Genomic DNA, 57,671 nt, shown 5'->3' with positions numbered 1-57,671 from the left:
TCGTCATTGACCAAACCAGGATTAATCAAGGCTTTGATCAAGTAAAACGGGAAATCAATCAGAATATCGAGACATACAAGTCGCAGCTGCTGCAATCAGCCAGCGGGGAAGGAATCAAGAATGCAAGTGTAACAGTCAGCCCTGGGTACATTGCTGATGCAAAGAGCCTGGCGGTGTATAGCCCGGCGCAGCTCGATCTGAAAGTATCGGGTCCAGGGACGCCTCAGGAATGGAAGGTGAGCAGCTCCTCAATGGGCGGCGATTACTTGTACACCGGTACGACTGTGCCGACAGAAACGACTTGGAGACAGGTTCTGAACCCGATGAAATACAAAGCCGAAATCAACGGATTTGTCATCACGATGGACTACAATGTGCAATTTGCCCTCTCGTACGACCGTTGTGCCAAAAGCGCAGGGGAGGACGGAGAAGAAGGAGAGGAGACCTGCCAGTCCAATACCGTGCATCAAAGCATGTCGGGGCGCTACACCATAACGGTAAAAGGCAGTGAGCGTCAATTTGGGGTATTTGAGCCAAATGCCAAAGGGGTACTCCGCCATACAAGCGAGTGGCAGGAGTACACCGCGCGGGACCGCTATCCGGTGAATAAGCCGGATGACTTTTACGCTGGCGAACGAATTTTGACCCATGTCGTGCTGGAACCTCGCCATCGCCACCCAGTCAGCGCACTCTATCCCGACATTGCAGCGGCGCAATCCTGGATCTCCGAAACGGGGCTCCGGAACACGACGCTCCAATCGACCCTTTCGCTGAAAAAGACAACACCGATTTGGTGGCAGGGGCCGTCTTATGCCGTTCCCAAATTGGGAGTGCGGGAAATGGGGGTCGATACTCCCTTGATGGGAGACAAGCAAAAAGGGTTTAAAAAGGATTCCACTTACGCTGTTCATTTCTCAGTGCAGTTCCGCTTTGGTGTCGTAAAGGGATTCGCGTTTCCGAACAAACAGAATGGCCAAGGTCATGAACTGACCGATTATCGTGTGCCATTTGCCGTGACAGCAAATGCTTGGGAGCGTCAGGGAATCCGCAATCACACAACTCGATAGGCAAATATATTTGCACCCCCTATCTGTCTTTTCCTACGGTGGAAGAAGAACAAGCTAGGGGGGGTTTATGTGAATAAGCGAATCAGGATCGCGAGCATATTGGTCATGGTGGTCTTTTTGCTTTCCAGTATTGTTCCAGCCGGTATAGCCAAAGAAAGGATGGGTCAACCCGTTGGCTGGAATGAAGACACTGGGACTGTCGCAGAGGCCGAGGCGGACCATCCGCCGCAGGAGACAGCAGGGGATGGCGTTGAATCGGACCCGGATCAGGATGGCTCTGAGGTGCCCCAAATACCTGATGTACCGGGAGATACGGATGTAAGCAATGAGACAGATGTAAGAGACGAGACAGATGTAGATGAGACCGCTGATATGCCTGAAGCGCCGCCGAACCTAGACGGGGAAAATGCGGACGGAGAGGAGCTGCTGGAACAGGCAGAGTTGGAGGAGGCGGATGAAGATTTCCAACGCCGATTTGCAGGAAAGAAAAAACCGAGTGAATCCGCGTTGCGCAGGGTGCCAGCTACCTTTGAGGTGGAACGGAACGATACGTTTGCCAAAGCGGACTGGATGTTTGCGGGGAAAAATGCCCACGGGAGAATTTCGACTGGCGACGATATTGATACGTGGAAGATCAAGCCTGCCAAAGACGGGACGCTAACATTTTCATTGACTCAGGTGCCATCCAATGCGAACTATCACTTGTTTGTATTCGATGATGAGAAAAGGGAAATTGGGAGATCCACCAAACCAGGGCAGGCCGATCAAAAGGTCGAGGAGATTGCAGTTGAGAAAAACCGATTGTACTATGTTCAAATAATGGGGAATAATGGAACGTTTGACCGTTCGAGCTATTACTTGTTGCGGGGCGATTTTTACACTGGCGAGGAAGGCAAGCCGGACGAGTATGAGCCGAATAACACGATAAAAGACGCACATCCCCTTGATAATGGCGAAATCATTGCAAATCTCCATGACCGAAGTGATGTTGACTATTACAAGCTTACTTTAGACCTGGCTTCAACAATTGAAGCGAAGCTTTGGGATATTCCCGAGGGCATGGATTTGGACCTGTACCTGTTCGACAGCGACAACAAGCAGATCGCGTTTTCGGACAGGCCGAAGAATAAGGACGAGGAGATTTTGTTTAACGCAGACCCCGGCACATACTACCTGAAAGTTGCTGCCAGCCGCACCTCCGGCTTCAAGAATCACTCCTACCATTTGAAGGTGACCAGCAATACGATCCCCGTCATTTTGATTCCGGGGATTGGCGGATCAAGGCTGGAAGCAAAGGAAAAAAGGCTGACCTTAGAAGCATGGCTTTCACTGGATAACATCGTTTTTGGAATTCGCGATCCACGCCATCGCATGTATCTTCCCTTGAAGCCAGTGGCGAAAAACAGTGTCGAGGTAGAGTCCCTCAACAAAGGATTTACCGTTTACCCGGAGAAAGAAGACGGGGGATTTCGTGCGATTGAATATTTGTCTTACTTTCCAGTTGATAAAGTGAAGGAAGAGACGGAGCAGTACGCCAGCATGGTTAAACGTCTGGAATCAGAAGGATACAGAAAAAACATTACCATGTTTGCGATGCCCTATGATTGGCGTTACAGCAACAAGGACAATGCCAAATATCTGAAGGAAAAAATCGATGAGGCCCTAAAGGCGTCAGGCGCAAGCCAGGTTCAATTGGTTGCCCATAGCATGGGTGGTCTGTTGGCAAGAGAAACCTTGCTATCAAACGCTTCCTATCAGCCGAAGGTAAAACGAATCATTTATATGGGCACCCCCTTTTTAGGCTCACCTCGAGCTTATCAGGCCATCCAATTCGGGTATAACTTCGGAGTGCCTTTTTTACACGAAGAAACAGGGAGGGTGATTGCAGAATATGCCCCCGCTGTCTACGAGCTGCTGCCATCACCGACTTACTTTGACAAGGCGATCGTTTTAAAAAGAGACCCGATTTACAGCTTTACCTATGAAGACATGGTGACTGACAGCCGTGTCAAGATTGCTTATACCCCATTGGTTCGTCAGGCCGAGGCACTACACAATAAATGGGACAAGAGGACATTGAGGGTCCAGCAATACTCCATTATTGGAACCGGACAAAAAACTTTGCTTGGCTACGAATACAATACAAGCAGAAATATTCTAAAGCCCTTTTATGATAGTGGAGAAGGAGATGGAACAGTGCCCTATATAAGCGCCGAATACGGTCAAAGCGATATTGCTAAAAAGTTTTACGCAGTGGCAGCCCATGCAGCTTTGCCCAAGGACCCGCTGGTAATTGAACAAGTTGTCCAGTTGTTGAAAGGCGTAGAAAAAATACAGGCAGGCCTTAGAAAGAAACCGCAGAAGCCGGATTATCTGTACTATATTATCTCACGGGAGGATGGCGAGTTTCCTGAGATTACATTTACAAAGTCGGGACAAACAATGACGATCTTAGCAGATAAAAAGGAACACTGGGAGAATCTTCAGGTAGAGTATCACGGAAATATCGTTGTCATCCATGTGTTGGATTTGGAACCGTTGGTGTTCGAAGACCGTTTGCAATTGCGCAATGGCATGGAAGTCTCTCCCTTTTTAATAGACACATACTCATCAAAGAGGAATGAAAATTCTGACGATGAAGAAGTGAATGAGGAAGCGGAATACGAAGAAGATGATAAAAATGAGGAAGACGCTTTAAAGCGTGAAACATAAAAGTAATCGTTAAAAATGGAGGAGAGGGCAAATTTGGATTACTTTTTTATCCTTGTCTTAGGTCCGATCATTTATGGCTGGTCAACCGGAATTCCGTTATTAGTATTAACCATATGCGGTTTTTCGACGATCATTTTCAAAACAAGAGCGTTAATCAATATTTTCGTAGCTTTGCCTCTTTCATTCTTGTTCTACGAGCTTGCCCGTCCAAAGGAAGGGTGGATTGTTTTGGATTGGGAATTTAGTCTTGTTCTGGCCATCAACACCGCGTGGAATGTACAACTGCTTATTTGGCTAATCCAGAAAGCAGTCAAAGCCTTCCAAAACCAAAAAGAAACAGGCGGGTAAAAGGAATTATCCAGGAAGGGATCAATTGATCCTGTTAAAAAGTAGCATGGCCGCCTACTGTAAAACGGCGGCCCACTGTTTTCGTACTGAATTGATTTCGTGTACTGATTTGCTTTCGTACTGTTCCACTTTCGTACTGTTCCACTTTCGTACTGTTCCACTTTCGTACGAATCTGCTTTCGTACTCTTCCGCTTTCTGACTGTTTCATTTTGAGACTTTTCCAAAGCTGAATCTACAATCTCCCGGGGTCTCTTTTTACAGAGAAACTGGATTGACTCTTCGGCAATCGGCCAAAGCTGGCCTGGTAGTTGGAGGGAATATCCGTTTCCAGTCCGTCGCCCATTCCCGCCAATTCTTCCGGAGCATCCGAGAGCCCAGCCCCAGGTGGGGACTCAGCGCGTTTTTCCGCAACGATTTGGTCTACCGCTCTGGCTGCGGCAGGATAAGGCTCCTGCAGCTGGCGCTGTCTATTCAATTCGATGTCGCGTTCTCTTGGATGATCATGGGATTGCGTATTGTTCATTTCGGTCATCGCGTAATTCTCCTTCAATGCAGTTGCATAAGCATAATGTGCCCCTCCTGAGCCCGATGTATGAACGCAAATGATCTTTGGCAATGTGCTGCCCGTCAAAGCAGGGCAAGCGGACAAATTGCGTGCAGCGTGGTTTCGGGGTAGAATATCCTCAAGAGTCTGTGAGCAAAGAGGTGTTACGCATGGATATTTTTGATAGCAAAAAGGGCGGATTTACGATCGTCAGCGGCAAAACTGACGTGCATGGCGGTTATGGTCAGGGCGTCCTTGACTTGTCTGCCGTATCGTCTGTGATTATCGACGGGGACGAAGCCTATATTGATATGGGAGCGCTTCATGCCAAAAGCTCCGTTGAAAAAGGCATCAAATGGACGACGAACAAGGAAGAGGTTCCGAACGGAAAGCCTTACTGGGTCGTATGGGTAACGGTAGACCGCAATGAAGCAGGTCCGTATTATGCAGGCGTAACGGCATGCTATATGGAAATTGATCGGGAAGCGCGCCGTGGCTACAAGATTTTGGCGGACCACGTCAATCGGATGGACTACTCCATGAAGCGGCGGATCATGGTCTCTGAATTGAACGAAAAAGAAAAAGCAGCATTGAAAAAGATGCTGATCGAGCACAATGAAGAAATGTGGAACAATTCTTCCGCAGAGTTAAAGGAAGGATTGGCCTGAGTTGGAAATCTTGAACGGTATGTGAACAAATGAGGAAATCAATTGTTAGTAATATTGAAGTCAGGTAAACTTAATTCCATAGCTGTATACATTTACACTAGGTTAGCAAACAGGGAGAGAGCCGTCACTCTTTCCCTGTTTGTCTTTTTTTGAAGGCGCTCACACAATATTTTCAGGGCATCCGCCCGAGGGATACGAAACAAACTAACTGTGCACGGCCAAATTGTCGAAGCAAGGGGGCGTTTCGGTTGACCGATCATACCCGAACACAAGGTGAACACGATCACTTTGTACGACATGGCGGCGTCCATTTTCGCTCGCATGTTTCTCCGCAGCAGATCAATACCTTTATCGGTCGATTGCCAGCCGGTAAACGGGAGAGTCTGTTTGAGGTGCTGGATCAATTAGAAAAAGCCGGAATGATCACCATTTACAACGACCACCTGTTTACGGACGGAAATGGCGTGGTCGGTGGCGGCGAACAGACGGCCGGAGAGGGCGAAGCTGCCCGGCCAACGTTACAGTAGCAAAAAGGGCCAAACCCTTGCAGATGTTCTGCATGAGGTGTGGCCCTTTTTTTTTGAAAAACCGGCAGCTTCCCCTATCACTGTGACGGGCTCCACCAACTGCCCATTCGCTGCCAGAAGGAAGGCGAATCGGGAGGCGAGAGCGGAGTCGGGGATTCGTTTGGCGGAAGGTGATCTGTACAGAACTCCTGCGGCTCCGTCCCTTTGGCAAAGTAATAAAGCTGTGGGTCGGGACAGTGTTCCGTGGCCAGTTTCCCCGATTTGGAATCAATATAGACCGAAACGACCCCAGCGGGCATTTCAAACAAGGCAGGCGGTTGATCCTGCAGTGCTTTTTCCATGAATTCGGCCCAGATCTTTTTGGAAAGATAGCCTTCCTTTACGTCATCTACCTTGCGATTTTGGTCATAGCCTACCCAGACCGTGCTGACGAGCTGAGGGGTAAAGCCGCTCAACCACGCGTCATAATCGGTCGAGCCGGTCTTGCCCGCCACCGGGCGGTTGAGTATGTTGGCGACGCGGTAACCGGTGCCGCCCCGTTCAAAAACGCTTTGCATCATGTTGGTGAGCAGCGCGGATGCGACAGGATCAGCGACCCGGGTTCTTTCCGTTTTTTCTTCCACGAGAATGTTCCCTTGGCTGTCCTCAATGCGCGTGATCGCGATCGGCTTTACATACTCGCCCTTGTTGGCAAACGCAGCGTATGCTGCATTCAGCTCAAAAGGCGAAACCAGTGACGTGCCCAGTGCCAGGGAAGGAACCGCTTGAAGCGGACTGGATATTCCGAGGCTTTTCGCTTGCTCGACCACCTTTTGCGGCGTCAAATGGTCGATCGTCTTGACAGCGTAAATATTGTCAGAGGTTTTGATCGCTTCCCTCATGCTGATAAAGTCGTGAGCGTAGCGCTCTCCGAAGTTGCGCGGGATATACTGCTTGACCTTGTCGTACGTAAAGACGGTCGGCTCGCTTTTCATCATCGTCAGCGGCGTATACCCGTTTTGCAGGGCAGCCAGATACAGAATCGGTTTGAAGGAAGAGCCTGGCTGACGTTTTCCAAGAACCCGGTTGTACTGGCTTTTTTGATAATCTCTCCCGCCGACCATCGCTTTGACGTGTCCGGTTTTGGGGTCCATGGCTACCAGGGCGACCTGCAAGTCCGGGTTGTCCTTGGGCAAGGTGGCGGCGATGATTTCCTCGGCTTTCTTTTGCATCGCCGGATCAAGTGTCGTGTAAATCTTCAAGCCTCCGTGAATAAAGGTTTCCTCATCAATCCCGTATCTGTTTTTGACCAGACTTGCCAGGTAGTCAAGAAAATAGGGGGCTTGTTCAACCGCTTTTTCCTGAGCCCGGTCCTTCAGCTTGATCGGTTCGGCAAAGGCTTTCTCTGCCTGCTCCGCCGTAATGTATCCAGAGCGCTGCATCGCTTGCAGAATCAACTTTTGGCGGGATTTGGCCTTTTCAAAATCTACATAAGGGGAGTAGTAGGATGGACCTTTCGGAATTCCGGCCAGCATGGAGCTTTCGGCCAATGTCAGGTCCTTGGCGTTTTTGCCAAAATACGTCTGGGCTGCCGCCTGGGCGCCGTAAGCCGAATGGCCGTAGTAAATCTGGTTCATGTACATTTCCAGAATCTCGTCCTTGCTGTAATTGAGCTCAAGCTGGATGGCGAGGAGCGCTTCCTTGATTTTTCGCTCCCAGGTCTTGTCCAGCGTCAGGTACAGATTTCGCGCCAGCTGCTGGGTAATGGTGCTGGCTCCCTGCACCTTTTCCATATGGATGACATCCACATAGGCAGCGCGCGCCAAACGTTTCCAGTCGATTCCGTAATGATCGTGAAAAGAGCGGTCCTCGATGGCTACTGTCGCTTGGACGAGCGAGGGCGCCATCTCCTTGAGCGGTACGACGATCCGGTTCTGCCCGCGATGCAGCGTATCGAGGACTTCGCCGTTTTCCGCATAAATCGTGGTGGTCTGATTGATGAACACCTCGGGCAGCGGCTGCGAGCGGAGGTACAGAATGAGCATCAGGGCAGCAAACGAACAGCACAATAGGCTGAGTATGAGAAATTTTACGAATTTCTTTGCCAAGCGAAGGTATCGGATCAGCGGAGCTTCCCGCATCACTTCCATGACATCTCGTCCTTTCCTCCCAAAATATTTTGCTCTTCGGGGCATACTAAACAAACGAATCGTTTTTCCTATCTAGTATGGGAAAAAACGGACCTGGATAAACTTGGCTTCCTGCCGGGGATGATTGTTTTTGAAAAAAATCTTGCATTTTGGGGGCCAGCTACTATAATTTTCTTGGCAGATACGAATTATGAAACATTCGCTTCTGTCGTAGACCATTACGGCAAGAACGGCCTCTGGCCCGGATTTGGTCGCTTTTTTCAACCAATGCGGTTATTAAAAGGAGGGTACATAATCATGAACATGGAACTGTGGTACACCGAAAAACAAACGGAAAATCACGGTATTACAACAAAAATTACCGAGACCTTATACAGCGAAAAAACGGATTTTCAACAGCTGGACATTATTAACACCAAGCAATTCGGACGTATGCTGGTGCTCGACGGCATGGTCATGACTACTGACGTGGATGAGTTCGTCTATCATGAGATGATCTCTCACGTGGCCCTCAATACTCACCCGAACCCGAAGAAGGTTCTGGTCGTAGGCGGAGGAGACGGCGGAGCTATCCGTGAAATCGTCAAGCATCCTTCCGTGGAAAAAGCCGTGTTGGCTGAAATCGACGGCGGTGTTATTGAATCAAGCAAAAAGTACTTCCCGCAGATCGCAAGCGAACTGAGCGGAAATCCGCGCGTCGACGTGCAAGTGATTGACGGCATCAAGCACATCCACGACCACAAGGGTGAATATGACGTCATCATGGTCGACTCGACCGAACCGGTTGGCCCTGCAGTAGGCTTGTTTGAAAAAGGCTTTTATCAAGGCATTTACGACGCGTTGAAACCGGACGGCATCATGGTGGCTCAGACAGAATCCCCATGGTTCAACCGTGACCTGATCAAGCGCGTATTTAAAGATATCAGCTCCATTTTCCCTGTGACCCGTCTGTATACGTGCAGCATCCCGACCTATCCATCCGGTCTGTGGAGCTTTACGATCGGCTCCAAACAGCATGATCCTCTGGAAGTGGACGCAAGCAAGATCAAGGATCTGGGCACCAAATACTACAATGCGGAGATTCACCACGCTGTTTTCAAGCTGCCTAACTTCGTGGCTGAGCTGACTCGCGACTAAGGACGGAGGGCTGAATTCATGCGTTTTGACGAAGCATACTCGGGCAACGTGTTTATCCGCAGCCACGCCAACTACGAGGAAAGCCAGGCAGTCATCTACGGCATGCCGATGGACTGGACAGTGAGCTTCCGTCCGGGCTCCCGTTTTGGCCCAGGCCGCATTCGCGAGGTCTCCATCGGCCTTGAAGAGTACAGCCCGTACCTGGACAGGCTGCTGGAAGACGTAAAATACTTTGATGCGGGCGATATTCCGCTGCCATTCGGCAATGTCGAGGGAAGCCTCGACGCGATTCGCGAGTTTGTCCGCAGAGTGCTGGCAGACGGCAAAATGCCGATCGGGCTCGGCGGCGAGCATCTGGTCTCCTGGCCAGTGTTTCAAGCCGTTTACGAAAAGTACAAGTCCGATCTGGTCATTTTCCACTTCGATGCCCATACCGACCTGCGTGATCACTACGAGGGCTATCCGTATTCCCACTCTACGCCGATCAAAAAGGCGTGCGATCTCATCGGCGGGAAAAACGTCTACTCCTTCGGCATCCGCAGCGGCATGAAGGAAGAATTCGAATGGGCCAAGGAAAACATGCACCTGTACAAATACGATGTCCTGGAACCGGTGAAGCAAGTGCTGCCGACCATCGGCAACCGCCCGATCTACCTGACCATCGACATCGACGTGCTGGACCCTGCCCATGCGCCAGGAACGGGAACGACAGAAGCGGGCGGCATTACGTCCCGCGAGCTGCTCGACACCATCCACTTTATGTCCAAAAACGGAGCCAACGTCATCGGCTGCGACCTGGTCGAAGTAGCACCGGTCTACGACCACAGCGAAATGACCCAAATCGTCGCGTCCAAAATCCTGCGCGAATTGATTTTGGGCTTCGTAAAATAAAGTTTTGCTGCGAATCACAACAAAGCTACAACATATGGATGTGGTCCATCCATGATGTTATCCAGAGACGCCTTCGGTTTTTTGCCGGAGGCGTTTTCAATTATCAATTTGATTATAAAAACGTAAAAGCGCTCAGAGCCTTTCTTCTTTGAGTTTGCGAAAAATAGTCCGTATAAACGAAGGCAGCTGTAGAGATGAAAGAGGAGAAAAACGCGAAGGTCTTTGGGACACCATCCAAGACTTCATTCCAAAAGTGGAACACGCCTTTAGCGTCCAACTCTGAGACGCTCCCTGAAAGAGCTGCTTTTGGACGCGGTTCCACTTTTGGAATGGAGTCGGCCAGTCAAACCCCCAGCAGGTGTCCCACCGAACCTGTAGCGTTTTTCTCCTCTTTCATCTCCTCCCCCAAAGCCGGAATAAAGAAGCTTTTCAGCAAGACCAGCTCACATAATAAACATTTTTATTTACAAAATAGAATATTCTAGCTATTATGATAAAAAGAGGATCGAAGAAAAAAGGGGCTGTCAGCCATGAAAGAGGTATTCAGCAACCGCGAATTCAAAAAGCTGTTTTTCTCCAATCTGTTTTCCGGATTCGGCCAAGGAATGACCATGATCGGTATCGCCTGGTACCTGGTCGAGTCCACCGGCTCAGCCGAGCTTTTAGGAACGACCATGTTCACTTCCGCTGTGCTGATGTTCTTTATCGGACCGTATATCGGCACGTTGATCGACCGGTTGTCCCGAAAGAGGATGATGCTGGCAGAGCATGCCATCGGCTTTACCGTCCTGGGAATTCTCGCCATCTGGGGATTTTACGGTTCCTATGCGGAATGGATGCTGATCACCGTCTATCTGGTGACCACCCTGATGTATCAAATTCACTATCCCGCACAGGCCGCATTGGTGCAGGAAAGCTTTTCCCCCAGGCACTACAACGACATCAACAGCCTGCTGGAGGTGGAAGGACAGACTGCGACCGTACTGGCTGGTGCCTTTGCGGGGTTTTTGCTAAACCTGTTCGGCCTTCACATCGTCCTTTTAATCAATGCACTTACATATTTGATCGCCTACCTGCTGATGTCGACGATGTCCTATACTTTTACTCTGGAAGCAGAGGCGAAAAAGAACAGCAGCGTCTCCTGGACCGGCCAGCTGTATCAAAGCTGGGAGTACATCCGCTCCAAGCGCGGCTTTCTCATCTTCGGACTCTCTGCCATGATGCCGTTCATAGCGGTCATGGCCAGCAACCTGCTGGCTCCTGTCTACGTCAATCAGTCCTTGAGGGCGGAAGTGGATATTTTCTCGATGGGTGAAGTCACGTATGCGATAGGCGCTGTAGGAGCAGGCTTCCTCGTCTCCGTCATCGTCAAAAAAACGGGTCAGCTGTCTGCCATGGTGGGCAACACGCTGCTGTTTGCGATAGCGACGATAGCGATGGTAGCAATCGCGCAGGGGTGGGGGTTTGTAGCTGCTTCCGTATTTTTCGGCTGGTGCAATGCTTCGGTGCGGCTGGTCCGCCAGACGCTTTATATGAACGTAGTGCCGAAACAGGTGATGGGCAGAGTGATGAGCTTTTTCAACTCTGCCGGGATGGCGATGCGTCTGCTCCTGATCGGGCTGTTCACCTTTATGGTCGACAGTACGGGAGCGGGCGTCGGCTATCTCGTCCTGGCTGGGCTATTGCTGCTGGCAGCAGTTGGAGTTGGCGTATCCATGCCCTACCTGCTCAGACTGCCGCAGGAGGAATCGATGGTTGCAACAAAAGAGCGCGGGGCGTAGAATGGACGAGGAAATAGCTGTCCGGAAAGCGAGGACCGTCTGAACATGCAAGAAGTAAATGTTGAATTGACATCCAGGCATAAAATGTACGATGAATGGCAAGAAGATACCCATCAATACCTTGGTCGCTGCACGCAAAAAGGAAGCGACTGGTATCTTACCTATAAAGAACAGATGGAGGGCGCCGGAGAGGTCAACACCGTCTGGAAATTTTCGCAGCAGAGCATCTCCCTCCTGCGGCAGGGGGCAATACAGACGAAGCAACGGTTTCAAAAGGGAGAAACGGACCGCACGACGTACCACAGTCCCCACGGGATTTTCTCTATGGAAATCAATGTGTACAAGATGAAAAGAAATGATGAAAATGAACGACCGTCCGTGATCCAAATCTCTTACCAGCTCTGGTTGAACGAGCAATATGCGGGAGACCACGAAATTTCCCTGCAGATAAGCTGGCAATGAACAAGAAACCGGACGGACACGTGCTGATGACGAAGACCGCCCTTTCATGAGCGGTCTTTCTTCCTGTACAATAGGGGTACTTGCGGCAGAGGAGGGAACAGAAAATGACCTTTGTCTTGGTCAACGGCTTGATCGCCGGTCTGATTCTTGCAGCATTTCTGGCTTTGTGCGATGGGCTGTTTGGAACATCCACGTTTGCCGTCTTGATCGATGTCAGCTATGTGCCGGGAATGGCCGGGCTTCCATCCGTCATCGAATTATTGATTCACCTGCTGATCAGCGTGGTCGTCGTGTTTTTCATGGCGTATTTCTACCCCCGCGATCGTCGTGCAACAGTTCGATTTCTGCTGTATTGGGCACTAGCTTTTACGGTGGCCTACCTGCCCTTCAGTCTGCTTAGCGGCACACCGATGTCATTTGTCGCGTTTCTCATCTGGATCGTCGGGCATGTTCTCTATACGATTGTCGTCGCGGCTCAGATTGAACGCCAACGATAAAGTGCTGAATATTCGGCATAGTGATGATTTTTTGGCAGCTTGTGTAAAAGGAGGTATGCGGGCGGATGCCAATGTCGGAAACGGTGGAAATGCTGCAGGCCATTTTGGGAGCTATTGATGAAGGAATTCACGTCGTCGATGCCAATGGCATCTCGATTTTTTACAACCACGTCGCCGCAAAGCTGGACGGGCTTACACCAGAAGAGGTATTGGGCAAGCCGCTGCTTGAGGTTTTCCCGTCGCTTGATCGGCACTCCAGCACACTGCTGACAGTGATTGCAAACGGCGAGCCGATTTTCAACAAGCCTCAGGCGTACACCAACTGGCGGGGCGTGAGAGTGGAGACGATCAATACGACGCTCCCGGTCCGGGTCGGCAAACGGCTCGTGGGTGCGGTGGAGGTAGCCAAGGATATCGGGAAGCTCAAGGAGCTTTCGGAAAAGCTGCTGGACCTCCAGGCAAAAATCAGCAAGCCGAAAAAGGCAAAGCGGGGGCAGAAAGCCGTCGGAGACGGACTCTCCTTTCACTTTGCCGATATTTTGACCGCCAATGATCGGATGATGCAGTTGATCGATCGGGCAAGGCGGGCAGCGAGAACCTCGTCTCCTGTGTTGATCTATGGCGAGACAGGGACAGGCAAGGAACTGTTTGTCCAGTCGATTCATCAGGCATCTGCGCGAAGCAGTCAGCCGTTTATTGCCCAAAACTGTGCGGCGCTCCCGGCTACCCTGCTGGAGAGTCTTCTTTTTGGGACTGTGAAAGGCAGCTTTACCGGAGCAGATGACAGGCCCGGATTGTTCGAGCTGGCAGATGGAGGAACTTTGTTTCTCGATGAGCTGAACAGCATGCCGCTCGATTTGCAGGCGAAGCTGTTGCGCGTACTGCAGGACGGGGAAATACGCAGGATCGGCAGCAGCCATTCGACCCGGGTGGATGTGAGGGTAATTGCCGCCGTCAATGAGCCGCCACTGGCGCTGGTCAGCAAGGGAGCGATGCGGACAGACCTGTACTACCGGATCAATGTCGTTTCATTTGAGCTGCCGCCGCTCCGTGACCGCAGAGAGGACGTTTTCCTTCTGGTACGTCATTTTCTCGAAAAGTACAATCAGAAATTCCAGATGCGGGTGCAGGGGATAAGCGATGAAGTATCCGCGCTGTTTTCCAGATATGACTGGCCCGGGAATGTACGCGAGCTGGAGCATGTGATCGAAGCGGCGATGAACATGGTGGAGGGCGATCTGATCGAAGCGGAGCACTTGCCGCTCCATCTGCTCGACAGGATGTCCGGGATCGCTCTATTCCCCGCAGAAAAAAGCTCCCGGGGTATGGGTTTAGTCCCGAAAACCGGCCAGCTTTCCCTGCCGGAGGTGCTCCGCGATGTGGAAGAGCAGATGATCGAGCAGGCGATGCGAGAGACGGAGGGGAACATTCTGAGGGCAGCAAAATTGCTCGGGATTCCGCGCCAAACGCTGCAGTACAAACTGTCGCAACGATCCGGGGCGAATCGATAGCAATCGTCCCAGTGCCGAATTTTCGGCAGTTGAGATCATCAAGATTGACTGAAAAGACGAGGGCAGACCCGTCCAGGCTCTTGGGAGAACAAAAAGAAAAGACTCATTGCATTGCCAGCAAAGCCCGGTTTTGTAAGGGATCGCTGGTTCAATAACTAAGGCGTATTTCATATTTTCCGAATCTTTTGATTTGGTTGGCACGAGTGTTGCATCTCGTACTTGTCGAGCGAAACACGTGTTATCGACACGCGATGAGAGGGGATGACAGACATGACGGTAGCCACCAAGCGCGACTGGCGCCAGATTGAATTGTGGAAGGATGTTACGGAAGAACAATGGAACGACTGGATGTGGCAGTTGACCCACACCATTCGCACCGTGGACGAATTGAAGCAAGTGATCAACCTGACACCGGAGGAAGAAGAAGGGGTTCGCATCTCCAACCAGACCATTCCGCTCAACATCACCCCTTATTACGCCATGCTGATGGACCCAGACGATCCGAAGGACCCGGTACGGATGCAGTCCGTTCCGCTGTCCTCCGAGATGGTCCGGACGAAATACGATATGGAAGACCCGCTCCACGAGGATACCGACTCGCCGGTGCCGGGGCTGACTCACCGCTACCCTGATCGGGTGCTGTTTCTCGTAACCAACCAGTGCTCCATGTACTGCCGCTACTGTACACGCCGCCGGTTCTCCGGCCAGATCGGCATGGGTGTTCCCAAGAAGCAGCTCGACGCCTGTATCGACTATATCCGCAATACGCCAGAAGTGCGGGACGTGCTGCTCTCCGGCGGAGACGGCCTTCTGATCAATGACCGCATTCTGGAATACATCATCAGCAATTTGCGGGCAATCCCGCATGTGGAAATCATCCGCATCGGTACGCGGGCTCCGGTCGTTTTCCCGCAGCGCATCACGGAAAACCTGTGCAACATCCTGAAAAAATACCATCCGGTTTGGCTGAATACGCACTTCAACCATCCCAAGGAGATTACTCCGGAAGCCAAGCAGGCCTGTGAAATGCTGGCGAACGCAGGCGTGCCGCTGGGCAACCAGGCGGTTATCCTGGCCGGAATCAACGACTGTCCGAACACGATGAAAAAACTCGTGCACGATCTGGTGAAAATTCGTGTCCGTCCGTACTACATCTATCAGTGCGACCTCTCCGAGGGGATCGGCCACTTCCGCGCGCCGGTCAGCAAAGGGATCGAAATCATCGAGCATCTGCGCGGCCATACATCCGGTTATGCCGTCCCGACCTTTGTCGTGGACGCTCCGCACGGCGGCGGCAAAATTCCGGTCATGCCGAACTACATCGTTTCACAGTCGGCCGACAAAGTCGTGCTGCGCAACTTTGAGGGTGTGATCACGTCCTATCCGGAGCCGAAGAAGTATCACGCCCACGACGAGGAGAACTGCGAATACTGCAAGGCGGCCAAAGGAAAAGCGGTCGGTATTGCAGCGCTGATGAAAGACGAAGCCGACAATCTGGAGCCGACAGGTCTCGCCCGCAACAAGCGGATCAAGGCGACCAAGGTCAAGTCGTTGGCCGATGTGCGGCAGGAGCAGCGCGAGAAAAAGCAGGCCACGACGGAGAAACAGGCGTCTGGGGACTGAAGCGGGCCGCTACGGCCAAACAAACGTCGGGAGTTTGCAAGCGGGCCGTGACAGAGAAACAAACTACGAGAGATTGCAGTAGCCCGTGGGCTGAGAGGCAAGCGTCGGAGGATTAAAACAGGCTCCGATCATAAAACCAGTATCGGCAAACGGAAGCAGGACACTGATGAAACATAGCTCCGAGCGGAAAAAAGCATCCCGACCCGCTCTTGTACAAAAGACCGCCTTGGAAAAGCGAAGCCGTCCAGCTCGCTTGCTCCAAGGCGATTTTTCTTTGCCACGACCATCATCTGGAACGGTTCGTCCGGAGAAAGGGAGATGACGAGAGAGCAGCATATGTGTTAAGATCAGTGCATACGCTATCCTGAACGAACGCTCAGTCTGGACAAGCTTCAGGAAAGAAAAAATAATGAGTGAATGGTCATTCATTTTTTCTGTCAGTTCTGATAAGATAGAAAACAACAGTCGAACACGAAAAAGGGGGAGCTGAGAACCGTGCTGGCTCTAATCAATCTCATCGCGTTTTTTCTGGTGCTCGCATACGGTTTGTACCTCGCATGCCATGTGGTGTACAGCCGGTATCTCTTCATCAAACTGGGGAAAAAGCCGGATGTAAAGGACGACTTTGGCGCACGCATCAACCTGATGCTGGAAAACGTCGTCTTTCACAAAAAGCTGCTCAAGGACAAGAAGAGCGGCGTAATGCATGTCGTCATGTTTTACGGCTTTATTATCCTGCAGTTCGGGGCGATCGAGCTGATCGTCAAGGGGCTGGTCAAAGGCTTCGAGCTGCCGTTTGGCAGCGCTCACAAGTACTTCAGCCTGATGCAGGAGATCACGGCGTTTTTGATTCTGGCAGCAGTCGGCTACGCCTTCTACCGCCGCTACGTCGAAAAACTGAAGCGCTTGAAACGCGGCTTCAAGTCCGGCCTGGTGCTTTTGTTCATCTCTACCTTGATGGCTACCGTTTTGCTGTCGCTGGCCTTTGAGCAGCTTTGGCTCGGTCACGAAGCATCCGGCTTTGCTCCGATCTCGTCCGCCATCGCGGCAATATTCGCGGGAATCTCGGAGACAGCGGCTGCCGCACTGTTTTACGTATTCTGGTGGCTGCACCTGCTGATCCTGCTTGCCTTTGCCGTTTACGTGCCGCAATCCAAGCACGCCCACTTGATTTTTGCTCCGGTCAACGTCTGGTTTAAAAAGCTGGGGCCGGCAGGCAAGCTGTCGAGCATCGATTTTGAGGACGAAACGCAAGAAGTATTCGGGGTAGGCAAAATCGAAGACTTTACCCAGACGCAGCTGATCGATTTGTACGCTTGTGTGGAGTGCGGCCGCTGCACCAATATGTGTCCCGCTTCCGGCACGGGTAAAATGCTCTCCCCGATGGATCTGATCACCAAGATGCGCGACCACCTGACGGAAAAAGGAGCAGTTGTAACCTCCCGCACACCGTGGATGCCGAGCTTCGCGTTCGCCAATGCGACAGCAAACCAGCTGGCGTTTCAGGCTGGCGAAGCGGCAGCAGCCTCGGAGGGGGCAGCAGCTTCGATCTACGACAAAAACCTGATCGGCGACGTCATTACCGAGCAGGAGCTGTGGGCTTGTACCACCTGCCGCAACTGCGAGGACCAGTGCCCGGTGATGAACGAGCACGTAGATAAAATCATCGATATGCGGCGCTATCTGGTCATGACCGAGGGCAGCATGCCGCAGGAAGCCCAGCGCGCCTTGAACAACATCGAGCGGCAGGGCAACCCATGGGGGATCAACCGCAAGGACCGGATGAAATGGATCGAAGGCTTGAACGGGCAATATGAAGTTCCTACCGTACAAAACACGGAAGAATTTGAATACCTGTTCTGGGTAGGCTCGATGGGCTCCTTTGACATTCGCAGCCAAAAGATTTCCCAGGCGTTCGTCAAGCTGATGCATGAGGCAGGCGTCAAATTTGCCATTCTCGGCAATGAGGAGAAAAACTCCGGCGATACGGCCCGCCGCATCGGAAACGAATTTTTGTTCCAGCAGCTGGCGCAGGAAAACATCGCGCTGTTCCAGGCGTACGGCGTGAAAAAGATCGTCACCTGCGACCCGCATGCGTTCAATACGTTTAAAAACGAATACCCGGAATTTGGCCTGGAGGCCGAGGTGTACCACCATTCCGAGCTTCTCGCCGAATGGGTGCGCGAAGGCCGCCTCAAGCCGACAAAAGAAGTGAAAGAGCGGATCACCTACCACGACTCCTGCTATCTGGGCCGCTACAACGAGATTTACGACAGGCCCCGCCAAATACTGGAGGCCATCCCGGGCGTCGAAATCGCAGAGATGAAGCGAAGCGGCTGCGACAGCATGTGCTGCGGAGCAGGCGGAGGCCTGATGTGGATGGAGGAGCACGAAGGAACGCGGGTAAACGTCGCCCGCACCGAGCAGGCCCTCGAGGTCAAACCGACAGCCATCGCCAGCGCTTGTCCGTACTGCCTGACGATGATGAACGACGGCGTAAAAATGAAAGAGCTGGAAGAGCAAGTAAAGACACGCGACATCGCGGAAATTCTCGCGGATGCCATCTAGCGGATCGGCGAGGCCTGCAATCTCCTTGTCCCTTCAAACGGGGGCCAAGGAGATTTTTTTTCAAAAACCTGTATGTTCGATGTAAGAAATCATCGCCAGCCGGATCAATAAAGGAGAGGGGAGTGAGAAAGCTGGAACAGGCCAACATTCGGTTGGAAAAAACAAAGGAAGCTGTCTTTGAAAGTTTGGTTCGCGGCTATGTAAAAAAGATATTGCGGCTGGTTTACTTAATCGTCAAAGACCGAAATCTGGCGGAAGACATTACCCAGGAGGTCTTTCTCAAAGCGTACAAGAATCTCTCTTCCTTTCGCGAGGAAAGCTCGATGCAGACGTGGGTATACAAAATTGCTGTCAATGAATCGAAAAAATATTTGCGCTCCTGGTCTTTTCGCCATCTGTTTTTCCGCGCAGAGGTGGATGTAGAGGTGGTCGGGGATACGGAGTCCGCCGTGCTGCAAAGCGACAGCCGCATTCGCTTTGCCAGACTGGTGATGAGCCTGCCGCCCACCCATCGGCAAATCATTGTGCTCCACTACTATGAAGAGCTGTCGATTGAGGAAATGGCCGACATCCTGGATATTTCTGCGGGAGCGATCCATACCCGTTTGCATCGGGCGCGCCAAAAGCTGAGAGAACAGTTGGAAAAGGAGGGACTGGAATGGATCTAGAAAAACGTCTGCGGGAATTTAAACAGACGGCTGACCAGGCGATTCTGCGAGAAATGGACGACACCGCCGAGCTGGAGGAGCGTATTTTGGGCAAGGCGCGGGGCGGACAGAAAACGGCCGAGCGAAAGTTCGGGCATCGCTCCCTGTATAAGGTTGGGGCTGCGGCAGTGGCAGCAGCATCGCTCCTGCTATTTTCTGGCCCACTCTTTGGACCATCCAACCCGGCTCCCGGCGGGCATGTGACGACTGGGCCTGGTCCAGTGGATCCGGTTCCTGCCGATCCACCTTCTCTCCCCGCAGGAACGGCGCCAACACCACCTGCACCGGGTACTTCACCGGGAATTGGACAGCCGCCGGGCACTGACCAGCTAAGCGGCCCCAGCGACGAGGAGATTCAAAACAAGGTGCAGGAGATCAAAGAGGCTTTGCGCATTGGACTGACGCAGGAAGAGGTAAAAAAGCGAATCCAGGCGCCCTACAATGTCGTTGATGACAATGGGGATTTGGAAAATGGCGCTGATGAATTTTGGAACATCAGCTTCTTCAAGCAGGAGGGATATGTTCCCGAAGAGCCGGAATACGTAGTCGATGAAACAGGACTAAAAGCCAGAAAGGTCGGACTCAATCTTTTCATCGGGTGGAAAGAGAAAAAACTGTATATGTACTCGATTCAGTACGTACAGGGAGAGAAAAACGACATTTATTTTTACATGATGCGGCCAAACGGAACCGTCGGCATGGAGATTTTGAATGAGCGTCCATCCCCCTCTGTCCTTGACCTTGGCGATTCATTAAAAAACGCGTATTTCGGGTTTGTGGAGACAAAGAAGGATGGGGTCTTGTACGGGCTGAAGCCGGCAGACATCCTCAAGCTGTACCTCCATGCGGAAGAAGAAGGGGACCTCCTCACACAATACGCGTTCTACGCTGATGGCGGCGACGACTCCGCAAAGCCTTCTTTGGAGGCGTTTCTGGAGGATGTCAAAAACGACCCGGCAGGAGCGGAGAACACGCAAAAACGGCTGGCAGATCTGAGAGCGCATGTGATCGGCTTCGAGACAAAGGAGCAAAAACCGGAAAGCCCTTCCGGACAAAAGTCCAAGTATCTGGCAGAAGCGATCGTCTACATGCAGTTTTCAGACGGCAGGGAAGCACTCCCTTTCCGCTTGGTCAAAAATCAAGAAGGCGTCTGGAAGGTAAGCTGGATGCCGATTCAGTAACAGCTATATAGACAAAACTGACAAAAGCGACATAGCAATTTAGCAATAAGCCGACATAGCAACATACCGACTAGACAGACCATACAGACCATACAGACAACAGGCCTGCCCAGCTTTACGGTCAGGCCTGTTTTTTGAGCGTTGGCCAGCCTTTTCCAGTCCGTTCCGGCTTGGCGCAAATTGGACTCGACGAAAATCGAGGTTTTCTGCTGTATATTCATTGACTATTCGGAAAGAAGGGGGCAAAATGAAGAGAGAAGAAAAATGAGCGACCGCTCGTTCAGTTTGGTTTTCTGGATGTCACCATACAGGGAGGAACCGGATGATGAAAACGGTGATTGCAGGTGGAGCCCGTACTCCGTTTGGAAAGCTTGGCGGTTCATTGAAGGATGTATCGGCAGTAGATCTGGGTGCGATCGTGATCAGGGAAGCGCTGCAGCGATCAGGCGTATCCGCAGAGCAGGTCGATGAAGTGATCATGGGCATGGTCGTGCAGGCTGGCGCAGGGCAAATCCCTTCCCGGCAGGCGGCGCGCAAAGCGGGTGTACCGTGGAGCGTAGCCAGCCAGACGATCAACAAGGTGTGCGCATCCGGCATGCGGGCCGTTACGATGGGCGACCAGATTATCCGCGCAGGCGACGGACAGATTATCGTGGCGGGCGGCATGGAAAGCATGAGCAACGCCCCTTACGCGCTGGCTGGAGCGAGATACGGACTGCGGATGGGCGACGCCGCGCTGCAGGATCTGATGATGCACGACGGCCTTACCTGTCCGTTCGATCAGGTCCCGATGGCGATACACGGCAGCAATGTTGCCGAAGAGTACGGCATTACGCGCGAGGAGCAGGATCGCTGGGCATATCGAAGCCAGCAGCGTGCTGTGCAGGCGATGAAGGCCGGCTTGTTTGACGAAGAAATCGTGCCGGTAGCTGTTCCCCAGCGAAGGGGAGAGCCGCTCCTGGTCACCCGTGACGAGGCACCGAGGCCCGACACGACTTTGGAAGGCCTTGCGAAGCTGCCTCCTGTTTACAAAAAGGACGGAACCATCACTGCGGGCAATGCGCCAGGAATCAACGACGGCGCGGCAGCGATGGTGCTGATGTCAGAGGAGAGAGCCGCGGAAGCGGGGGTCAAGCCGCTTGCCACGATTCTGGGACACGCGCAGGTAGGAGCAGAAGCCCCCTACATTGCCACCACGCCGGGGCTGGCAATCCAGAAGCTGCTGGAGAAGACGGGCACCCGCCTGGAAGAGATTGAATTGTTTGAAGTAAATGAAGCTTTTGCCGCTGTCACGTTGACCAGCGGAAAAATCGTCGGCTGGGATGAAGAAAGGGTAAACGTGAACGGGGGAGCCATCGCGCTTGGCCATCCGATCGGAGCCAGCGGCGCGAGGATTGTTCTCCATCTGGCTCACGAGCTGAAGCGGCGGGGCGGCGGACTTGGCGTCGCAGCGATCTGCAGCGGGGCAGCCCAGGGTGACGCCATTTTGATCAAAGTAGAATAGCCGAAACGGAGGAGCGGATATGAACGTACAAACGATCATGGTCGTGGGAGCAGGGCAGATGGGCAGCGGGATTGCGCAAGTATCGGCGCAGGCCGGCTTTCAAGTGATCCTGAGCGACGTAAAACAGGAGTTTGTGGACCGCGGCCTTGGGACGATCCATAAAAACCTGTCCCGCAATGTGGAAAAGGGACGGATGAGCGAGCAAGAAAAAGCGGACATTCTCAGCCGCATCACCCTTTCTACCGATCTGGCCGATGGCGAGAAGGCCGATTTCGTGGTAGAAGCGGTAACCGAAAACATGGCTGTGAAGGCGGAAATCTTCAAAAAGCTGGATGCGGTATGCCCGGCACATGCAGTTCTCGCCTCCAACACCTCCTCGCTGCCGATCACAGAAATTGCGGCCGTGACCAGCCGTCCCGAGAAAGTGATTGGCATGCACTTTATGAATCCGGTACCGGTCATGAAGCTGGTGGAGATTATTCGCGGACTTCAGACAGCGGACGAGGTGTACCAGCTTACCGAGGATTTGTCCAAACAGATGGGCAAGGTGCCTGTCAGCGTCAACGACTTTCCCGGCTTCGTTTCCAACCGCGTACTGATGCCGATGATCAATGAAGCGATCTATTGCGTATACGAGGGTGTGGCTACGCCGGAGGCTGTCGATGAAGTGATGAAGCTGGGCATGAACCACCCGATGGGGCCGCTTACCCTCGCTGATTTTATCGGGCTGGACACCTGCCTCTACATCATGGAGGTGCTGTACGAAGGCTTCGGCGACTCGAAATACCGCCCCTGCCCGCTGCTACGCAAGTACGTAAAAGCAGGCTGGCTGGGCAAAAAATCCGGTCGGGGGTTTTACGTGTACAACTGAGAGGATTCATATAGGGAAAGGTAGGACTGACATGGATTTTCGACTCAATGAAGAGCAGGACATGATGCGTCGCATGGTCCGTGATTTTGCCCAGAAGGAAATCGCTCCGTTCATCCCGGTCATGGAAGAGACAGAACAGTTCCCCCGCGAGATCGTGAAAAAGATGGGGGAGATCGGCTTGATGGGCATTCCCATTCCGGAAGAATGGGGCGGTGCAGGTGCTGATTTTCAGTCGTATATTCTGGCGATTCATGAGATTTCCAAAGTGAGCGCGACAGTCGGGGTGATCCTGTCCGTGCATACGTCGGTTTGTACCAACCCGATCTTGTACTTTGGCACCGACGAACAAAAACGCAAATACGTGCCGCAACTGGCAGCGGGCAAAATGCTCGGGGCTTTTGCCCTGACTGAGCCGAATGCCGGGTCGGACGCCGGGCGCATTCGCACCTCGGCTGTCCGGGATGGAGACGCATTCGTTTTGAATGGAAACAAGGTGTTTATCACCAACGGCGGGGAAGCCGATGTCTACATCGCCTTTGCCGTTACAGACCCGTCGATGGGGACGCGAGGAATCTCCGCCTTTATCGTCGACAAGGACACACCCGGTTTTTCAGTAGGGAAAAAAGAAAAGAAAATGGGGCTGCACGGCTCCAGCACAACGGAGCTGATTTTTGACAACGCCCGGGTGCCTGCAGAAAATTTGCTGGGCGAAGAAGGAGACGGCTTCACCATCGCGATGGCGAATCTGGATGTCGGCCGGATCGGGATTGCCGCCCAAGCTTTGGGGATCGCGGAGGCCGCCTTTGCGTACGCAACGCAGTACGCCAAGGAACGGAAGCAGTTCGGACGGCCGATCATCGAACAGCAGGCGATCGCCTTCAAGCTGGCCGATATGGCGACGATGGCGGAAGCGGCGAGACTGCTTGTTTATCGGGCAGCCGATCTGCGAAGCAAAGGACTTCCGTGCGGCATGGAGGCGTCGATGGCAAAAAAATTCGCCTCCGATACTGCCGTGAAGCTGGCGACCGAGGCTGTGCAGGTTTTCGGCGGGTACGGCTACACGCGCGAGTACCCGGTTGAAAGGCTGTTCCGGGACGCCAAGGTAACGCAAATTTACGAGGGAACCAACGAGATTCAGCGCATCGTGATCGGCAAGCATTTGCTGTGCGATTAGGACAATGAGACGCAGGGAGTGGAAGCGATGAATTTTCAATTGACCGAAGAACAAGAGATGCTGCGCAAGATGATCCGCGATTTTGCCGAGACCCAGGTAGCTCCCACTGCAGCAGAGCGGGATGAGGAAGAGCGGTTTGACAGAGCGATATTCGAGCAAATGGCCGAGCTGGGACTGACAGGCATTCCGTGGCCGGAGCAGTACGGCGGCGCAGGTGCCGATTACCTTAGCTATGTGATTGCGGTAGAAGAGCTGTCTCGGGTAGACGCTTCTATCGGCGTTACGCTGTCGGCACATGTCTCGCTGGCAAGCTGGCCCATCTATAAATTCGGCACAGAGGAGCAAAAGCAGCGATTTTTGCGCCCGCTCGCCGAAGGCAAAAAGATGGGGGCGTACTGTCTGACTGAGCCTGGGTCCGGCTCTGACTCGGCAGGGATGAAGACTACTGCCGTTCGCGACGGCGATCACTACGTGCTGAACGGCAGCAAAATTTTTATCACCAATGCCGGGGAAGCGGAAATCTACATCGTCTTTGCCGTCACCCAGCCGGAGCTCAAGCATAAAGGGATTACCGCTTTTATCGTCGAAAAAGGTATGGAAGGCTTCACGATGGGCAAGAAGGAGAAAAAGCTGGGAATTCGTTCCTCGCCGACGCTTGCGGTCAATTTCGAAGATGTGCGTGTACCGCTGGAAAACAGGCTGGGTGAAGAGGGGCAAGGCTTCAAGATCGCGATGATGACGCTGGACGGGGGACGCAATGGCATCGCTGCCCAGGCGCTTGGAATCGCGCAGGGTGCCTTTGACCACGCCCGCGACTACGCCAAGGAGCGCAACCAGTTCGGCAAGCCGATCGCGGCGCTGCAGGCGATACAGTTCAAGCTGGCGGATATGGCGACCAAGATCGAAGCGGCCCGCCTCCTGACTTATCAGGCTGCCTGGCTGGAGGATCAAGGTCTGCCTTACGGAAAAGCATCGGCCATGTCCAAGGTATTCGCCGGCGATATCGCGATGGAAGTGACAACCGAGGCTGTTCAAGTATTCGGCGGCTACGGCTACACTCGCGAGTACCCGGTGGAACGCTTCATGCGCGATGCGAAAATCACGCAAATCTACGAGGGAACCAACGAAATTCAGCGCGTCGTGATCAGCAACTATCTGCTGAAGGAGTAGAGCGAACAGTATAGGGTGAGATGAGGGCGTTTCATGCACGAAATCACTAGACGCATTCTCGCAGGAGATGTGCGCGGGGCGGCCCGGGCCATTACCTGTATCGAAAACGACTATCCGGAGCGCAACCAGATTTTAAAGGAGCTTTTTCCTCATACCGGCAGGGCCAGGCTGATCGGCATTACGGGTTCGCCTGGGGCCGGCAAAAGCTCTCTGGTTGACTGTCTGATCGGCTATTTGCGTTCGCTGGAGATGAAGATCGGGGTGGTCGCGGTCGATCCGACCAGTCCGTTCACCGGCGGGGCGCTGCTCGGCGACCGTGTGCGGATGCAAAATCACGCGTTGGACAAAGGGGTGTTCATCCGCAGCATGGGAACACGCGGCAGTCTCGGCGGCCTTTCCGCCAATACGCGGGACGCTGTCCGGGTACTGGACGCCTACGGCTGTGATGTGGTCCTGATCGAAACGGTCGGCGTAGGCCAATCCGAGCTGGACGTGATGAGCATCGCCGATACGACAGCGGTGGTGCTCAATCCCGGCGGAGGAGACTCGGTGCAGGCGTTCAAAGCAGGCATCATGGAGATCGCAGACTTGTTTGTTATCAACAAGGCAGATTTGCCGGGGACGGAAAAGCTGCAGATCGAAGTGGAGCAGATGCTCGACCTTGCCAAGCACGACGCCCCTTGGCGTCCGCCGATCGTCAAAACGGTTTCCACCAGCGGGCAGGGGATGGCTGATTTGTGGCAGCAAATAGACCGCCACCAGCAGTTTCTGCACGAGTCCGGCGAGGCGGATGCCCGCCGTTCCCGCCATCTTCAAGAAGAAGTATTGGATATCGTCCGGGACCGTCTCTTTCAACGGCTGCAAGCCGGAATTCAGAGCGGTCGGCACGCAGAAGCGCTGGAGCGGGTGGCTTCCCGCGCGGAGGACCCTTACAGCGCCGCCGAACGCATCATCCTGCAATGGTGGGGGCAAAAATCCTGAAAAGACAAGGACCTTGCGGACAGGAAAAAGAAAGATTGGCTTTCCGCGCTCTCCAGGCGTATAATAACGTGGATATCAACATAGAGAGAGCGCGTTTGGTCTTTCTTTTTCCAAATGTTGTCTGACCAAACGCTCAGTCGGTTGGAAAGGTGGATATGTCGTGGAGAAGAAGAAAAACATACCGTCGCTAGTGAAGGACCCCAAGCTGATCGAGAAACGGCGCGAACAGATTATCGAGGCTGCCGTCGATCTGTTTATCAACAAGGGGTTCCACAAAACAACGACGCGTGAAATTGCCCGGGCGTCAGGATTTAGCATCGGCACCCTGTATGAATATATCGAATCAAAGGAAGACGTCCTGTATCTGGTATGTGACGCGATTCACGGTGAAGTGGAGAGCCGCTTGCGTGAAGCCATCACCTTTAACGGAACGGGCCTGAAAAACCTGAAGCTTGCCTTGCGCAGCTTTTTCCGCGTAATGGATCAGATGAGCGACCGCGTCCTGCTGATCTATCAAGAATCCAAGTCATTGCCGAAAGAAACGCTTCGCTATGTGCTGAGGCGCGAGGAAGAAATCACGCAAATTTTTGAAGAGATATTGCGCAAAGGCATTGCAGACGGCTCCATCGGCATCGATGAAAAGCACGTCAAACTGATGGCAGACAACATCATGGTGCTCGGGGAGATGTGGGTATTCCGCCGCTGGGCGCTAAAGCGCCACTATACGCTGGAGGAGTACACAGACAAACAGACGGCATTGCTTCTGCGCGAGATCAGCGTTTCCGAGTAGTCTTATGCAGCTGCTCGGTGAGCGCGTCACTTGATTTTTCGGGGAGAGTGAAATCGATGGAAACGGAAGTGTATCGCCCGCAAAACAAGGTTCGTTTTGTCACCGCAGCCAGCCTGTATGACGGTCACGACGCATCGATCAATATCATGCGCCGTATTTTGCAGTCGTCCGGGGTGGAAGTAATCCACCTCGGGCATAACCGATCCGTGAATGACATTGTGACCGCCGCGATCCAGGAGGATGTGCAGGGAATTGCCATCAGCTCCTATCAAGGCGGCCACGTTGAATTTTTTAAATATATCGTCGATTCTTTAAAAGAACGCGGCGCCGGGCACATCCGGCTCTTTGGCGGCGGGGGCGGCGTTATCGTCCCTCGCGAGATACGGGAGCTGGAAGAGTACGGCGTGTGCAAGATTTTTTCTCCGGACGACGGGCGGAGACTCGGTCTTCAGGGAATGATCAATATGATGATCCGCGAATGCGATTTCCCGACGGTCAAACAGCTTACCAATGAAGTGGAAGAGCTTCAGCGGCAAAATCATCAGGCTGTCGCCCGCCTTATCTCGCTGGCGGAGTACGCTGTGCAAGACCCAGAGCTGTTCGCGCCTGTCGAGGAGCGTCTCGCCGAGCCGGAGCGAGTAGTGCCGGTCCTTGGGATAACCGGTACGGGCGGCGCCGGCAAAAGCTCTCTGACCGATGAGCTGGTTCGCCGTTTTCTGCGGACGTACGCAGACAAAACGGTAGCGATCCTCTCTGTCGACCCCTCCAAGCAAAAGACAGGGGGTGCCTTGCTCGGCGACCGCATCCGCATGAACGCCAACAACACGCCGCGCGTCTACATGCGCAGCCTGGCGACCAGGCAATCCGGCTCCGAGCTCTCTGCTGCAGTAAAGGACGCAATCCGTGTAGTCCGCAGCGCAGGGTTCGATCTCGTCATCGTGGAAACGAGCGGGATCGGCCAAGGGGATGCACAGGTAACCGACGTGTGCGATGTCTCCATGTACGTCATGACCAGCGAGTTTGGCGCGCCGTCTCAGCTGGAGAAAATCGACATGCTCGACTTTGCCGATCTGATCGCGATCAACAAATTTGAGCGGAAAGGCTCGGAGGATGCGTTGCGGGAGGTGCGGAAGCAATATCGCCGCAACCACCAGCTATTTGAACTGCCGGATGAAAAAATCCCGGTGTACGGGACCATCGCCAGCCAGTTCAACGATCCGGGAACCAATGTGCTGTTTGCGGCCCTGATGCACAAGATCGTGGAAAAGACGGGCGCAGATTGGCAGGTGTCCGAGCTCGATCCGACTCCGGTCAAAACCCACAAGCCGTCGCTGATTCCAGCTGATCGGAACAACTACTTGCAGGAAATTGCCAACACGGTGCGCGGCCATCGGAAGTTCACCGAGGAGCAGTCGGCCATCGCCCGCAAGCTGTATCAGCTCCACGGGGCCAAGGAGACGCTGCTCGCCTCGGGAGACGAGGATGCGCGGCAGGTGTCTGAGGTTCTGGACAGACAGATCGCCCATTTTGAAAGCAAGCTTCATCCCGAATGCAAGCAAATTCTCGACAAATGGCCGAAGCTGAAGGAAATGTACAAACAGGATCAGTTCGTCACCAAAGTGCGTGACAAGGAGATCGTGACCAAGCTGTTTACGGAATCGCTGTCAGGCACCCGCATACCCAAAGTGAGCCTGCCGGATTTTCAGGATTGGGGCGAAATTTTGAAATGGTCGCTCAAGGAAAATGTTCCCGGCGAGTATCCGTATACGGCAGGCGTGTTTCCGTTCAAACGGGAAGGAGAGGATCCCAAGCGCCAGTTTGCCGGCGAGGGAACACCGGAGCGGACCAATCGCCGCTTCCACTTCCTTTCGCAAAACGACGAGGCCAAACGGCTCAGCACGGCATTTGATTCGGTGACGCTGTACGGGGAAGACCCCGATTACCGGCCGGACATTTACGGGAAAATCGGCACAAGCGGCGTCAGCGTCTGTACGCTGGACGACATGAAGAAGCTGTATGCCGGCTTTGACTTGTGTGCTCCGACGACGTCTGTGTCGATGACGATCAACGGACCGGCTCCGATGATTTTGGCCAAATTCATGAACACGGCGATCGACCAGCAGGTGGAGAAGTTTGCCCAGCGCGAGGGGCGGCAGCCCACGCCGGAGGAGTATGAACAGATCAAGGCATACACCCTCTCTACTGTGCGCGGGACGGTCCAGGCGGACATTTTGAAAGAGGATCAAGGGCAGAACACGTGCATCTTTTCCACGGAGTTCGCCCTGCGGATGATGGGCGATATCCAGCAGTACTTTATCGACCACAAGGTGCGCAATTACTACTCGGTCTCCATTTCCGGCTACCATATCGCGGAAGCGGGTGCCAACCCGATCACACAGCTTGCCTTTACCCTGGCGAACGGCTTTACCTATGTGGAGTACTACCTCAGCCGCGGCATGCACATTGACGATTTTGCGCCGAACCTGTCGTTTTTCTTCTCGAACGGTCTCGATCCCGAATATACGGTGATCGGACGGGTTGCCCGCCGCATCTGGGCGACGGTGATGAAAAACCGCTACGGCGGCAACGAGCGCAGCCAAAAGCTGAAGTACCACATTCAGACATCGGGCCGCTCCCTGCACGCCCAGGAGATGGACTTCAACGACATTCGCACGACCCTGCAGGCTTTGATTGCCATTTACGACAACTGCAATTCCTTGCATACAAACGCCTACGACGAAGCGATCACGACGCCGACGGAAAATTCCGTCCGCCGCGCGATGGCGATCCAGATGATCATCAACAAGGAAATGGGGCTGGCGAAAAACGAGAATCCGCTGCAAGGCTCGTTCATCATCGAAGAGCTGACCGACCTGGTCGAAGAAGCAGTGCTGCAGGAGTTTGAGCGGCTGAATTCGCGCGGGGGCGTGCTCGGCGCGATGGAAACGCAATATCAGCGCGGCAAGATCCAGGATGAGTCGATGTACTACGAGATGAAAAAGCACAGCGGGGAGCTGCCGATTATCGGGGTCAATACCTTCCTCAATCCGAATGCCTCCGAGGAAGACTACGAGATTGAGCTGGCCCGTGCGACGGAAGAAGAGAAGGAGCAGCAGATTCAAAACCTGCGGGCCTTCCAGGAGCGCAACCGCGACGCCGCTCCCGCCGCCTTGAAAAAATTGCAGGAAGTGGCGATGAACGGTGGTAATATTTTCGCCGAGCTGATGGAGACCGTGAAGGTGGCGTCGCTCGGACAGATCAGCGCCGCTTTGTACGAAGTGGGCGGGCAGTACCGCCGCAACATGTAAAAACAAAGGATCTCGCACATAGCGGAAGCGGTTGTCCCTCCCGAGGCGGCAGCCGCTTCCCGTCTTTTCCGTCTGGTTATTCCGGGATTCCCCAACAGGTTTTGCCGGCATTTCCCAACGATTTGAAGCGTAACGGGAGATTTGCCCAAAACCGGCGTTTGAATCCCTTGCATTTTCGTCTAAAATAAGGAATACTGTATCATAGCCAATTTATTGTTGGTTAACTGTGGCCGTGGGTTATCAGTTAGCATCGGTTATCATGAAGGCTCGGTCGGCTTCACGAAAGCTTGACAGTGGCCCAAGTTTTCTAAATGAAAGGACGTGCCTTGGGTGAGTCAAATACTTGCACATCTGGAACGTGAAAAACTAAACGAAATGGCTTTGGTCGATATCGCATACGAAATTTTGCGTGAAACCAATCAAACCCACAATTTTCGCGATTTGATGGATCAATTGGCCGAGCTGCGCGGAATGAACGAAGAAGAAAAAATGGCTATCATCGCTCAAGTATATACCGAAGTGAACATTGACGGCCGTTTTGTCTGCCTGGGCGACAACAACTGGGGACTGAAGCGCTGGTACCCGACGGATACCGTCGAAGAAACTCAAGAAGGCGGCAAAAAGAAAAAGGTTATCCTCGACGACGACTTCGACGATTACGAGGCAGAGGAAGAGCTTGTCGAAGAATACGAAGAGGACGAGATCGCGATCTTCGAAGACGACGAGTTCACGGAAGAAGATGGAGACGATCTCGAAGAAGAGCTTGATCCCGACCTCGACGAAGATGAAGAGCTTGAGGAAGAAGAGCTTTTTGAAGAGGAAGACGACGATTTGGCAGACGAAGATCCTGTCGATGAATTCGACGATGAAAATGAAGATTTATAATTCTTGACTTACGCTTGGAAGACAAGATAAAATACTCCTTGGGCTTCACATGAAGAAGGATATTATATGGGAAACTACAAAACAAAAGTGCCCCTACCCGATTCGTTCGGGATAGGACTCGCTTTTGTTTTTTCTTTTTTGGGAGCCGTCTTCATTCGTGCATTCATCAATATCAACTGATCCAGGAAACAGGGGAAAGAGGGGACGTAAAACGATGACGAAGTACATTTTTGTGACAGGCGGGGTCGTATCCTCGTTAGGAAAAGGGATTACTGCGGCTTCTCTGGGCAGACTCCTGAAAAACAGAGGGTTAAAGGTTTCGATTCAAAAATGTGACCCATACATCAACGTCGATCCGGGTACGATGAGCCCGTATCAGCACGGTGAGGTATTTGTGACCGATGACGGGGCAGAGACGGACCTGGACTTGGGCCACTACGAGCGCTTTATCGACATCAACCTGAGCGCCAACTCCAACGTAACGACCGGAAAAATTTACTCGACCGTAATCGCGAAGGAGCGCCGGGGCGATTATTTGGGCGGAACCGTGCAGGTTATTCCGCACATTACCAACGAAATCAAGGACCGCATTTTCCGTTCGGGACAAGAGACCGGAGCTGACGTCGTGATTACCGAAATCGGCGGAACCGTCGGCGATATCGAGAGTCTCCCGTTCCTTGAAGCGATCCGCCAGATCAAGAGCGATATTGGACGCGAAAACGTGATGTACATTCACGTGACACTGGTCCCGTATATCAAAGCCGCTGGCGAAATGAAAACAAAACCGACCCAGCACAGCGTGAAAGAGCTGCGCAGCCTGGGCATTCAGCCAAACGTCATCGTGACCCGTACAGAACAGCCTCTGTCCCAGGACATGAAGGACAAGCTGGCACTGTTCTGCGACATCGACAAAAACGCTGTGATCGAGTGCGTAGATGCGGAAACGTTGTATGACGTGCCGCTCCAGCTGCAAGCGCAGGGACTTGACGACTATGTCTGCCGTCATCTCGGACTCACCTGCCAGGAAGCGGACATGACAGAGTGGAAAGCACTCGTGGCCAAGATCAAAAACCTGTCCAAGACAACCCGTATTGCCATTGTCGGCAAATACGTCGAATTGCCGGATGCTTACCTGTCTGTAGCCGAGGCTCTGCATCATGCCGGTTTTGCCAATGACTCGGCGATCAAGATCAAGTGGGTAAGCGCAGAAGAAGTTACTCCGGAAAACGTGCACGAATTGCTGGGCGATGTAGACGGCATTCTCGTACCGGGCGGTTTCGGGGATCGCGGTATCGAAGGCAAAATTACAGCTACCCGTTACGCTCGTGAGAACAAGGTCCCATTCCTGGGAATCTGTCTGGGGATGCAAATCTCGGTGATCGAATTTGCCCGCCATGTAGCTGGCATGGACGGAGCCAACAGCTCCGAGATCAACCCCGATACGAAATACCCCGTCATCGACCTGCTGCCTGAGCAAAAGAATATCGAGGACAAAGGCGGTACCATGCGTCTGGGCCGCGGACCGACGAAAGTCATCGAAGGAAGCCTGGCAGAGCGTGCTTACAACAGCACCATGGTGTACGAGCGCCATCGCCACCGCTATGAAGTAAACAACGACTACCGCGAGCAGCTCGCTAAGCTGGGCATGCGCTTCTCCGGTACGACTCCAGACGGACGTCTGGTAGAAATCGTGGAAGTGGAAGACCACCCATGGTTCCTGGCGACCCAATTCCATCCGGAGTTCACGTCCCGTCCGAACCGTCCGCAGCCGTTGTTCCGCGATTTTGTACACGCATCTCTGACCAATAAACGATAGTAAGCCAAAGAAAAACGCACGAGCGGATTTAGCCTCCGCTGGTGCGTTTTTGCATGCTCCAAACCAGTCTGCCCGGATAGGTGCAGGATCTGGATTAATTTTACAAAAAAACAGTGCGCGTGGAACCTTTTCGCCCTCCCTCTACGTCTGAAACAGAGGAGCGATCCAGGCGACCCAGTATGCGGCGGGCACGAGCAAAAGCTGTGCCAGCAACGTGCCGAAAAAGCGCGAGATCATCAGTCCCAAATAGATGTCGCGGATATGTGTCATCTCGCTCTGCCCTTGCATCGCCTTGTCTGTCAAGAGTCCCACTTGCGGATCGATGAAAATGGTCAGGATGATCGTGGCGATGCCGTTGATGGTCCCGGATGCCGACAAGACTGTCGCCTTGAACTCGGGCACAAGCAGCGAAGCGTAAAGGGTGGCTAGCACGCCGGTCGTGTAGATTCCGGTAACCATACAATTTAAAAGCAGCAGCCTGTACGGGATGCCCTTGATCCGAAAGCGGGCGAGGTCAGGCAGGCGCGGCAAGCGTATGTGATGCTTGACCTGACGGATACTATGGATGGAAACAGTCGTCTTTAGCATCTGGGGAAGCGAGCCTGTCAGCTCCAGGTGGGCAATCAGCCGTTTTGACAGCTGCACGAGTGTCGGAAACAGCAGAATAGCCGCCAATGTCCCCAGTGACGCCATACCGATGATCATGTGCAGAAAGGGAAGGACATCCGTATTTTCAGCAGACGCATGGTCGATCAGTCCCCCGGTGAACGGAGCCTGTATCATGTTGGAGGTGCGGGAGACGAGGACGATAATTCCGGTCAGGGAGAGCGCTACGGCGAGCCTCCCGGTCTGTATGCCAGCGTACCGCAGCGCGTAGGAGAGCGTCTCCGATGTATGGATAACGAAGGTAAACAGGCAAATAATCCAAACCATGTTCATGGCAGCGGGGTCTCCTCACATATACGAATGGTTGCCAATTATTATACTCGAAGACGGGGATGCGGGAAAATTTCAAGGACAGGAGCAGGATTTTCCTGAATTTAGGCGAATCAAGGTTATAAAGTTTACGGCCTTATAAGCAGGGGGATGGACGAAACATGCAGGATAAACGGGATAAAAAAGTGTTGGTTGTCGATGATCAGTACGGCATACGAATCCTGCTGTACGAGGTTCTTGGCAAGGAAGGCTATAAAACATTCCAGGCTGCGAATGGGAAAATGGCTCTGGAAATCGTCGAAAAAGAGTCTCCGGATCTGGTCATTCTGGATATGAAAATCCCCGGGATGGATGGCATCGAGATTTTGAAGCACATCAAAAAAATTAATCAGGATATCAAGGTTATCATGATGACGGCCTACGGCGAACTGGACATGATTAAAGAAGCGACACAGCTGGGGGCGTTGACACACTTCACCAAGCCGTTTGATATTGACGAGCTTCGCCTCGCTGTTCATCAGCAGTTGGCCTGTTGAGCAATCCTGGATATATCTATCAAGACAAGCGTACCTGTTAACAAGCAGATGTCTGTGGTATAATAAGCCACGTTACAGAGTCTGCTAAGGAGGATTATCATATGCCACTAGTACCTATGACCGCTTTTACCGAAGACGTCAAGAAGCATAAATATGCTGTCGGACAGTTCAACCTCAATAACCTGGAGTTTACGCAAGCGATTACGGAAGCTGCTATGGAAGAGAAATCCCCGGTCATTTTCGGCGTGTCTGAAGGCGCACTCAAGTACATGGGCCTGGATTACACGGTCGCGATTGCCAAGGTAGCGGCAGAGCGCTCCGGCGTTCCTGTTGCGCTGCACCTCGATCACGGCAGCAACTTTGACATCGTCATGAAATGTATCCGTGCCGGCTTTTCTTCCGTGATGTTCGACGGATCTCACCATTCGTTCGAGGACAACATTCGCCTGACGAAACAGGTTGTGGAGGCTGCCCACGCAGTTGGCGTCTCTGTTGAAGGCGAGCTCGGTACCATTGGCGGAGTAGAAGATGATCTGTCTGTTGACGAAGAAGACGCTACTCTTGCAAATCCTGAAGAAGCGATCCGTTTCTGGGAAGAAACCAAAGTAGACTACCTGGCTATTGCTGTCGGTACAGCGCATGGCATGTACAAAGGCGAGCCGAAAATCCGTTTCGACATTATCGAGAAGGTTGCAAACAGCATCGGTTCCCCGATCGTTCTTCACGGCGGTTCCGGTGTTCCGGACGAAGCGATCGTCAAATCGATTTCTCTCGGTGTCGGAAAAATCAACGTAAATACAGAAAGTCAAGTCGCATGCACGGAAACAGTACGCAAGGTGCTGGCAGCCAAGCCGAACGAGATCGACCCGCGCAAATATCTCGGTCCGGCTCGCGAGGCGATCAAGGAAGTTGTCAAAGGCAAAATGCGCCTGTTCGGCAGCAGCAATCGTGCGTAACCAAGGAGGTCCATCATGCGCTTTTTGATTGATACGGCAAACGTCGATGAAATCCGCGAGATTCACGAGTGGGGCGTAGTGGCGGGGGTCACGACCAACCCTTCTCTGGTAGCCAAGGAAGGCCGCGATTTTATCGAGACCTTAAAAGAGATTATCGACATCGTAGACGGTCCGATCAGTGCAGAGGTCATCAGCACTGATGCCAAGGGCATGATCGAAGAAGGCGAAAAGCTTGCTTCTTTGTCCAAAAACATTGTCGTCAAGGTTCCGATGACGGCAGAAGGCCTGAAAGCAGTCAAGTATTTTGCCAAGCGGAAGATTCGCACCAATGTGACATTGGTCTTTTCGGCCAATCAAGCGCTGCTCGCAGCACGTGCCGGAGCGACGTATGTATCTCCGTTCCTGGGACGTCTCGATGACATCGGTCATGACGGCATGCAGCTGATCGAAGATATTGCGGAAATTTTCTCTGTTCACGGTATCGAGACAGAAATTATCGCCGCTTCGGTACGCCATCCAGTCCATGTGACGGAAGCCGCTCGTCGCGGAGCCCATTTTGCGACGATTCCCCACAAGGTTTTTCATCAGTTGATTGCGCATCCGTTGACTGACAGCGGTCTGGAGAAGTTCTTGTCCGACTGGGCAAAAATGCAAAAGTAAGTCCCAACTGATCGTATTGTACGTATAAATATAAGAGCACCTTTTCCGCTGGGGAAGGTGCTCATTTCCCGATTAAGCCTGAGGAGAGCAAAACATGGAAAAGCTGATCATCAACGGGGGAACCCCGCTTCAGGGCTCGGTTACCATCAGCGGGGCAAAAAACAGTGCCGTTGCCTTGGTTCCTGCTGCGCTGCTGGCAGACGGGCCGGTTGTGATTGAGAATTTGCCGCATATTCAAGATGTGGAAATCTATCACGAACTCCTGCGAGAAATGGGAGCCGATGTGTTGTTCGAAGATGATTGGATGGAAGTGGACGGCCGCCCGATGAAGTCGATGCTGATGCCCAATGGACGCGTAAAAAAATTGCGCGCTTCTTATTATTTGTGGGGGGCGCTTCTGGCCAAGTTCGGGGAAGCGCGCGTCGGCTTGCCGGGAGGGTGCGACTTAGGGCCGCGTCCAGTCGACCTGCACATCAAAGGGTTTGAAGCACTCGGCGCCAAAGTGACGAACAAAAATGGTGTAATGACGATTCAAGCCCCGAATGGCAGATTGAAGGGCGCCCGTATTTACCTCGACCTGGTCAGTGTGGGGGCGACTATCAACATTATGTTGGCAGCCTCCAAGGCAGAGGGTGTCACGATTATCGAAAATGCGGCTCGCGAGCCGGAAATCGTCGATGTAGCTACCCTGCTCAACAATATGGGGGCCAACATCAAGGGAGCCGGGACCGATCTCATCCGGATCCAAGGGGTAGACCGCCTGCGCGGCTGTCGCCACACGATCATTCCCGACCGGATCGAAGCCGGAACGTATATGATAGCGGCAGCAGCGACCAATGGCAGCGTCACGCTTGAAAATGTGATTCCCAAGCATCTCGAGTCTGTCACAGCCAAACTGCGGGAGATCGGCGTGGACGTGCTGGAAATGGACGACTGTATTCAGGTGAACGGCAATGGGCAGTACCGATCCATTGATGTAAAGACGAGTCCGTACCCAGGCTTTCCGACGGACTTGCAGCAGCCGATCACGACGCTGCTCACTCTGGCTTCGGGGTCCAGCATTGTGACCGACAACATTTACAGCGCCCGTTTCCGCCATGTAGACGAGCTGCGCCGTATGGGTGCCAACCTGAAGATCGAGGGCCGTTCGGCAATTATCGAGGGAGGCAGCCAATTGAACGGCGCCAAGGTAGTTGCTTCCGACCTGCGGGCAGGCGCGGCTTTAGTCATCGCCGGTTTGGCTACGAACGGCGTGACAGAGGTGGAAGGTTTAGAGCATATCGACCGCGGGTATGAAAACCTTGTCAGCAAGCTGCAAAGCCTGGGAGCGAATGTTCGGCGGGTTAGCTTGGGAGAAAAGGAACGTCAACAGCAGTAACTCATTGCCAGGAGAGGAGTCTTCCAGAATGGAACGTAGTTTAACGCTTGAACTGGTACGTGTTACGGAGGCAGCCGCACTTGCCTCTGCGCGTTGGATGGGTCTCGGCAAAAAGGATGAGGCTGACGATGCGGCCACGACCGCAATGCGAAAAGAATTTGAAAACGTACCGATGGATGGGACAGTCGTCATCGGCGAGGGCGAAATGGATGAAGCCCCGATGCTGTATATCGGTGAAAAGCTGGGCCAGGGAGTCGCCCCGGCAGTCGATGTAGCCGTAGACCCGCTTGAGGGCACCAATATCGTCGCCAAGGGAACGTGGGGCGCTATCTCGGTTATCGCCGTTGCAGACAAAGGCAACCTGCTGCACGCCCCTGACATGTACATGGAGAAAATCGCCGTTGGCCCGAAAGCGGTGGGCAAGATCGACATCAACGCGCCCATCAAGGATAACCTGAAGGCGGTAGCCCAGGCGCAAGGCAAAGACATCAGCGACCTGGTCGCGATCGTGCTGGATCGGGACCGTCACCAGAAGATTATTCATGAAATCCGCGAAGCAGGTGCTCGCATCCGGCTGATTTCCGACGGAGACGTAGCCGCAGCGATCAACACGGCTTTTGAGGATACGGGTGTAGACATCCTGTTCGGTTCTGGAGGAGCTCCTGAGGGTGTTCTGGCTGCTGTAGCGCTCAAGTGTATGGGCGGTGAGATCCAGGGCAAGCTGCTGCCGCAAAATGCAGAGGAAGTGGAACGCTGCAAACGCATGGGATTGGTCAATCCTTATCAAGTGCTGCACATGGATGATCTGGTCAAAGGAGACGATGCTATCTTTGCCGCCACAGGCGTTACCAACGGTGAATTGCTGCAAGGCGTTCGGATTCAGGGCACGCGCGCTACGACTCATTCCGTCGTGATGCGAGCCAAGACAGGAACAATCCGTTTCATCGAAGGAACCCACCGCTTGGAACGCAAGCCTCGTCTGGTATTGTAATGCAGCAAATAGACGAAGATAGATGAAGAGTAAATAAAGAGTGGTGGAATTATGTTACTTTCAGAACTAGAAGAAAAGAAGTTGACCGATCTCTACAAGCTCGCGAAGGAGTATCAAATCCCTTATTACTCCCAGCTGAAGAAGAAGGAGCTGATCTTCGCCATCCTTCGAGCCAGAGCCGAAAGAGACGGTCTGATGTTTATGGAAGGGGTGCTGGAAATCCTGCCGGAAGGCTACGGATTCCTGCGCCCTATCAACTACCTCCCGAGCTCGGAGGACATTTACATCTCCCAGTCGCAGATTCGCCGATTTGATCTGAGGATGGGAGACTTGGTATCTGGTAAGGTGCGACCTCCCAAGGAAAATGAACGTTATTTCGGATTATTGCAAGTAGAGGCTGTAAACGGAGAAGACCCCGAATTGGCAGCCGAACGACTTCATTTCCCCGCCTTGACACCGTTATATCCTCAAAACAAACTCGTATTGGAAACGTCGCCAGAACGCGTTTCCGCCCGCCTGATGGATCTCATCGCCCCTGTTGGTCTCGGCCAGCGCGGTTTGATTGTAGCGCCCCCCAAGGCCGGCAAAACCATACTTCTCAAGGAAATCGCGAACAGCATCACTGCTAATCGGCCGGACATCCACCTGTTTGTTCTCTTGATCGATGAACGCCCGGAGGAAGTAACCGACATGCAGCGTTCTGTACAGGGAGAAGTAATCGCTTCCACATTTGACGAAGTTCCCGAAAACCATATCAAGGTAGCGGAGCTCGTGCTGGAAAGAGCCAAGCGGCTGGTCGAGCATAAGAAAGATGTCGTCATCCTGCTCGATTCGATTACCCGTCTGGCACGGGCCTACAACCTGGTTATCCCGCCCAGCGGACGTACGCTTTCGGGAGGTATTGATCCCGCCGCGTTCCACCGTCCGAAGCGGTTCTTCGGCTCGGCCCGCAACATCGAGGAAGGCGGCAGCCTGACGATTTTGGCGACTGCACTGGTAGAGACGGGTTCGCGCATGGACGATGTCATTTACGAGGAATTCAAAGGAACCGGCAATATGGAATTGCATCTGGACCGAAAGCTGTCCGAACGCCGCATTTTCCCGGCGATCGATATTCGCCGCTCCGGTACCCGGCGCGAAGAGCTGCTCCTTTCCAAGGAAGAATTGGAAAAGCTGTGGGCGATTCGCAAAAGCATGAACGAAACCTCGGAATACGTAGAGTCCTTTTTGAAGAAACTGGCAGACTCCAAAACAAACGAAGAATTTTTGCAAAGCATCGAAACGAAACAGACACGTGGAAAACAAAGCACAGTGACGGCGGGTTCTTAGACTCGCCGTCATTTTTTATGCGGACGAGGCATATCGTATAAAAGAGTGCTCGTGCAGATACTGAGGGCAAATCTGCCAGAAACGCAGGCGTGAAGGAGGAATGTCAGTGGATTACGAGCAGCTGCCGGCAGGGTGGGGGAGTCGCGACGAAGTGAAACAGGCCGTAGTCGAACAGGTCCTGTTTGAAGCATTTAACCCTTTTGCTTCCCTGGACAAACCGACTTCGACGAATAGAAGTGAAGTGATGACCTACACCGTAAAATACGGGGACACGATGTCGGAAATAGCCGAACGCTACGGATTGACGTTAAAACAACTGTTGGAGTTAAACAGGATGGTAAAGCCGAATCTGATGGGAATCGGCATGAAGCTGGTTTTGAATAAAGAAGAGATTACCCACTCCGTCAGGAGAGGGGAAACGGTGGACAGCATCGCCAGACGCTACAGTGTAAGCAAAGAAATGCTGCTGGAGCGAAACCCGCTGCTCCGGCTGATGGAGGACAACCTCTACATAGGTCAAACCATTCATATCCCCATCTCTGACATGAATTCGCTGACTGCCAAAGAGTGGCAGCGAAAGCGTAATGCGGTTACGACGGCCAGCCGCCAAGCCAACCGTTCGCGGGCTATGGATTGGCCGGTGAAGGAAGCGACTGTGACAAGCGGCTTTGGTACGCGGTGGGGAAGGATGCACAAAGGATTGGACATGTGGAACCAGAGCGAAGGGCAGACCCCGATCTACGCTGCGAAAGAAGGCGTTGTGGTGGAAGCGGGTGGAAATCGGGGCGGTTACGGCTTCATCGTCATTCTGGATCACGGGGAAGGCTTGCAGACGTATTATGCCCATATGCGCAAAATCATCGTGCAGCCGGGACAGCACGTGGAGCGGGGAGAAATGCTCGGCTACATGGGACGTACCGGCGATTCGACGGGTTACCATCTCCATTTTGAGGTCAGAGAGGATAACGTCCCCATGAATCCGCTTCGTTACCTCAGCAGGTAACCGTTCACATTTACATTGTCTGATCGTTGCGTTACAATGGGCTGAGCGAAAAAAGCGAGGCGATTGTACCATGTTTTTAGTGTACGCAGATGAAAAAGGCAATGTATACGACCACCCCGAGCTGCTCGCGGTGGCTCGCAATGGAGATATATTGACGGAAGTATTGGAAGAAGAATTGATTCCGCTGCCAGAGGGAGCTACACTCGTCAGCCTGCCCGATACCGTTCCGGTCGGGATGGACCCGGACACAGGCGAGATGGTAAAGCTCGACGGCTATACGTCGGTAGGAGCCTTGATCCCTCAAGGCTTTACACGGCTGCTGCTGCCTGGTTACGTGAAGACCGACAAAAATAGCAAGTTTCCGCTGTTTGGATATACAGCAGTTGTATGGAAAGACGATCGTTTCTGGGTAGCAGGCCGTCAGAGCGATGATCCGCACCAGTGGAACCCGCTGCATTTCCCGATGGACGAGCTTCGTCAGCGCGTAGAGAAGACGTTGGAGATGTTCCCGCAAAACCGGATTCTCCACCACCTGTCACACTGTGCATTGGAATACGAATGCCTGACAGCTTCCAACAACTTCTTCCATCGTTGGGAAGGAAGCCTGCCTGTCTCGTATACGTGCAATGCCGGCTGCTATGGCTGTATCTCCGAGCAGCCTGAGGACAGCGGTTTTCCGTCTCCGCAGACGCGGATGAACTTCAAGCCGACAGAGGACGAGCTGGTCGAGGTGATGCTGCATCATTTGCAGACACCGGAGAGCATTATCAGCTTTGGACAAGGCTGTGAAGGGGAGCCTTCCACGATGGCGTCCATCATCGTTCCGGCGATGCGCCGGGTGCGGGAACAGACAGATATGGGCTTTATCAACATCAACACGAATGCGGGCCTGACCGATCACATCAAGGGGATCGTCGATGCCGGTCTTGACCTGATGCGGGTGAGCATCATCAGCGCGATTGACGAGCATTACAACGCGTATTATCGTCCGCGCAACTACACGCTGGAAAATGTGGCCCGCTCGGCGGAGTACGCCGCTTCCAAAGGTGTGTACACGTCCATCAACTACTTGTGCTTCCCAGGCGTGTTCGACCGCGAAGAGGAAATGGAAGCGATGATCGAGTTTATCCGCCGGACAGGCATCAAGCTGATCCAGCTTCGCAACCTGAATATCGATCCCGAGAGCTATCTGGCAATGATCCCGCCAGCCAAGGGAGAGGTGTTCGGCATGAAGCAGGCAATCGAAATTTACCAGGAGGAATTGCCTGACGTCGTCATCGGTTCATTTACACATGTTCCGCCGGAGGATTTGCAGCGGAGGAAAAGGCTGGATAAGAAGTAAATTCAGTTGCTTTTCGATGCTGGCCATGCTACTATTTTCTATGTGTATTTTCTATATAACTCTGTTTCGGCAAACGATTCAGGGCGGAAAAGAGGTGTATGTGAGATGAAACCAGGAATTCATCCTAACTACAATGTAGTGAAAGTAACATGTGCATGCGGTAACGAATTCGAATCCGGTTCCGTGAAGCAAGCGCTGCGCGTGGAGATCTGCTCCAACTGCCACCCGTTCTTCACTGGTAAACAAAAATTCGTCGATGCTGGCGGCCGTGTGGACCGTTTCAAACGCAAATACAATCTTTCCTAATCGGAGATTGGAGCGACCAGGTAGAGCAATCTGCCTGGTTTTGTTTTTTTACCCCGATCACCAAAAATGCTCTTCCCGTCTGCCGGAATGAACCCATACAATAGATGTATAGGCTGTGGGAGACCCAGACCGTGCCCGAGATAAATACGTTTAACAAAAGCAAAGGGAGACAATAGACGTGGCGCAACTATATTTTCGCTATGGAGCAATGAACGCTTCCAAATCCATTCAGTTATTGACCGTGGCCCATAATTACGAACAGTCAGGAAAAAAAGTTCTGGTTTTCACACCCGCCATCGATGACCGCTACGGCGTCGGGAAGGTAGCCTCCCGGGTGGGGATTAGCCGCGAAGCCATTTCGATCGGGGATGACACCGATATATATGCGGTTGTGTCTGCCGAGGAGCCTTATCCTGATTGCGTTCTTGTGGACGAAGGACAGTTCTTGCATGCGGAACACGTTCAACAGCTGGTACGGATCGTCGATGAGCTGGATATACCGGTGATCGTGTACGGCTTATTGAAGAACTTTAAAAACGAATTATTCCCAGGCAGTGCCGGATTATTGAGCGAAGCGGACAAGATCGAGGAAATCAAAACGGTTTGTGTCTACTGCAATAAAAAAGCGACGCACATTCTGAAATACAAAAACGGCAAACCGGTATATACCGGCGAAACGATCGAGATCGGCGGAAACGACACCTACAGCAGCGTCTGCCGTCGTCATTACTACCACCCGCCGGTGGAATAGGCTGGCGTATGGCCGCTTTCCTGTTGTCTGTGCATGGAGATTTCATCTGCTGCGCACACTATGACAAACAGGAGGTGGCTTTTTTATGCGACGCCTGCCCTATGGAAAAAGCGCGGCAGCTGCATTCGGTGCTGCAGCTTTGTTGCTTGTGGCTGCGGTCGGCTGCGGCCGGACGATGCCGCAGGAAAAAAGCTATGGCGCCAACAGCTACGACCCGCAACAGCACGCTACGATCAAGAGTGACCGAAGCGGAGATATCATTGACAGAGGGGCTCCGCCAAAGGAGGATCGCGATCCCTTGATGGGACGAAACCAGAACCCGAATCTGATCATCGGCCACGCCAACGTTCGCAATACCCAGGTTGACATGGACAACATGGAGAGGATGGCTAGATCGGTATCCGGTGTGGAGGATGCAAGGGTTACCCTTGTGGGCGGGAACGCATACGTTACGTTGGACTTGATCCCGAATGTAACGGCCAATCAGGCTCGCACCATCGAACAAGAAGTCATCGCGGCCTTGCGGCAAAAAATACCCCGCTATGATTTCCACGTCACGTCAAACGACGCGTATCACCGATAACCATCTGACGGCTCGGCTTGTCCGGGCTGTTTTTCATGAGCAGGAAAACACCGCCAGATCATGTATTTCTTTGACTTTTTCGGGGTTTCCCCCTATAATTATTCTGTTACTTTCAATATTTTTTTACTGGCAGGCTTCGCTTCCTGGCGATGGCACTGCAGTGCAAAACAGGAAGCTTTCTTCATAGGATTTTTAGTGAAAGCAAGTACTTAATTTTGTCGTAATGGGGTGAATGACAGTGTTCGAGCGCTTGTCTGCGGTTGAAGAGCGTTATGAAGAGGTAACCAATCTACTATGCGACCCCGATGTCATCAGTGACACCAAACGGCTGCGGGAACTGTCCAAGGAGCAGTCTTCTCTGGAGGAGACTGTGACCGTTTATCGTGAATACAAATCGGTAGTATCTCAGTATGAGGACGCAAAGGCGATGCAGGAAGAAAAGCTGGATGACGAGATGCGCGAAATGGTGAAAATGGAAATCGCGGAACTCGCCAAACGCAAGGAACAACTGGAAGATCGGTTGAAAATCCTGCTGCTGCCAAAAGATCCGAATGACGATAAAAACGTTATCGTGGAGATTCGCGGAGCTGCCGGTGGTGATGAAGCGGCGCTGTTCGCGTCCGATCTGTTCCGCATGTACACGCGTTATGCAGAGCGGCACGGTTTCAAGGTGGAAGTTCTGGAAGCCAATCCGACTGACATCGGCGGTTACAAGGAAATTGTCTTTTCTGTCAGCGGCCGTGGGGCCTATAGCAAGCTGAAATTTGAAAGCGGTGCACATCGCGTGCAGCGTATTCCGGCAACCGAGTCGGGCGGCCGGATTCACACGTCTACGTCTACGGTGCTGGTACTGCCGGAAGCCGAAGACGTCGAAGTGGAAATCAACGAAAAAGATATACGCATCGATACTTTCTGTTCCAGCGGTGCGGGTGGACAGAGCGTCAATACGACCAAGTCCGCTGTTCGTGTTACGCATATCCCGACAGGCATCGTGGTGTCCTGTCAGGACGAAAAATCGCAGCATTCCAACAAGGATAAAGCCCTGCGCGTACTGCGCGCCCGCCTGTACGATTACCACATGCAGCAGCAGATGGCGGAGCAGGATGCTACACGCAAAAGCCTTGTGGGAACGGGTGACCGGAGTGAGCGGATTCGCACGTACAACTTTCCGCAAAGCCGCGTGACCGATCACCGAATCGGCCTTACTCTGCATCGTCTCGAGGCGATCCTGGAGGGCGAGATCGACGAAGTGATTGAAAACCTGATGCTGCACGAACAGACGGAGCAGTTGAAAAGCCATGCACACACAGCTTGATTGGTCCGATGTCGTGACGATACGAGAAGCCCTTTCGCGGGCTTCTTCCTTTTTGCGCAAACAGGGAGTAGCCGATCCTATGTTTGAAGCGGAACTGCTGGTACGGCACTGTCTGGGCTGGGACCGGACGAGATTTTTGATTTCGATGGGCGAACCGATTCCTGTGGCAGCGCGCGACCAGCTTGAGGCCCTGTGCGAACGGCGGAGCCGCCGCGAGCCGCTTCAGTACATGTTTGGAACCCAGGAGTTTTACGGACGTCCCTTTCACGTCCGTCCCGGTGTTTTGATTCCGCGTCCCGAGACGGAGATACTCGTGGAGCAGCTGCTTTGCCGGGCGGAGAAGCTATGGCCGGCCGATCAATCGCTGCAGGTCGTCGATATCGGCACAGGCAGCGGAGCCATCTGTGTCACCATTGCTTGTGAACGGCCTCACTGGCAGGTCAGCACAGTGGATCTTTCTCCCGATGCTACGGCCATTGCCCGTGAAAATGCGGAGCAGCTCGGAGCCAGGGTCCGCTTTTTGCAAGGGGACCTGGTACAGCCGCTTTTGGAGGCCCATGAGCGCGTAGACATTCTCGTGTCCAATCCGCCTTATATACCAAGCCGCGATGTAGATGAGCTGGATGATGAAGTAAAGGCATATGAGCCTCGGCTCGCGCTTGACGGGGGAGACGACGGTCTGGACTGTTATCGCCGTCTCTGCGATGCCCTGCCAAGCCTTTTGAAGCAGACAGCTCTGGTCGGGTTTGAGGTTGGAATACATCAAGCCCGTGATGTCGCCAGTCTGATGAAGGCTTCAGGGGTGATTGACCAGGTAGAGATCGTCGCTGATTTGGCTGGAATCGACCGCGTCGTAATCGGGATCAGAACGGGTCGGAAGGAATAGAGAGGAAACAGAGGGGTAGAAGAAATCGAAGATAAATCAAAGAAAGCGGCTCAAGCAGCCGTTTTTTTGTTTTGTTATAATTGCAAAATATGGTATTATATGGTTGGTTGATGGCGTGAACAACTATGCAAAAATAGGCAGCTGCAGATCTTCGTCTGAATCTTTCAAATCGATAGGTATATTCCCAAGCCTCCCTGTCCATACTGATTTCTAAAGAGAGACAGAAGAGAAATCAGTTATGAGAGGGAGAAGGGTATCTATGAAACGGTTCTTTTTCGTAGCGTTTAGCTTTTTGACACTGATGATGAGCTGGGAGGGACAGCTTACATCCGCCAACGTGCTCGACAATGGACCGATCCCTCAGGAGTCTATCCGACTGCGAATTATCGCCAACAGCGATTCCATACAAGACCAGTGGCTGAAGCGGGAAGTCCGCGATGCCATTATCGATCAAATGAACGTCTGGGTAAAAGACATCCGTTCCTACGATGAAGCGAAGGTGATCGTCGCCAGCAAATTGCCGGAGCTGCAGGCACTTGTCGATAAGACCATGCACGAACGGGGCTTCTCGTATAAAGCAGAAGTTGATTTTGGACGGGTGCCGTTTCCAACGAAGCTGTACGGCTCCTACGTCTATCCCGCAGGTGATTACGAAGCGCTCCGCGTCCGCATCGGCGACGCACAGGGACAAAATTGGTGGTGCGTACTGTTTCCGCCGCTCTGCTTTATCGACATGTCCAACGGCGACGCGATCGCGTCCGCTCAAGTTGAAAATGAAAGTGAATCACTCCCAACGAAAACAGCAGCCGATGCCAAAGCACCGACTGCCGACTTGGAACCTATATCGAAAAATACCGGGGAAAACGCTCCTCTGAACGATCTGGAAGAAGAGCGCGCGTCCCATCAGCAGTGGCGCCTGTCTCGCATGGAAGAAAGCTGGATGGGAGCCACAGCCGAAACCAACGATCATCAGGATGCTGGTGACATATCTGTACAAGCCTTTTCAGGAAGTGTCTCTGTACAAGAGCAGTCTCGGGAAGACGCAGGCCAAAGCGAGGAGACTGCCCCTGTACAGCCAAAAGTGGAAGTCCGTTTTTACCTCTGGGACAAGCTGGCTTCCCTCTTCTAACCAAGCCCCTCTCCTGCCTGTTCCTTATGGAGCAGGCTTTTTTTAATGGCTGGGCTCTTCCTTGCTTATAACTCATCCCGTTTGCACGATACAAACAAGCCTTACTTCAACAATTGGGCAACCTCCGGATTATACAGGTTAAAGACGTTCCCGGTAGGAATGGTGAAAGCAGGCATTCCAATGGCATAGGGACCGATTTCGTATTGGCCGAAATGAATGACAAGCTTGCCATTCTCGAAAGCAAACGACTGGTTTTCGGAAACGCCGGGGAATCCGTCCGCGATCCCGCTCAAATCCGGGTCTGCTTTGATTTGTTGGGCAATCAAATGGCTCAGGACATAGCGATAGTCATATCCAGGGCGGAAAAGATCGGAAAGCTGGAGGTTCTTCGCTTTTTCCACATTGGCGAGGTTGTAATAGACAACATCTGTTATCCCGTGGGCGCCCCCTGTGTAGCGGTACGTTTGAACGGCGAACGATACGAGCTTGCCGTTCATGTGCACTTCATAGGAGATGTCCAGAGCATGGGGCCGAAGCTCGTATCCGTATTTTTTGGCGGTGGCGGCATCTTCCTTGGCCATGTCTTGCGTTTCTTTGAGCGAGTCCTGGGCAAGTTTTTGCAGTTCAGCATTGAGCTTGGTCTCAAACGCCTTGTCTTTGAGTCCGCTGATGACAGGAATAGAAATCTTGGCCTCATACTCGGCCGTTTTGGCCTGAATCGTTTTCGGAGTGAAAACGACTCCCTGTACCTGAGCTTTTTGTGCAGGTGCAGCCGATGGCGCCGCTATGGCTGGCGTTGTTGCCGATGTGGCGGCAGCCATAGCGGGGGCGTTGACAGCGGCGAGCAAGAACGCTGCGCCAACAAGGCTGGTGACAATGGACTTGGACGGGGTTTTCATGCTTCCTCAATCCTTTCGCGGAAAAACAATGGATGTTATTTGATAGATAAATGATACTACAAGGAAACAAGGGCGAAGGTTAAAAAAAAGTAACAGGATTGTTTTCCACCGACTGCCACAAGTTATTCACAAGTTATTCACAGGCTGTTGAAAACTTTTGCTTCCAACACTATACTTAAGGCACAAATCGTATACGAAGATGCGTATTGGAAAGGAATTTGACAGATGGCTTTGAAACGGAAAACAAAGGTATGGATTGTGGATAAAAATGTGGAAAATCTCCAAGCTTGTACACAGATTGTGGATGCAGCCCAATTTTTGCGTGATGGAGAAACCGTGGCTTTTCCTACGGAAACCGTATATGGTTTGGGGGCCGATGCATTGTCTGACGAGGCTGTGGAAAAAATATTCATGGCAAAAGGAAGACCGAGCGATAATCCACTGATTGTTCACATTGCAGATAAAGAGCAGGTTAACGATATTGCATCGTCTCTTCCGGAGAAAGGCGCTGCCCTGATTGAGGCGTTTTGGCCGGGACCATTGACTTTGATCCTGCCAAAAACAGAGAGAGTGGCTTCGCTGGTGACGGCGGGTCTTGATACGGTGGGCGTGCGTATGCCGGATCATCCCGTGGCATTGGCGCTGATTAAACAGGCGGGGGTCCCTGTGGCGGCTCCCAGTGCCAATCGCTCGGGCAGACCCAGTCCTACGACAGCTGAGCATGTCATGGCAGACCTTGCAGGCAGGATCGTCGGCGTAGTAGACGGCGGAGCGACTGGCGTGGGTGTAGAGTCGACCGTGCTTGATGTAACGGTAGAGCCTCCGCTTATTTGCAGACCGGGCGGAATTACGCGCGAGCAACTGGAGGAAGTCATCGGAGAGGTGGCGATCGATCCGGCCTTTTTGCCGGATGCGGCAGAAGCTCCGCGCTCGCCGGGGATGAAGTACACGCACTACGCTCCAGAAGGGGAGATGTGGCTCGTCGATGGCGAGGAGTCCCGGGTGTACGAGCAGATGCGCACCATGCTCGCTGAGGCAAAACGGCACGGGCGCAAGACGGGCGTGATGGCAACAATGGAATCGCTCCCCTACTGGCGGCAGCAGCAGGTAGCAGATGTGGTCATTTCTGTCGGTTCGCGCTCGGAGCTTGAACAGGTAGCCCAGCACTTGTACGGTGTTCTCCGGCAGTTTGACGACGAACAGGTGCAATTTATCGTCGGCGAGACATTTCCGCGCTCAGGCATCGGCATGGCTGTCATGAACAGGCTGGAAAAAGCTGCGGGAGGACGCATTTTGGCTGTGTAACGAAAGGTTTGGCTTTTATCAGCATGTCTAAACTCCCTCTTGTCCGCATAAAAGTGAAGACAGGAGGGGAGCGACGTGGACCTTGCCTTATTTCACTGGGGTCAGTTTCTGACTCTGCTCATGATTGCTCTTGCTTTGAGTATGGATGCCTTTTCACTCGGAGTAGGCGTGGGCATGATTGGCATTCGGCTGAGAGAGATACTGAAAGTGAGCGTTACGATCGGCTTGTTCCACATCGCTATGCCATTGGTCGGGATCGCAGTGGGCGGCTACTTATCCGATATGATCGGGGATATAGCGGTTTTCGTCGGGGGAACTGTCCTGATGGGCATCGGCGTACATATGATTTGGAACGGGTTTGCCAACGGTGACGAAAAAAGCATGCTGCGGACGAAGGGCTTCGGGCTGCTTCTGTTTGCCTTCAGCGTCAGCCTGGACGCATTGACGGTAGGGTTTTCGTTCGGACTGATGGAGATCAACCGGTTTCTGGCAGTCACATTGTTTGGCATAATGGGAGGAACGATGTCTTATTGTGGACTGCTGATCGGGCGGAGTATGGGAGGATGGCTGGGGGAATACAGCGAAGTATTAGGAGGACTTATCCTGCTTGGTTTTGGGTTGAAATTTATCCTGTGAAGCGACTATGGCCCGGCAGCTTCTCCTCAAGCGGGCAGCCCGGATCGGCTTTGCCCTTTTGTCCATTCCGGGAGGCGAAAGGCAGCGCACAAGGAAGGAGTTGAAAGCATGAAACGGATTTTGTTTGTATGCACGGGAAATACATGCCGCAGTCCGATGGCAGAGGCGTTGTTTCGGACACTTGCGGCAGGCAGCGATTGGGAAGTGAGGTCTGCGGGCGTGGCTGCATACGAAGGGCAGCCGGCTTCTCAGCAGGCTGTTCAAGTATTGGCGGAGTGCGGAATCGATCACAACCATCAGGCTACGCGGATAAACGGTGACCTGATCCTTTGGGCTGACCTGATTCTGACGATGGCCCACAGTCACAAGTCGCTGATTGTCAGCTACTTTCCTGAGGCGCAGCAAAAAGTGTTTACTTTGAAAGAATACGTCGGCGCCAATGACGGGGGCGATATTGCCGATCCGTTCGGCGGTACGGTCGAGGAATACCGCAAATGTGCCCGTGAAATCCAGGTCCTGTTGGACAAGCTTTGGGCTCACTTGTCCCGGCAGCAGTAGATTGCTGGACCAGACAAAAGATGCCCGGATCCAATCCGATAGCAATTGTCGCAAGTTTTTGGTAGACTTTTACCTAAACCTTGCTAATGGACGAACATTATCTTTGTTTTTAGTAAAAATGTTCACTTTTTACCGGGCGTTATCTGAGTTATAATAAAAATAGCAAAAGCGTAAGCGAGGGATACTGATGAAAGTGGCGATTGGTGCCGACCACGGTGGATATAAATTAAAAGAGGAAATCAAGAAGCTGCTGGCGACGATGAACGTGGAAGTGGCCGATTTCGGCTGCTCTTGCGAAGACTCGGTCGACTACCCGGACTATGCTCTTCCTGTTGCGGAAAAGGTAGCGGCAGGAGAATTTGACCGAGGCATTTTGGTGTGCGGGACAGGGATCGGGATGTCGATCGCAGCCAACAAGGTTCCCGGCATCCGCTGCGCACTTGTCCATGACACATTTTCGGCGAGAGCGACGAGGGAGCACAACAACACCAACGTGCTGGCAATGGGTGAGCGGGTTATCGGCCCCGGCCTTGCCCTTGACATCGTCAAGATTTGGCTGGAGACCGATTTCCAAGGAGGCCGCCACGAGCGCCGCGTGGAGAAGATCACCGAGATCGAAGCCAAACATGCGGGAGTGAAGTAAGGTGGACCTGCTTCGCATCGAACAGCAAGCCAGGGAAGTCGTTTCCGAGGTAGCGGGCTTGGCCGAGCTTCGGCCGGGCATGCTGCTTGTTATCGGCTGCAGCACCAGCGAGGTGGCCGGCAAACACATTGGCAAAGCGGGCAGCCGGGAGGTGGCGGAGGCCCTGTTCCGGGGAATTTCCGCTGCGGCGCAAGAACGGGGATTTTCGCTGGCTTTCCAATGTTGCGAACATTTGAACAGAGCTCTCGTCGTCGAGCGGGAGACGATGGAGAAATGCGGGCTTGAGGAGGTCTCTGTCGTGCCTGTTCCCAGCGCGGGCGGCTCAATGGCAGCTTGCGCCTTTGAACAGATGGCAGCTCCCGTTGTTGTCGAGCACATAAAGGCTCACGCGGGCATCGACATCGGAGATACCCTGATCGGAATGCATCTGAAGCATGTAGCGGTACCGGTCCGGCCGACCATTCGCCAGATCGGAGAGGCGCATGTAACGGCAGCGCGCACCCGTCCGAAGCTGATCGGCGGTTCCCGTGCCGTCTATGAGCGCACCTCGTCCAATCAAAGCTGCATGTGACTGTGGCATTTTCGCCAGTTATGGCTGTTCCCCTTTGCGGGAACCCCTTTTCATAACTAAAACAAAGATCCAGGAGGAGAAAAAACCATGCTAGAGTTTTTGCGCAAACAGGACCCACAAGTAGCGGAAGCGGTCGGTCTGGAACTGGGCAGACAGCGGGACAAAATCGAGCTGATCGCATCTGAAAACTTCGTCAGCCGTGCCGTCATGGAAGCGATGGGAACGGTATTGACCAACAAGTACGCTGAAGGCTATCCAGGCCGTCGTTACTACGGTGGCTGTGAATATGTAGACATCGTGGAAAACATCGCGCGCGACCGCATCAAGGAACTGTTTGGTGCCGAACACGCCAATGTACAGCCTCACTCCGGCGCCCAAGCCAATATGGCTGTCTACTTCACCATATTGAAGCCGGGCGATACCGTGCTGGGGATGAACCTGTCTCACGGCGGGCACTTGACGCATGGCAGCCCGGTCAACTTCTCCGGGTCTCTCTACAATTTCGTCGAATACGGAGTGGACGAGCAATCCCATCTGATCAATTACGATGATGTGCGCGCCAAAGCGCTTGAGCACAAGCCGAAGCTGATCGTGGCAGGAGCCAGCGCGTATCCGCGCACGATTGACTTTGCCAAATTCCGTGAAATCGCCGACGAGGTCGGTGCGTACTTCATGGTGGATATGGCCCATATCGCCGGACTTGTGGCGGCTGGACTGCATCCGAATCCGGTGCCGCATGCGCACTTCGTTACCTCGACCACGCACAAGACCCTGCGCGGTCCTCGCGGCGGTCTGATTCTGTGCAAGGAAGAATTTGCCAAGGCTATCGACAAGTCCGTATTCCCGGGCGTGCAAGGCGGGCCGTTGATGCACGTCATCGCAGCCAAGGCCGTTTCATTTGGCGCAGCGCTCCAGCCTGAATTCAAGGCGTACGCCCAGCAAATCGTAAACAACGCCCGCGCCTTTGCCGAAGCCCTGCAAGCAGAGGGATTGACGCTCGTCTCTGGCGGAACGGACAACCACCTCGTCCTCGTAGATGTGCGCAACCTCGGCCTGACTGGAAAAGTGGCTGAGCATCTGCTCGATGAAGTCAATATCACGACCAACAAAAATACGATTCCTTACGATCCGGAAAGCCCGTTTGTCACCAGCGGTGTCCGCATGGGTACCCCGGCAGTGACCAGCCGCGGATTTGACGAAGCAGCGATGAAGGAAGTAGCAGCCATCATTGCGCTCACCCTGAAAAACCCGGAAGATGCGGCCAAGCACGAGGAAGCAAGACAACGCGTCTCCGCCCTCTGCCAACGCTTCCCGATGTACGAAGGCCTGACTGTATAAGCGGGAAAGGCTGGAAAGATAAGGTCGGTACACCTGCAAGTACATCAAGCGACATCATTAGCAAATTACAAATAGCAAACATAGTAAAAAGGCCTCGCAAGCATAAGCGGGGCCTTTTTTCGTCTATAGAAACCATCCAATCATCCAAAAGCTACGAGGCCCACACAAAAGCAACGGCCAAGGTACATCCGTCCGATCTATCCTCCACCTCTTCGATCTTGCCAACGAAAAGCCCAAAGACCGATCCACCCCAACGGATGTAGAGATGAAAGCGGAGAAAAAAGCGAAGGGTCTTTGGGACACCTCCCAGGCCATGGTCCAAAAGCGGAACACGCTTTTAGCGGCCAACCTCTGAGACACCCCCAGAATCAACGACTTTTGGCCGCGTTCCGCTTTTGGAGCAGGGCCGGACAGCGCATACCCCCAGGCAGTGTCCCACCGAACCCTGAGCGTTTTCTCCGCTTTCATCTCCTCCACCAAAGCCGCGAACAAAGATCTTTTCATTTTTGCTCTTGCCCAAAAAGGTGTCGAACCAAAGCCCCTAATGACGAAAGATTACGCAAATTGACGTCCGCCCCTCCCTCCGCTATTATGGAAAGGATATATTGACAAGTGGAAACGGAGGAACATACATGAGCCGCGTATACGTGTTAGATCATCCGCTGATCCAGCATAAGGTAACATTCATCCGCGACAAAAACACGGGAACCAAAGAGTTCCGCGAGCTGGTGGACGAGGTAGCCACACTGATGGCTTACGAGATCACCCGAGATATGCCTCTGGAGGAGACAACCATCGAAACGCCGGTGGCAACCTGCAAAGCGCGTGTAATTGCCGGTAAAAAAGTGGGACTGATCCCGATTCTCCGCGCAGGCCTGGGAATGGTGGACGGGATTCTGCAGCTGATCCCGGCTGCGAAGGTAGGCCACGTGGGCCTTTACCGCGATCCGGACACACTGCAGCCCGTAGAGTACTATGTAAAGCTGCCGACGGATATCGCGGAGCGTGAACTGATCGTAATCGACCCGATGCTGGCGACCGGCGGCTCTGCTGCCGCGGCCATTGATGCCCTGAAAAAGCGCGGAGCGAAAAGCATGAAGCTGATGTGCCTCATCGCAGCTCCGGAAGGCATCAAGCTGGTCCAGGACGAGCATCCTGACGTCGATATCTACGTAGCGGCTATTGACGAGTACCTGAACGATCACGGCTACATCATCCCGGGTCTTGGCGACGCCGGCGACCGACTGTTTGGGACAAAGTAGGAGAGGGAATCCGATGAAGAAGCTAAAAGTGATGACTGTCTTCGGGACGCGGCCGGAAGCGATCAAAATGGCGCCGCTCGTCCATGAGCTCAGCAAGCATGAAGAGCACATCGAACCGATTGTTTGCGTGACAGCGCAGCACCGTCAAATGCTGGATCAGGTGCTGGAGATTTTCCATATTCAGCCTGATATCGACCTGAACATCATGAAGGACCGGCAGACGCTTGTGCAGATCACGACCCGGGCACTTGAAGCGCTCGACCAAGTGATCAAGGAAACAAAACCAGACATTGTCCTCGTTCACGGCGATACGACCACGACCTTTGTAGCCAGCCTGGCAGCCTTCTACAACCAGGTGGCGATCGGACATGTGGAGGCGGGGCTTCGCACGTGGGACAAGTATTCCCCGTTCCCTGAGGAGATGAACCGCCAACTGACTGGCGTCATGGCAGATCTCCATTTTTCGCCGACGGAAGGCTCCGCAGACAACCTGCGCCGGGAAAACAAGCCGGAGGAGTCCATCTACATTACCGGAAACACGGCGATCGACGCACTGAAAACGACAGTCCGGGACGATTACACCCATCCGGTACTGGATCGGGTGCAGGGGAAAAAGATGGTGCTGATGACCGCTCACCGCCGCGAGAATCTGGGCGAGCCGATGCGCCGCATTTTCCGTGCGGTCAGACGCCTGATCGACGAGCATGAGGATATCGCTGTCGTCTATCCGGTTCACTTGAACCCGGCTGTCCAGGATGTGGCGCAGGAGGTGCTGGGCGGTCACGATCGCATTCATCTGATCGAGCCGCTGGATGCTTTTGATTTTCACAACTTCGCCCGCCGTGCCCATCTGATCCTGACGGATTCGGGGGGAGTCCAGGAAGAAGCTCCATCTCTCGGTGTTCCAGTGCTGGTGCTGCGCGACACGACGGAGCGGCCGGAAGGAATCGCTGCTGGAACGCTGAAGCTGGCAGGAACGGACGAAGATCAGGTGTACCGGATGGCTGATCACCTGCTGCGCGATGCCGCCGCCTACCATGAGATGGCGCAGGCAGCCAACCCGTATGGAGACGGAGAAGCGTCACGCCGCATTGTCGAGGCGATTCTTCACCACTTTGGCATGAGACAGGAGCGTCCCGAGCCGTTTACGCCCGGCCGCTAACGCTATTCCAATTCCATACCCCAACGAGAACGGACAACAAAGAGGCGCGTGGTTTCAGCGCCTCTTTTTCGATGTCAATGTAAAATGTTTACATTGGTTCGTTTTTCCAATGCGGAATCTGCATGGAAGACCGAAACTATCCCCCCTGTCACAGCGTCTATTATATAGTTGTGTACATAAGCAGACACAGAGAAGGAAATGGGAGAGGAGTTATCAACATGAGAGCGCGGAAGGTTTTGTCGCTGCTCACGGCTGCCGCTGTGGCCTGGGGAGCTTTTGCTCCGTTTGCGCCGCTGGCAAGCAATGTGGCTCAGGCGCGGGCGGAGACGAGTATGCTGCAATTGATGTGGCAAACGACCATTGGGGAAGGTACTACCTTACATAAATATACGAAGTCCTTTGCAGATAAACAAATCAATGTCATGGTGACCAAGGTTGATTTGACCAACCCCTATGTCGAGGTAAAGCCGGTCTATGGCACGAAAGGAAAGCTGACAGATCGTCAAACCGTTACCCAGATGGCCCGGGAAACAGGAGCGGTTGCCGCGATTAATGCAGACTTTTTCAACATGTCCAAACGCGGCGCACCATTCGGAATCGTCATGAAAGACAAAGAACTGGTGTCGTCAATGGGGCTGGTGTCTTACTGGTACAGCCTCGGGATTACCAGTGACAAAACGGCTCTGATCGAAAAGTTTGGGTTTACCGGCAAAGTAACGGCGCCAAACGGCAATGCGTTCCCGCTGCAAGGGGTGAACAAGGAAGAGTACAATCCCAGCGACAATCGCAAGAGCCATATGAACCAATTGAACATGTACACGCCTTCGTTCGGCCAGACAAGCCTGGGTACGATTCCCGGCTACAAGGATGTCGTCGAGGTCTTGTTTGTGGACAACGTGGCGAAGGAAGTACGCATCAATCAACCGGGCTTCTACATCCCTTACAACGGCTATGTGCTGTGGGGGCATGGAACAGCAGCCAATTTCCTGAAACAGAACTTCCCGGTCGGATCGACGGCTCATGTCGAGTATCAGACTACTCCGAACAGCCACGATTGGGCGCAGGCGGTTGGCGGGAACGTCCTGCTGGTTGACCAGGGCAGGGCGCTTACGTCGTTTCAGGCGGACAAATCGATCGTGTCTCTGAATGCGCGGACGGCTGTCGGCATCACACAGGATGGAAAAACGTTGTTGATGGTGACAATTGACGGCACCAATGGCGTTTATTTGGACGAGCTGGCCAAAATCATGGCCGAGCTTGGCTCATATCGGGCCGTCAACTTCGACGGTGGAGGCTCCACCACGATGTCTGTACGGATGCTTGGCGATACGCAAGCCAACCTGGCAATCAAGACGACAGGAGGTTCCGAGCGGCGAGTGCCTACGGGACTGGCGGTCTACAATACAGCTCCTCCGGGAGAATTGAAGGGCTTTGTCATCAATGGCCCGGCCGAGATGCTGATTGGCCAAACGGCAGAATTTACAACCAAAGCGTACGATACTCACTACCAGCCATACGCCATTGATCCTTCGATGATCTCCTGGCAGGCAAACCAACCAGATGCCGGTTCGTTTACCGGCAACAAGTTCACGCCGATGAAATCCGGGCAGATTGCCTTTACGGCGAGATCGGGAAGCGTCGCGCAGCAAAAAGAGGTTCACGTAATCTCCGGAAGCGAAGTGCAGCAGATAGTCGTGTCGCCTAACCCGATTTCTGTCGCACCGGGCCAAACGCTCACACTCGACGTGAAAATCAAGACGAAAAAAGGTCAATTGGTGCAGGCGACGCCGCTCAGCGTCCAGACCAGCGTGGATTCCCAGGTAGCGTCTGTAAACGACCAGCTGCAGCTGATCGCAGGCGAAGAGACGGGCAACGGCACCTTGACCGTCGTATACGATGGCGTAGCGACCAATGTTCCGTTTACCGTAGGTCAGCTGGAACAGCCGTGGATCACCTTTGACAATCAGGCAGGCATGCACCACGCATCCATCCCTGAGTCGCTGAGTTCGCATGGTTCGTTTACGGCAGTATCCGATCCTGTATTCCGGACGCACAAGTCAGCCAAGCTGGCGTACAACTTCACCGGAGCGCCTCAAGGCCAGTTGCGCTTTGCCTACGGCCGGATCGCCGCCCAGCCGCAGCAGATCCCGGGCAAGCCGATCGGTCTGGGCCTGTGGGTAAACGGCGACAACAGCAAGCATTGGCTGCGGGCCGAAGTAATTGACGCCCACGGCAAGCCTGTCTACGTCGATCTGGCCCAAGAGATTGACTGGACCGGATGGAAGCAGGTAAAAGGCTACTTCCCGGCAAACGTGGCCTATCCGCTGCAGTTGAAGAGCATCT

General features: G+C 53.2%; 51 protein-coding genes (2 of these 51 cut by a window edge). 47 read left to right on the top strand and 4 right to left on the bottom strand.

Translation table 11 applies throughout. The features are described 5' to 3' along the window. From NST37_RS23385 to NST37_RS23375, 3 genes are all read left to right on the top strand, one after another. Positions 1–1,067: the final stretch of an ABC transporter permease gene (locus NST37_RS23385; protein WP_339185925.1), read on the top strand. 2,959 nt of this gene lie to the left of the window's left edge; only the last 1,067 of its 4,026 coding nucleotides appear in the window; the start codon falls outside the window, past its left edge; its stop codon occupies positions 1,065–1,067. Between the two features lie 441 nt (positions 1,068–1,508). Next, positions 1,509–3,779: a pre-peptidase C-terminal domain-containing protein gene (locus NST37_RS23380; protein ID WP_339185923.1), complete on the top strand. Its 2,271-nt coding sequence runs from the start codon at positions 1,509–1,511 to the stop codon at positions 3,777–3,779. A 33-nt stretch (positions 3,780–3,812) separates the two neighbouring features. Beyond that, positions 3,813–4,127 carry a hypothetical protein gene (locus NST37_RS23375; RefSeq protein ID WP_031932691.1) on the top strand — a complete coding sequence of 105 codons (315 nt, stop codon included), beginning with the start codon at positions 3,813–3,815 and terminating at the stop codon, positions 4,125–4,127. Between the two features lie 233 nt (positions 4,128–4,360). Here NST37_RS23375 and NST37_RS23370 read toward each other — a convergent pair whose 3' ends face one another. Then, positions 4,361–4,660: a hypothetical protein gene (locus NST37_RS23370; protein ID WP_031932690.1), complete on the bottom strand. Its 300-nt coding sequence runs from the start codon at positions 4,658–4,660 to the stop codon at positions 4,361–4,363. 182 nt (positions 4,661–4,842) lie between these two features. Between NST37_RS23370 and NST37_RS23365 the strand changes: the two genes are divergently transcribed. Both NST37_RS23365 and NST37_RS23360 read left to right on the top strand, forming a co-directional pair. Further along, positions 4,843–5,340, top strand: a complete 498-nt coding sequence (locus NST37_RS23365) for a YwhD family protein (RefSeq protein ID WP_003388484.1) — start codon at positions 4,843–4,845, stop codon at positions 5,338–5,340. A gap of 248 nt (positions 5,341–5,588) precedes the next feature. After that, positions 5,589–5,867, top strand: coding sequence for a hypothetical protein (locus NST37_RS23360; protein ID WP_003388483.1), 279 nt, complete (start codon positions 5,589–5,591; stop codon positions 5,865–5,867). 77 nt (positions 5,868–5,944) lie between these two features. Here the strand turns inward: NST37_RS23360 and NST37_RS23355 are convergent, their stop codons facing one another. Continuing rightward, positions 5,945–7,996 carry a penicillin-binding protein 1A gene (locus NST37_RS23355; RefSeq protein ID WP_003388482.1) on the bottom strand — a complete coding sequence of 684 codons (2,052 nt, stop codon included), beginning with the start codon at positions 7,994–7,996 and terminating at the stop codon, positions 5,945–5,947. Between the two features lie 303 nt (positions 7,997–8,299). Between NST37_RS23355 and speE the strand changes: the two genes are divergently transcribed. The 19 genes from speE (at position 8,300) to NST37_RS23260 (ending at position 32,853) form a co-directional block, all read left to right on the top strand. Beyond that, the gene (speE, locus tag NST37_RS23350) at positions 8,300–9,133 is read left to right on the top strand and encodes a polyamine aminopropyltransferase (protein WP_003388481.1); all 834 of its coding nucleotides are present in this window, start codon (positions 8,300–8,302) and stop codon (positions 9,131–9,133) included. Positions 9,134–9,151: 18 nt separating this feature from the next. Beyond that, positions 9,152–10,024, top strand: a complete 873-nt coding sequence (gene speB, locus NST37_RS23345) for an agmatinase (protein ID WP_039071513.1) — start codon at positions 9,152–9,154, stop codon at positions 10,022–10,024. Positions 10,025–10,554: 530 nt separating this feature from the next. After that, positions 10,555–11,805 (top strand): MFS transporter, encoded by a 1,251-nt coding sequence (locus NST37_RS23340; RefSeq protein ID WP_003388479.1) that lies wholly within the window; start codon positions 10,555–10,557, stop codon positions 11,803–11,805. A 45-nt stretch (positions 11,806–11,850) separates the two neighbouring features. After that, the gene (locus tag NST37_RS23335) at positions 11,851–12,267 is read left to right on the top strand and encodes a DUF1934 domain-containing protein (protein WP_039071515.1); all 417 of its coding nucleotides are present in this window, start codon (positions 11,851–11,853) and stop codon (positions 12,265–12,267) included. A gap of 104 nt (positions 12,268–12,371) precedes the next feature. Then, positions 12,372–12,764, top strand: coding sequence for a hypothetical protein (locus NST37_RS23330; RefSeq protein ID WP_003388477.1), 393 nt, complete (start codon positions 12,372–12,374; stop codon positions 12,762–12,764). Positions 12,765–12,829: 65 nt separating this feature from the next. Beyond that, a complete protein-coding gene (locus NST37_RS23325) occupies positions 12,830–14,275 on the top strand; it encodes a sigma-54-dependent Fis family transcriptional regulator (protein WP_003388476.1) in 1,446 nt (481 codons plus the stop codon). Between the two features lie 270 nt (positions 14,276–14,545). Further along, positions 14,546–15,898 carry a lysine 2,3-aminomutase gene (ablA, locus tag NST37_RS23320; protein WP_081924368.1) on the top strand — a complete coding sequence of 451 codons (1,353 nt, stop codon included), beginning with the start codon at positions 14,546–14,548 and terminating at the stop codon, positions 15,896–15,898. Positions 15,899–16,393: 495 nt separating this feature from the next. Then, positions 16,394–18,466: a heterodisulfide reductase-related iron-sulfur binding cluster gene (locus tag NST37_RS23315; RefSeq protein ID WP_003388474.1), complete on the top strand. Its 2,073-nt coding sequence runs from the start codon at positions 16,394–16,396 to the stop codon at positions 18,464–18,466. Between the two features lie 122 nt (positions 18,467–18,588). Beyond that, positions 18,589–19,134: a sigma-70 family RNA polymerase sigma factor gene (locus NST37_RS23310; RefSeq protein ID WP_003388473.1), complete on the top strand. Its 546-nt coding sequence runs from the start codon at positions 18,589–18,591 to the stop codon at positions 19,132–19,134. Continuing rightward, positions 19,125–20,354 carry a hypothetical protein gene (locus tag NST37_RS23305; RefSeq protein WP_024983743.1) on the top strand — a complete coding sequence of 410 codons (1,230 nt, stop codon included), beginning with the start codon at positions 19,125–19,127 and terminating at the stop codon, positions 20,352–20,354. The genes NST37_RS23310 and NST37_RS23305 overlap by 10 nt, the downstream gene beginning before the upstream one ends. Positions 20,355–20,679: 325 nt before the next feature. Then, positions 20,680–21,858, top strand: coding sequence for an acetyl-CoA C-acetyltransferase (locus NST37_RS23300; protein ID WP_003388470.1), 1,179 nt, complete (start codon positions 20,680–20,682; stop codon positions 21,856–21,858). A 19-nt stretch (positions 21,859–21,877) separates the two neighbouring features. Next, a complete protein-coding gene (locus NST37_RS23295; RefSeq protein WP_003388468.1) occupies positions 21,878–22,729 on the top strand; it encodes a 3-hydroxybutyryl-CoA dehydrogenase in 852 nt (283 codons plus the stop codon). A 31-nt stretch (positions 22,730–22,760) separates the two neighbouring features. Then, entirely contained in the window at positions 22,761–23,903 is a 1,143-nt protein-coding gene (locus NST37_RS23290) for an acyl-CoA dehydrogenase (protein ID WP_003388466.1), read from the top strand. Between the two features lie 27 nt (positions 23,904–23,930). Then, a complete protein-coding gene (locus NST37_RS23285; RefSeq protein ID WP_003388464.1) occupies positions 23,931–25,073 on the top strand; it encodes an acyl-CoA dehydrogenase in 1,143 nt (380 codons plus the stop codon). A gap of 33 nt (positions 25,074–25,106) precedes the next feature. Further along, positions 25,107–26,054, top strand: a complete 948-nt coding sequence (meaB, locus tag NST37_RS23280) for a methylmalonyl Co-A mutase-associated GTPase MeaB (RefSeq protein ID WP_024983746.1) — start codon at positions 25,107–25,109, stop codon at positions 26,052–26,054. 160 nt (positions 26,055–26,214) lie between these two features. Further along, positions 26,215–26,844, top strand: coding sequence for a TetR/AcrR family transcriptional regulator (locus NST37_RS23275; protein ID WP_003388459.1), 630 nt, complete (start codon positions 26,215–26,217; stop codon positions 26,842–26,844). A gap of 56 nt (positions 26,845–26,900) precedes the next feature. After that, the gene (gene icmF, locus NST37_RS23270) at positions 26,901–30,152 is read left to right on the top strand and encodes a fused isobutyryl-CoA mutase/GTPase IcmF (RefSeq protein WP_003388458.1); all 3,252 of its coding nucleotides are present in this window, start codon (positions 26,901–26,903) and stop codon (positions 30,150–30,152) included. 330 nt (positions 30,153–30,482) lie between these two features. Continuing rightward, positions 30,483–31,037, top strand: coding sequence for a DNA-directed RNA polymerase subunit delta (rpoE, locus tag NST37_RS23265; protein WP_003388457.1), 555 nt, complete (start codon positions 30,483–30,485; stop codon positions 31,035–31,037). A gap of 214 nt (positions 31,038–31,251) precedes the next feature. Then, the gene (locus tag NST37_RS23260; RefSeq protein WP_172920731.1) at positions 31,252–32,853 is read left to right on the top strand and encodes a CTP synthase; all 1,602 of its coding nucleotides are present in this window, start codon (positions 31,252–31,254) and stop codon (positions 32,851–32,853) included. A gap of 141 nt (positions 32,854–32,994) precedes the next feature. Here NST37_RS23260 and NST37_RS23255 read toward each other — a convergent pair whose 3' ends face one another. Further along, entirely contained in the window at positions 32,995–33,792 is a 798-nt protein-coding gene (locus tag NST37_RS23255; RefSeq protein WP_031932681.1) for a lipid II flippase Amj family protein, read from the bottom strand. Positions 33,793–33,950: 158 nt separating this feature from the next. On the opposite strand from NST37_RS23255, the gene NST37_RS23250 reads away from it, so the two are divergent. From NST37_RS23250 to spoIIR, 14 genes are all read left to right on the top strand, one after another. Then, entirely contained in the window at positions 33,951–34,325 is a 375-nt protein-coding gene (locus NST37_RS23250; RefSeq protein WP_003388454.1) for a response regulator, read from the top strand. A gap of 101 nt (positions 34,326–34,426) precedes the next feature. Continuing rightward, a complete protein-coding gene (fba, locus tag NST37_RS23245; RefSeq protein ID WP_003388453.1) occupies positions 34,427–35,281 on the top strand; it encodes a class II fructose-1,6-bisphosphate aldolase in 855 nt (284 codons plus the stop codon). Positions 35,282–35,296: 15 nt separating this feature from the next. Continuing rightward, the gene (fsa, locus tag NST37_RS23240; protein WP_003388452.1) at positions 35,297–35,941 is read left to right on the top strand and encodes a fructose-6-phosphate aldolase; all 645 of its coding nucleotides are present in this window, start codon (positions 35,297–35,299) and stop codon (positions 35,939–35,941) included. A gap of 94 nt (positions 35,942–36,035) precedes the next feature. After that, positions 36,036–37,319 carry a UDP-N-acetylglucosamine 1-carboxyvinyltransferase gene (locus NST37_RS23235; protein WP_003388450.1) on the top strand — a complete coding sequence of 428 codons (1,284 nt, stop codon included), beginning with the start codon at positions 36,036–36,038 and terminating at the stop codon, positions 37,317–37,319. Between the two features lie 28 nt (positions 37,320–37,347). Then, positions 37,348–38,310, top strand: a complete 963-nt coding sequence (glpX, locus tag NST37_RS23230) for a class II fructose-bisphosphatase (RefSeq protein WP_339185919.1) — start codon at positions 37,348–37,350, stop codon at positions 38,308–38,310. 51 nt (positions 38,311–38,361) lie between these two features. Continuing rightward, entirely contained in the window at positions 38,362–39,639 is a 1,278-nt protein-coding gene (rho, locus tag NST37_RS23225) for a transcription termination factor Rho (protein WP_003388448.1), read from the top strand. 106 nt (positions 39,640–39,745) lie between these two features. Next, the gene (locus NST37_RS23220; protein WP_003388447.1) at positions 39,746–40,642 is read left to right on the top strand and encodes a M23 family metallopeptidase; all 897 of its coding nucleotides are present in this window, start codon (positions 39,746–39,748) and stop codon (positions 40,640–40,642) included. 70 nt (positions 40,643–40,712) lie between these two features. After that, on the top strand, positions 40,713–41,984 hold the full coding sequence (locus tag NST37_RS23215) for a radical SAM protein (protein WP_003388446.1): 1,272 nt from the start codon (positions 40,713–40,715) through the stop codon (positions 41,982–41,984). Positions 41,985–42,089: 105 nt separating this feature from the next. Beyond that, positions 42,090–42,290 (top strand): 50S ribosomal protein L31, encoded by a 201-nt coding sequence (rpmE, locus tag NST37_RS23210; RefSeq protein ID WP_003388445.1) that lies wholly within the window; start codon positions 42,090–42,092, stop codon positions 42,288–42,290. A 178-nt stretch (positions 42,291–42,468) separates the two neighbouring features. Then, positions 42,469–43,041, top strand: a complete 573-nt coding sequence (locus tag NST37_RS23205; protein ID WP_024983749.1) for a thymidine kinase — start codon at positions 42,469–42,471, stop codon at positions 43,039–43,041. An 85-nt stretch (positions 43,042–43,126) separates the two neighbouring features. Continuing rightward, positions 43,127–43,624: a YhcN/YlaJ family sporulation lipoprotein gene (locus NST37_RS23200; RefSeq protein WP_339185918.1), complete on the top strand. Its 498-nt coding sequence runs from the start codon at positions 43,127–43,129 to the stop codon at positions 43,622–43,624. 238 nt (positions 43,625–43,862) lie between these two features. Next, positions 43,863–44,939 carry a peptide chain release factor 1 gene (gene prfA / locus NST37_RS23195; protein ID WP_003388441.1) on the top strand — a complete coding sequence of 359 codons (1,077 nt, stop codon included), beginning with the start codon at positions 43,863–43,865 and terminating at the stop codon, positions 44,937–44,939. After that, complete coding sequence (gene prmC / locus NST37_RS23190; RefSeq protein WP_339185917.1) at positions 44,923–45,825, top strand: peptide chain release factor N(5)-glutamine methyltransferase; 903 nt, start codon at positions 44,923–44,925, stop codon at positions 45,823–45,825. Before prfA ends, prmC begins: the two co-directional genes overlap by 17 nt. 259 nt (positions 45,826–46,084) lie before the next feature. Further along, on the top strand, positions 46,085–46,954 hold the full coding sequence (gene spoIIR, locus NST37_RS23185) for a stage II sporulation protein R (protein WP_339185915.1): 870 nt from the start codon (positions 46,085–46,087) through the stop codon (positions 46,952–46,954). Between the two features lie 101 nt (positions 46,955–47,055). Here the strand turns inward: spoIIR and NST37_RS23180 are convergent, their stop codons facing one another. After that, positions 47,056–47,853, bottom strand: a complete 798-nt coding sequence (locus tag NST37_RS23180) for a DUF3298 and DUF4163 domain-containing protein (protein ID WP_031932678.1) — start codon at positions 47,851–47,853, stop codon at positions 47,056–47,058. 225 nt (positions 47,854–48,078) lie between these two features. Between NST37_RS23180 and NST37_RS23175 the strand changes: the two genes are divergently transcribed. The 9 genes from NST37_RS23175 to NST37_RS23135 form a co-directional block, all read left to right on the top strand. Beyond that, positions 48,079–49,158, top strand: a complete 1,080-nt coding sequence (locus tag NST37_RS23175) for an L-threonylcarbamoyladenylate synthase (RefSeq protein ID WP_172920728.1) — start codon at positions 48,079–48,081, stop codon at positions 49,156–49,158. A 75-nt stretch (positions 49,159–49,233) separates the two neighbouring features. Beyond that, a complete protein-coding gene (locus tag NST37_RS23170) occupies positions 49,234–49,794 on the top strand; it encodes a manganese efflux pump MntP family protein (RefSeq protein WP_003388436.1) in 561 nt (186 codons plus the stop codon). Between the two features lie 108 nt (positions 49,795–49,902). Next, complete coding sequence (locus NST37_RS23165; RefSeq protein ID WP_003388435.1) at positions 49,903–50,352, top strand: low molecular weight protein arginine phosphatase; 450 nt, start codon at positions 49,903–49,905, stop codon at positions 50,350–50,352. A gap of 187 nt (positions 50,353–50,539) precedes the next feature. After that, positions 50,540–50,995, top strand: a complete 456-nt coding sequence (gene rpiB / locus NST37_RS23160; protein ID WP_003388434.1) for a ribose 5-phosphate isomerase B — start codon at positions 50,540–50,542, stop codon at positions 50,993–50,995. Between the two features lies 1 nt (position 50,996). Next, positions 50,997–51,566 (top strand): TIGR01440 family protein, encoded by a 570-nt coding sequence (locus tag NST37_RS23155; RefSeq protein WP_003388433.1) that lies wholly within the window; start codon positions 50,997–50,999, stop codon positions 51,564–51,566. Between the two features lie 87 nt (positions 51,567–51,653). Next, the gene (glyA, locus tag NST37_RS23150; protein ID WP_339185913.1) at positions 51,654–52,904 is read left to right on the top strand and encodes a serine hydroxymethyltransferase; all 1,251 of its coding nucleotides are present in this window, start codon (positions 51,654–51,656) and stop codon (positions 52,902–52,904) included. 632 nt (positions 52,905–53,536) lie between these two features. Then, on the top strand, positions 53,537–54,166 hold the full coding sequence (gene upp / locus NST37_RS23145; RefSeq protein ID WP_003388430.1) for a uracil phosphoribosyltransferase: 630 nt from the start codon (positions 53,537–53,539) through the stop codon (positions 54,164–54,166). A 13-nt stretch (positions 54,167–54,179) separates the two neighbouring features. After that, positions 54,180–55,328, top strand: a complete 1,149-nt coding sequence (gene wecB / locus NST37_RS23140; protein ID WP_003388429.1) for a UDP-N-acetylglucosamine 2-epimerase (non-hydrolyzing) — start codon at positions 54,180–54,182, stop codon at positions 55,326–55,328. Positions 55,329–55,546: 218 nt separating this feature from the next. After that, a protein-coding gene (locus NST37_RS23135; RefSeq protein WP_024983757.1) for a phosphodiester glycosidase family protein crosses the window boundary here: on the top strand, positions 55,547–57,671 show its 5' portion. It continues 1,037 nt past the right edge of the window; the window shows 2,125 of its 3,162 coding nt (coding positions 1–2,125); the start codon lies at positions 55,547–55,549; its stop codon lies off the right edge, out of view.

Origin of the sequence: Brevibacillus sp. FSL K6-6036, from assembly GCF_037964015.1 — a bacterium.
GTDB lineage: Bacteria > Bacillota > Bacilli > Brevibacillales > Brevibacillaceae > Brevibacillus > Brevibacillus borstelensis.
Note: the sequence above shows the minus strand (reverse complement) of the source record. Positions and strands in the feature narration are given on the sequence as shown.

Bases quoted from the DNA above. Each gene is read 5' to 3' on its own strand.
- fsa (WP_003388452.1), top strand. From the start codon at position 35,297: ATGCGCTTTTTGATTGATACGGCAAACGTCGATGAAATCCGCGAGATT.
- NST37_RS23200 (WP_339185918.1), top strand. From the start codon at position 43,127: ATGCGACGCCTGCCCTATGGAAAAAGCGCGGCAGCTGCATTCGGTGCT.
- NST37_RS23175 (WP_172920728.1), top strand. From the start codon at position 48,079: ATGGCTTTGAAACGGAAAACAAAGGTATGGATTGTGGATAAAAATGTG.
- NST37_RS23250 (WP_003388454.1), top strand. From the start codon at position 33,951: ATGCAGGATAAACGGGATAAAAAAGTGTTGGTTGTCGATGATCAGTAC.
- NST37_RS23300 (WP_003388470.1), top strand. From the start codon at position 20,680: ATGAAAACGGTGATTGCAGGTGGAGCCCGTACTCCGTTTGGAAAGCTT.
- meaB (WP_024983746.1), top strand. From the start codon at position 25,107: ATGCACGAAATCACTAGACGCATTCTCGCAGGAGATGTGCGCGGGGCG.
- upp (WP_003388430.1), top strand. From the start codon at position 53,537: ATGAGCCGCGTATACGTGTTAGATCATCCGCTGATCCAGCATAAGGTA.
- NST37_RS23295 (WP_003388468.1), top strand. From the start codon at position 21,878: ATGAACGTACAAACGATCATGGTCGTGGGAGCAGGGCAGATGGGCAGC.
- NST37_RS23305 (WP_024983743.1), top strand. From the start codon at position 19,125: ATGGATCTAGAAAAACGTCTGCGGGAATTTAAACAGACGGCTGACCAG.
- speB (WP_039071513.1), top strand. From the start codon at position 9,152: ATGCGTTTTGACGAAGCATACTCGGGCAACGTGTTTATCCGCAGCCAC.
- NST37_RS23355 (WP_003388482.1), bottom strand. From the start codon at position 7,996: ATGGAAGTGATGCGGGAAGCTCCGCTGATCCGATACCTTCGCTTGGCA.
- glpX (WP_339185919.1), top strand. From the start codon at position 37,348: ATGGAACGTAGTTTAACGCTTGAACTGGTACGTGTTACGGAGGCAGCC.
- NST37_RS23325 (WP_003388476.1), top strand. From the start codon at position 12,830: ATGCCAATGTCGGAAACGGTGGAAATGCTGCAGGCCATTTTGGGAGCT.
- NST37_RS23180 (WP_031932678.1), bottom strand. From the start codon at position 47,853: ATGAAAACCCCGTCCAAGTCCATTGTCACCAGCCTTGTTGGCGCAGCG.
- rho (WP_003388448.1), top strand. From the start codon at position 38,362: ATGTTACTTTCAGAACTAGAAGAAAAGAAGTTGACCGATCTCTACAAG.
- wecB (WP_003388429.1), top strand. From the start codon at position 54,180: ATGAAGAAGCTAAAAGTGATGACTGTCTTCGGGACGCGGCCGGAAGCG.
- speE (WP_003388481.1), top strand. From the start codon at position 8,300: ATGGAACTGTGGTACACCGAAAAACAAACGGAAAATCACGGTATTACA.
- ablA (WP_081924368.1), top strand. From the start codon at position 14,546: ATGACGGTAGCCACCAAGCGCGACTGGCGCCAGATTGAATTGTGGAAG.
- fba (WP_003388453.1), top strand. From the start codon at position 34,427: ATGCCACTAGTACCTATGACCGCTTTTACCGAAGACGTCAAGAAGCAT.
- NST37_RS23365 (WP_003388484.1), top strand. From the start codon at position 4,843: ATGGATATTTTTGATAGCAAAAAGGGCGGATTTACGATCGTCAGCGGC.
- NST37_RS23330 (WP_003388477.1), top strand. From the start codon at position 12,372: ATGACCTTTGTCTTGGTCAACGGCTTGATCGCCGGTCTGATTCTTGCA.
- glyA (WP_339185913.1), top strand. From the start codon at position 51,654: ATGCTAGAGTTTTTGCGCAAACAGGACCCACAAGTAGCGGAAGCGGTC.
- icmF (WP_003388458.1), top strand. From the start codon at position 26,901: ATGGAAACGGAAGTGTATCGCCCGCAAAACAAGGTTCGTTTTGTCACC.
- NST37_RS23335 (WP_039071515.1), top strand. From the start codon at position 11,851: ATGCAAGAAGTAAATGTTGAATTGACATCCAGGCATAAAATGTACGAT.
- NST37_RS23290 (WP_003388466.1), top strand. From the start codon at position 22,761: ATGGATTTTCGACTCAATGAAGAGCAGGACATGATGCGTCGCATGGTC.
- NST37_RS23285 (WP_003388464.1), top strand. From the start codon at position 23,931: ATGAATTTTCAATTGACCGAAGAACAAGAGATGCTGCGCAAGATGATC.
- NST37_RS23215 (WP_003388446.1), top strand. From the start codon at position 40,713: ATGTTTTTAGTGTACGCAGATGAAAAAGGCAATGTATACGACCACCCC.
- NST37_RS23255 (WP_031932681.1), bottom strand. From the start codon at position 33,792: ATGAACATGGTTTGGATTATTTGCCTGTTTACCTTCGTTATCCATACA.
- prmC (WP_339185917.1), top strand. From the start codon at position 44,923: ATGCACACACAGCTTGATTGGTCCGATGTCGTGACGATACGAGAAGCC.
- rpiB (WP_003388434.1), top strand. From the start codon at position 50,540: ATGAAAGTGGCGATTGGTGCCGACCACGGTGGATATAAATTAAAAGAG.
- NST37_RS23340 (WP_003388479.1), top strand. From the start codon at position 10,555: ATGAAAGAGGTATTCAGCAACCGCGAATTCAAAAAGCTGTTTTTCTCC.
- NST37_RS23370 (WP_031932690.1), bottom strand. From the start codon at position 4,660: ATGACCGAAATGAACAATACGCAATCCCATGATCATCCAAGAGAACGC.
- NST37_RS23165 (WP_003388435.1), top strand. From the start codon at position 49,903: ATGAAACGGATTTTGTTTGTATGCACGGGAAATACATGCCGCAGTCCG.
- spoIIR (WP_339185915.1), top strand. From the start codon at position 46,085: ATGAAACGGTTCTTTTTCGTAGCGTTTAGCTTTTTGACACTGATGATG.
- NST37_RS23235 (WP_003388450.1), top strand. From the start codon at position 36,036: ATGGAAAAGCTGATCATCAACGGGGGAACCCCGCTTCAGGGCTCGGTT.
- NST37_RS23260 (WP_172920731.1), top strand. From the start codon at position 31,252: ATGACGAAGTACATTTTTGTGACAGGCGGGGTCGTATCCTCGTTAGGA.
- rpmE (WP_003388445.1), top strand. From the start codon at position 42,090: ATGAAACCAGGAATTCATCCTAACTACAATGTAGTGAAAGTAACATGT.